General features: G+C 67.9%; 43 protein-coding genes, 3 tRNA genes, 1 other RNA gene and 1 pseudogene (1 of these 48 only partly in view). 23 read left to right on the top strand and 25 right to left on the bottom strand.

Going from position 1 to position 43,290, the window contains the following annotated elements:
* The 3 genes from FBY35_RS35715 to FBY35_RS35725 form a co-directional block, all read left to right on the top strand.
* A protein-coding gene (locus tag FBY35_RS35715) for a sensor histidine kinase (protein ID WP_260848928.1) crosses the window boundary here: on the top strand, positions 1 to 866 show its 3' portion. Its footprint begins 349 nt before the window's first position; the window shows 866 of its 1,215 coding nt (coding positions 350-1,215); the start codon falls outside the window, past its left edge; its stop codon occupies positions 864 to 866.
* An 8-nt stretch (positions 867 to 874) separates the two neighbouring features.
* A complete protein-coding gene (locus FBY35_RS35720) occupies positions 875 to 1,471 on the top strand; it encodes a response regulator transcription factor (protein WP_142218355.1) in 597 nt (198 codons plus the stop codon).
* A gap of 21 nt (positions 1,472 to 1,492) precedes the next feature.
* Positions 1,493 to 1,565: transfer RNA gene (locus FBY35_RS35725), tRNA-Gly, on the top strand.
* 48 nt (positions 1,566 to 1,613) lie between these two features.
* On the opposite strand, the gene FBY35_RS35730 is transcribed toward FBY35_RS35725, so the two are convergent.
* The 6 genes from FBY35_RS35730 to ffs all read right to left on the bottom strand — a co-directional run bounded on the left by FBY35_RS35730 (position 1,614) and on the right by ffs (position 9,915).
* Positions 1,614 to 2,513 carry a phosphoribosylaminoimidazolesuccinocarboxamide synthase gene (locus tag FBY35_RS35730; RefSeq protein WP_142218009.1) on the bottom strand — a complete coding sequence of 300 codons (900 nt, stop codon included), beginning with the start codon at positions 2,511 to 2,513 and terminating at the stop codon, positions 1,614 to 1,616.
* Positions 2,514 to 2,597: 84 nt separating this feature from the next.
* Entirely contained in the window at positions 2,598 to 4,055 is a 1,458-nt protein-coding gene (locus FBY35_RS35735; protein WP_142218010.1) for a N,N-dimethylformamidase beta subunit family domain-containing protein, read from the bottom strand.
* Positions 4,056 to 4,332: 277 nt separating this feature from the next.
* Entirely contained in the window at positions 4,333 to 5,967 is a 1,635-nt protein-coding gene (locus FBY35_RS35740; protein WP_142218011.1) for a hypothetical protein, read from the bottom strand.
* Positions 5,968 to 6,180: 213 nt separating this feature from the next.
* Positions 6,181 to 7,434, bottom strand: coding sequence for a phosphoribosylamine--glycine ligase (gene purD / locus FBY35_RS35745; protein ID WP_142218012.1), 1,254 nt, complete (start codon positions 7,432 to 7,434; stop codon positions 6,181 to 6,183).
* A 59-nt stretch (positions 7,435 to 7,493) separates the two neighbouring features.
* Positions 7,494 to 9,710 (bottom strand): DNA polymerase III subunit gamma and tau, encoded by a 2,217-nt coding sequence (locus FBY35_RS35750; RefSeq protein WP_142218013.1) that lies wholly within the window; start codon positions 9,708 to 9,710, stop codon positions 7,494 to 7,496.
* Positions 9,711 to 9,816: 106 nt separating this feature from the next.
* Positions 9,817 to 9,915, bottom strand: an RNA gene (gene ffs, locus FBY35_RS35755) — signal recognition particle sRNA small type.
* A gap of 72 nt (positions 9,916 to 9,987) precedes the next feature.
* Between ffs and FBY35_RS35760 the strand changes: the two genes are divergently transcribed.
* Positions 9,988 to 10,075, top strand: a tRNA-Ser gene (locus FBY35_RS35760).
* A gap of 79 nt (positions 10,076 to 10,154) precedes the next feature.
* Here the strand turns inward: FBY35_RS35760 and FBY35_RS35765 are convergent.
* The 13 genes from FBY35_RS35765 to FBY35_RS35825 form a co-directional block, all read right to left on the bottom strand.
* Positions 10,155 to 11,396 (bottom strand): site-specific integrase, encoded by a 1,242-nt coding sequence (locus FBY35_RS35765; RefSeq protein WP_142218014.1) that lies wholly within the window; start codon positions 11,394 to 11,396, stop codon positions 10,155 to 10,157.
* A gap of 11 nt (positions 11,397 to 11,407) precedes the next feature.
* Entirely contained in the window at positions 11,408 to 11,626 is a 219-nt protein-coding gene (locus FBY35_RS35770) for an excisionase family DNA-binding protein (RefSeq protein WP_142218015.1), read from the bottom strand.
* On the bottom strand, positions 11,619 to 12,941 hold the full coding sequence (locus FBY35_RS35775; protein ID WP_142218016.1) for a replication initiator: 1,323 nt from the start codon (positions 12,939 to 12,941) through the stop codon (positions 11,619 to 11,621). The genes FBY35_RS35770 and FBY35_RS35775 overlap by 8 nt, the downstream gene beginning before the upstream one ends.
* 153 nt (positions 12,942 to 13,094) lie before the next feature.
* Positions 13,095 to 13,394, bottom strand: coding sequence for a hypothetical protein (locus tag FBY35_RS35780; RefSeq protein ID WP_142218356.1), 300 nt, complete (start codon positions 13,392 to 13,394; stop codon positions 13,095 to 13,097).
* A 16-nt stretch (positions 13,395 to 13,410) separates the two neighbouring features.
* Complete coding sequence (locus tag FBY35_RS35785) at positions 13,411 to 13,605, bottom strand: hypothetical protein (protein WP_142214576.1); 195 nt, start codon at positions 13,603 to 13,605, stop codon at positions 13,411 to 13,413.
* Between the two features lie 10 nt (positions 13,606 to 13,615).
* Positions 13,616 to 13,807 carry a mobile element transfer protein gene (locus FBY35_RS35790; protein WP_142214577.1) on the bottom strand — a complete coding sequence of 64 codons (192 nt, stop codon included), beginning with the start codon at positions 13,805 to 13,807 and terminating at the stop codon, positions 13,616 to 13,618.
* The gene (locus FBY35_RS35795; protein ID WP_142214578.1) at positions 13,777 to 13,989 is read right to left on the bottom strand and encodes a hypothetical protein; all 213 of its coding nucleotides are present in this window, start codon (positions 13,987 to 13,989) and stop codon (positions 13,777 to 13,779) included. Before FBY35_RS35795 ends, FBY35_RS35790 begins: the two co-directional genes overlap by 31 nt.
* A gap of 17 nt (positions 13,990 to 14,006) precedes the next feature.
* On the bottom strand, positions 14,007 to 14,618 hold the full coding sequence (locus FBY35_RS35800; RefSeq protein ID WP_142218017.1) for a DUF2637 domain-containing protein: 612 nt from the start codon (positions 14,616 to 14,618) through the stop codon (positions 14,007 to 14,009).
* 78 nt (positions 14,619 to 14,696) lie between these two features.
* Positions 14,697 to 16,037, bottom strand: coding sequence for an FtsK/SpoIIIE domain-containing protein (locus FBY35_RS35805; RefSeq protein ID WP_142218018.1), 1,341 nt, complete (start codon positions 16,035 to 16,037; stop codon positions 14,697 to 14,699).
* 4 nt (positions 16,038 to 16,041) lie between these two features.
* Positions 16,042 to 16,383: a hypothetical protein gene (locus tag FBY35_RS35810; protein ID WP_399209540.1), complete on the bottom strand. Its 342-nt coding sequence runs from the start codon at positions 16,381 to 16,383 to the stop codon at positions 16,042 to 16,044.
* A 138-nt stretch (positions 16,384 to 16,521) separates the two neighbouring features.
* Complete coding sequence (locus FBY35_RS35815) at positions 16,522 to 17,250, bottom strand: GntR family transcriptional regulator (RefSeq protein WP_142218020.1); 729 nt, start codon at positions 17,248 to 17,250, stop codon at positions 16,522 to 16,524.
* A 107-nt stretch (positions 17,251 to 17,357) separates the two neighbouring features.
* Positions 17,358 to 17,801, bottom strand: coding sequence for an ATP-binding protein (locus FBY35_RS35820; protein WP_260848930.1), 444 nt, complete (start codon positions 17,799 to 17,801; stop codon positions 17,358 to 17,360).
* A 287-nt stretch (positions 17,802 to 18,088) separates the two neighbouring features.
* Entirely contained in the window at positions 18,089 to 18,829 is a 741-nt protein-coding gene (locus FBY35_RS35825; protein WP_142218021.1) for a GntR family transcriptional regulator, read from the bottom strand.
* A gap of 81 nt (positions 18,830 to 18,910) precedes the next feature.
* Between FBY35_RS35825 and FBY35_RS35830 the strand changes: the two genes are divergently transcribed.
* From FBY35_RS35830 to FBY35_RS35845, 4 genes are all read left to right on the top strand, one after another.
* Positions 18,911 to 20,005, top strand: coding sequence for a DUF1152 domain-containing protein (locus FBY35_RS35830; RefSeq protein ID WP_260848931.1), 1,095 nt, complete (start codon positions 18,911 to 18,913; stop codon positions 20,003 to 20,005).
* A 475-nt stretch (positions 20,006 to 20,480) separates the two neighbouring features.
* Positions 20,481 to 22,457: an AAA family ATPase gene (locus tag FBY35_RS35835; protein WP_160159374.1), complete on the top strand. Its 1,977-nt coding sequence runs from the start codon at positions 20,481 to 20,483 to the stop codon at positions 22,455 to 22,457.
* A 635-nt stretch (positions 22,458 to 23,092) separates the two neighbouring features.
* On the top strand, positions 23,093 to 24,148 hold the full coding sequence (locus FBY35_RS35840) for a hypothetical protein (protein WP_142218024.1): 1,056 nt from the start codon (positions 23,093 to 23,095) through the stop codon (positions 24,146 to 24,148).
* 64 nt (positions 24,149 to 24,212) lie between these two features.
* Positions 24,213 to 25,550, top strand: coding sequence for a site-specific DNA-methyltransferase (locus FBY35_RS35845; protein ID WP_142218025.1), 1,338 nt, complete (start codon positions 24,213 to 24,215; stop codon positions 25,548 to 25,550).
* A 112-nt stretch (positions 25,551 to 25,662) separates the two neighbouring features.
* Here FBY35_RS35845 and FBY35_RS35850 read toward each other — a convergent pair whose 3' ends face one another.
* On the bottom strand, positions 25,663 to 26,463 hold the full coding sequence (locus tag FBY35_RS35850) for a hypothetical protein (protein WP_142218026.1): 801 nt from the start codon (positions 26,461 to 26,463) through the stop codon (positions 25,663 to 25,665).
* 159 nt (positions 26,464 to 26,622) lie between these two features.
* On the opposite strand from FBY35_RS35850, the gene FBY35_RS35855 reads away from it, so the two are divergent.
* The 4 genes from FBY35_RS35855 to FBY35_RS35865 all read left to right on the top strand — a co-directional run bounded on the left by FBY35_RS35855 (position 26,623) and on the right by FBY35_RS35865 (position 31,248).
* The gene (locus tag FBY35_RS35855) at positions 26,623 to 28,920 is read left to right on the top strand and encodes an NACHT domain-containing NTPase (RefSeq protein WP_142218027.1); all 2,298 of its coding nucleotides are present in this window, start codon (positions 26,623 to 26,625) and stop codon (positions 28,918 to 28,920) included.
* A gap of 112 nt (positions 28,921 to 29,032) precedes the next feature.
* Complete coding sequence (locus FBY35_RS35860; RefSeq protein ID WP_186357181.1) at positions 29,033 to 29,350, top strand: hypothetical protein; 318 nt, start codon at positions 29,033 to 29,035, stop codon at positions 29,348 to 29,350.
* 683 nt (positions 29,351 to 30,033) lie between these two features.
* Positions 30,034 to 30,204 (top strand): hypothetical protein, encoded by a 171-nt coding sequence (locus tag FBY35_RS36325; protein ID WP_160159375.1) that lies wholly within the window; start codon positions 30,034 to 30,036, stop codon positions 30,202 to 30,204.
* Between the two features lie 57 nt (positions 30,205 to 30,261).
* Positions 30,262 to 31,248 (top strand): aldo/keto reductase, encoded by a 987-nt coding sequence (locus FBY35_RS35865; RefSeq protein ID WP_142218029.1) that lies wholly within the window; start codon positions 30,262 to 30,264, stop codon positions 31,246 to 31,248.
* A gap of 46 nt (positions 31,249 to 31,294) precedes the next feature.
* Here FBY35_RS35865 and FBY35_RS37675 read toward each other — a convergent pair.
* Positions 31,295 to 31,443: pseudogene (locus FBY35_RS37675) on the bottom strand (sigma factor-like helix-turn-helix DNA-binding protein); the annotation flags it as partial.
* Positions 31,444 to 31,919: 476 nt separating this feature from the next.
* Between FBY35_RS37675 and FBY35_RS35880 the strand changes: the two are divergent.
* Together FBY35_RS35880 and FBY35_RS35885 are read left to right on the top strand one after the other, a co-directional pair.
* A complete protein-coding gene (locus FBY35_RS35880) occupies positions 31,920 to 33,512 on the top strand; it encodes an ABC transporter ATP-binding protein (RefSeq protein ID WP_260848988.1) in 1,593 nt (530 codons plus the stop codon).
* Positions 33,513 to 33,574: 62 nt separating this feature from the next.
* Complete coding sequence (locus FBY35_RS35885) at positions 33,575 to 35,257, top strand: ABC transporter ATP-binding protein (protein ID WP_142218358.1); 1,683 nt, start codon at positions 33,575 to 33,577, stop codon at positions 35,255 to 35,257.
* A 21-nt stretch (positions 35,258 to 35,278) separates the two neighbouring features.
* On the opposite strand, the gene FBY35_RS35890 is transcribed toward FBY35_RS35885, so the two are convergent.
* The 3 genes from FBY35_RS35890 to FBY35_RS35900 are packed head-to-tail and all read right to left on the bottom strand — an operon-like array spanning position 35,279 to position 38,248.
* Complete coding sequence (locus tag FBY35_RS35890) at positions 35,279 to 35,782, bottom strand: copper chaperone PCu(A)C (protein WP_142218031.1); 504 nt, start codon at positions 35,780 to 35,782, stop codon at positions 35,279 to 35,281.
* The gene (locus tag FBY35_RS35895) at positions 35,763 to 38,024 is read right to left on the bottom strand and encodes a cation-translocating P-type ATPase (RefSeq protein WP_142218359.1); all 2,262 of its coding nucleotides are present in this window, start codon (positions 38,022 to 38,024) and stop codon (positions 35,763 to 35,765) included. The genes FBY35_RS35890 and FBY35_RS35895 overlap by 20 nt, the downstream gene beginning before the upstream one ends.
* Positions 38,025 to 38,044: 20 nt before the next feature.
* On the bottom strand, positions 38,045 to 38,248 hold the full coding sequence (locus FBY35_RS35900) for a hypothetical protein (RefSeq protein ID WP_142218032.1): 204 nt from the start codon (positions 38,246 to 38,248) through the stop codon (positions 38,045 to 38,047).
* 135 nt (positions 38,249 to 38,383) lie between these two features.
* Here FBY35_RS35900 and FBY35_RS35905 point away from each other — a divergent pair, with 135 nt between their 5' ends.
* The 3 genes from FBY35_RS35905 to FBY35_RS35915 all read left to right on the top strand — a co-directional run bounded on the left by FBY35_RS35905 (position 38,384) and on the right by FBY35_RS35915 (position 40,214).
* Positions 38,384 to 38,971, top strand: coding sequence for an HhH-GPD-type base excision DNA repair protein (locus tag FBY35_RS35905; RefSeq protein ID WP_142218033.1), 588 nt, complete (start codon positions 38,384 to 38,386; stop codon positions 38,969 to 38,971).
* Between the two features lie 183 nt (positions 38,972 to 39,154).
* Positions 39,155 to 39,451: a type II toxin-antitoxin system VapB family antitoxin gene (locus FBY35_RS35910; protein WP_003955420.1), complete on the top strand. Its 297-nt coding sequence runs from the start codon at positions 39,155 to 39,157 to the stop codon at positions 39,449 to 39,451.
* A gap of 136 nt (positions 39,452 to 39,587) precedes the next feature.
* Positions 39,588 to 40,214 carry a LytR C-terminal domain-containing protein gene (locus tag FBY35_RS35915; protein WP_142218034.1) on the top strand — a complete coding sequence of 209 codons (627 nt, stop codon included), beginning with the start codon at positions 39,588 to 39,590 and terminating at the stop codon, positions 40,212 to 40,214.
* Between the two features lie 197 nt (positions 40,215 to 40,411).
* On the opposite strand, the gene upp is transcribed toward FBY35_RS35915, so the two are convergent.
* A complete protein-coding gene (gene upp / locus FBY35_RS35920) occupies positions 40,412 to 41,047 on the bottom strand; it encodes a uracil phosphoribosyltransferase (protein WP_142218035.1) in 636 nt (211 codons plus the stop codon).
* 117 nt (positions 41,048 to 41,164) lie between these two features.
* Here upp and FBY35_RS35925 point away from each other — a divergent pair, with 117 nt between their 5' ends.
* The 6 genes from FBY35_RS35925 to FBY35_RS35945 all read left to right on the top strand — a co-directional run bounded on the left by FBY35_RS35925 (position 41,165) and on the right by FBY35_RS35945 (position 43,257).
* The gene (locus tag FBY35_RS35925; RefSeq protein ID WP_142218036.1) at positions 41,165 to 41,344 is read left to right on the top strand and encodes a hypothetical protein; all 180 of its coding nucleotides are present in this window, start codon (positions 41,165 to 41,167) and stop codon (positions 41,342 to 41,344) included.
* A gap of 140 nt (positions 41,345 to 41,484) precedes the next feature.
* Positions 41,485 to 42,024, top strand: coding sequence for a hypothetical protein (locus tag FBY35_RS35930; RefSeq protein WP_142218037.1), 540 nt, complete (start codon positions 41,485 to 41,487; stop codon positions 42,022 to 42,024).
* A 71-nt stretch (positions 42,025 to 42,095) separates the two neighbouring features.
* Positions 42,096 to 42,524: a tRNA adenosine(34) deaminase TadA gene (tadA, locus tag FBY35_RS35935; protein ID WP_142218038.1), complete on the top strand. Its 429-nt coding sequence runs from the start codon at positions 42,096 to 42,098 to the stop codon at positions 42,522 to 42,524.
* A gap of 59 nt (positions 42,525 to 42,583) precedes the next feature.
* Positions 42,584 to 42,668 (top strand) — tRNA-Ser (locus FBY35_RS35940).
* 120 nt (positions 42,669 to 42,788) lie between these two features.
* Positions 42,789 to 42,953, top strand: coding sequence for a hypothetical protein (locus FBY35_RS36545; protein WP_186357139.1), 165 nt, complete (start codon positions 42,789 to 42,791; stop codon positions 42,951 to 42,953).
* A 10-nt stretch (positions 42,954 to 42,963) separates the two neighbouring features.
* Complete coding sequence (locus tag FBY35_RS35945; protein ID WP_142218039.1) at positions 42,964 to 43,257, top strand: Dabb family protein; 294 nt, start codon at positions 42,964 to 42,966, stop codon at positions 43,255 to 43,257.
* Positions 43,258 to 43,290 lie beyond the last annotated feature (33 nt).

Raw genomic sequence — 43,290 nt, forward strand, 5'->3', positions numbered from 1 at the left:
CGATGCTGGCGGCGTCACTCGTGCCGTTCCTCACCGTGCACTGTCTGCTCGTACGCAATCGGATCACGGCCCTGATCCAGCTGGTGGTGCTCGTCCTGCTGTGCCCCCTGGCCCTGCTGACCGGCCGCCCGGCCGCCGAGGCGGCGTTCACCGTCGTGGCCGTCGGCTTTGTCACCGGGTGGATGGCGTTCACGGCCCGGGCGTCGATGTGGGTACTGGCCGTGATGTGGGAGCTGCGCGAGGCGCGTGACGTACAGGCGCGGCTCGCGGTCGCCGAGGAAAGGCTGCGCTTCGGCCGCGATCTGCACGACGTACTGGGCCGGAACCTCGCCGTCATCGCGCTCAAGAGCGAGCTGGCGGTACAGCTGGCCCGGCGCGAACGGGCGGAGGCGGTGGACCAGATGAGCGAGGTCCAGCGCATCGCACAGGAATCGCAGCGAGAGGTACGGGACGTGGTGCGCGGCTACCGCGAGGCGGACCTGCGGGTGGAACTGGAGGGCGCTCGGGGTGTGTTGTCCGCGGCGGGAATCGCCTGCACCGTCGATGCGGGGGACGGGGAGCTGCCCGGCGATGTCCAGTCGGCGCTGGGATGGGTGGTCCGGGAGGCCGCGACGAACGTGCTGCGGCACGGCGACGCGCGGCGCTGCACGATCTCGGTGCGTGCCGAGGACGACGCGGTGGTGCTGGTGATCGAGAACGACGGGGCGGCCGGGAAAGGGTCCGGCACCGCCGGCTCGGGGCTCGCGGGCCTGCGGGAGAGGCTCTTCGCCGTGGACGGCACGCTGGAGGCGGGCCCGTCCCGGGGCGGACACTTCCGTGTGACGGCCCGCGTTCCCGTTGCCGACGACACGAAGGAGGCGGTGTGACCGTACGGGTGCTGCTTGCCGACGACGAGCATCTGATCCGGGGGGCGCTGGCCGCCCTGCTGGCGCTCGAGGACGATCTCGTGGTGGTCGCCGAGGCGGCCACGGGCGAGGAAGCACTCGCCATGGCACGGGCGCACCGGCCGGACGTCGCGGTCCTCGATCTTCAGATGCCGGGCCCCGACGGTGTGAGTGTGGCCACTTCCCTGCGGAGCGAACTGCCCGAGTGCCGGACGATGATCGTGACCGGTCATGGGCGGCCCGGGCACCTCAGAAGAGCACTGGCAGCGGGCGTGCGGGGCTTCGTGCCGAAGACACTCAGCGCCCGGCGGCTGGCGGAGATCATCCGTACCGTGCACGCCGGAAACCGCTATGTGGACCCCGAGTTGGCGGCCGACGCGATCTCGGCAGGGGACTCGCCGCTGACCACCCGGGAGGCCGAGGTGCTGGAACTGGCGGCCGACGGAGCCCCGATCGCGGAGATCGCGGAGCGGGCCTCGCTGTCGCCGGGGACAGTGCGGAACTACCTCTCGTCGGCCGCCTCCAAGCTGGGGGCCGAGAACCGTCATACCGCGGTGCGTCTCGCTCGCGAGCGCGGTTGGGTATAGTGGTCTTCGCGCACGGCGCATGCGGACGTAGCTCAGTTGGTAGAGCGCAACCTTGCCAAGGTTGAGGTCGCCAGTTCGAACCTGGTCGTCCGCTCAAGGTAGGAAGGCCCCGGTCATCGCGACCGGGGCCTTCTTCGTGCGCTCAGTTCCAGGACGTGCCGGTGAGGAGCTCGTACGCCTCGATGTACTTGGCGCGGGTCGCCTCGACGATCTCCTGGGGGAGGGCGGGCGGCGGCTGCTCGCTCCTGCGGTCCCAGCCGGAAGCGGGCGAGGTCAGCCAGTCGCGGACGTACTGCTTGTCGTACGAGGGCTGGGCGCGGCCCGGCTCCCAGGAGGCCGCCGGCCAGAAGCGGGAGGAGTCGGGGGTCAGCACCTCGTCGGCGATGACGAGCTCGTCGCCGTCGAAGCCGAACTCGAACTTGGTGTCCGCCAGGATGATGCCGCGGTCGCGGGCGATGTCACGGGCCCGGCCGTAGACGGCGAGGGTCGTCTGGCGCAGCAGGGCGGCGGTCTCCGCGCCGACCTGGCGGGCCACTTCCTCGTAGCTCACGTTCTCGTCGTGATCGCCGACGGCCGCCTTGGTGGCGGGCGTGAAGATCGGGGCCGGGAGCTCGGAGCCGTCGCTCAGGCCCTCGGGCAGCGCGAGCCCGCAGACCGTACGGGTCTCCTGATACTCGGCGAGGCCCGAGCCGGTGAGATAGCCGCGGGCCACGCACTCGACCGGGACCATGCGCAGCGACTTGCAGATGAGGGTGCGGCCCGCCCAGTCGGCAGGGGCGCCCTCGGGAAGATCAGTGCCCAGGACGTGGTTCGGTACCAGGTCCGTCAGGCGCTCGAACCACCACAGCGAGAGCTGGGTGAGCACCCGCCCCTTGTCCGGGATCTCGGTGGGCAGCACCCAGTCGTAGGCGGACATGCGGTCGCTGGCGACCATCACGAGGTCGCCCGCCTCGTTCTGGTACAGGTCGCGCACCTTGCCGGTGTGCAGATGTACCAGGCCCGGCACCTGAAGCGGCTCGGGCTTTTCGACGAATCCGGACACGGTTCCTCCCCGTGGTTATGTCCAACGCGTCCGATTGTCCCGTACGCGGGTTGGACCGGCTCGTACGGGGTCGGCCGCGCCGGGTCAGTCGCGCTTGCAGATGCGGTCGAGGAGGTTCGCCGTCGCCCGCTGGACACGGGTGTCGACATGGCCGGGGCGGTCCAGCGCCGGGGACCAGGCGAAGGTGCCGGCGGCGAAGACGAGGGCGCCCGAGGGTGCGCGGTACAGGGACGTCTCCTGGTGGCGGATGGCGCCCTCGCCGTCCCGGTAGGGGGAGTGGGCGAGCAGGATCCGGCCCTGGTGTTCGGGCAGGGCGGTCCGCGGGAAGTACCGGTCGGCCTCGCCCGCGACCAGGCCGGGGAGCTCGTCGCCGTCGTGTGCGCCGGTCGCCTCCCAGAGCCAGTGATCGGCGTTGCGTACGACCAGGGGGTGTGGCTCGGGGACCCGGCCCGCGTACTGGATGCCCAGCAGCAGCTGCTCGGCCCGGTCGATCTCGCGCCACAGGGCCGGTTTTCCGGGGCAGCGGCGTTTGCGGCAGGTCAGCAGGCGGTCGGGGACGCCGGAGGGCGACGGGCCGAGCTCGACCTGCCAGTACATGGTGTTGGCGGACAGGAAGACGAGCGAGGTGCCGCCGTCGCGGGCGCGCTCGACGGTGCGGCGCATCGGGGCCGACCAGTACTCGTCGTGGCCGGCGAAGACCAGTCCCCGGTAGCGGCGGGGGTCGACGCGGCCGGCGTGGAGGTCGCGGGTCTCCGCGTAGGCGAGGTCGTAGCCGTAGCGCTCGGCCCAGCGGATGAAGTCATAGGCGTGGCCGACATGGAGGGGCAGGCCCGCGCCCGCGTAGGGACGGTCGAAGGAGACCGTGATGGCGGCGTCCTCCTCGCCGAGGAGGCGGCCCGTCTCGTCCCAGGCGTGGTAGAGGCTGGCGCCCGTGCGGCCGTCCTCCGGATAGAGGTTGTACGCCTGCCAGGTGATGTCCGGCAGAAGGAGCAGGAGGTCGGCGGGCTGAACGTCGCGGACGGTGAAGGGGATGTGGGAGCGGTAGCCGTCGGCGGTGGTGAGCACGGCGACATACGCGCCGACCGCCCAGTAGGACGGGATCTGCAGCCGCCAGGAGAGCCACCAGTGGTGGCAGGCGACGGTGCGGTCGGCGGCGAGCGGGGGCGGCTGGACGATCCCGGAGAGGCGCGGGCTGGTGGTGATCTTGGCTGCTCCGTCGCCCGCGTAGTGTCCGATGCGGTAGATGTCGACCGAGAACTGCTGGGGCGGGTCCACAGTGATGTGGAAATCGATCGCCTCTCCGGGGCCGGCCGCGCCGGTGGACGCGAAGCCCTTGATCTGCCGGCGCACGTCGTCGGCGGTGCGGGGTCCGCGCGCACTCCTGCCGCGGTCGGGATCGGCGTACCAGGGAACGACCTGGCCGGTGTCGTCGAAGAAGTTCTCGCTGCCGCGGAGCCAGGGCAGCGGGCCCTGGCCGAACGGGTCTGTGACGGCGTGGGCGAGAGCGCCCGATTCCCATCGCCGGATCTGCTCAGCCCCCATGCTGCGCCCTCCTCCGAGGCCCCCGGTTCATCCGTGATACGGCGACCAGGGCGCGTCGTGGAAGTAGCTCCGTCCGCCCGCAGGGCGGGCGAGACTTCCTCAACACGCCCTCGTGTTCAGCGCCGGTCTCCAGCACATCACATAACGCACGCACTCCGTCACCGTTCGTCGCGAATTGACGTGACCGGAAGGGAATGTTCCGGGCGAGACGGAGGTATCGCGCGCGCGGGCGGGCGGGGATCCTCCGGTGTCCGGTGTCCGGCGCCGTACCGCGCCGTCAGACCAGGCGGACCGGCTTCTCCGGTCGGACGCCGAGGGTGGAGAGCCAGCTGCGCAGCGGCGCCGCGTCGCCGTCCTCGGTCAGGCTCAGCACAGGGGTGGCCAGATCCGCGCGGCGTTCACCATTGATCAGCAGCGCCGGACCGTCGAGCCAGTCCAGACCGGGGACCGCACCGGCCGTGTCGACGGCGGCACAGCAGACCATCGCGGTCACATGATCGGCGAGCAGCTCGCGGCCCGTACGGGGCGGCTGCAGCGGGAAGAGCGGGAGCGGGTCGGCTCCCCAGCCGTTCAGCGCGTCGCCGGGGCTCTTGGGGGGCGGGGGGACTGCCGCTTCCTCGCGGGCGACCTCCGCCATGATCCCCGCGGCCAGCGTCTCGCCGGCCTCGGCACCACGGCCCGACAGATGCTCCAGGACCCGGGTCAGCGTCGGCCCGTCCGGGCCGGTCGACGGCGGTACGCCCAGCTCGTCGAGCACCCGGTGGAGCCGGGCCGCTTCCGTACGCCACTTATGGTCGACCACCTCTTCCGGATACTGCTGCCAGTCCACCGGCGACCAGTCGGGGCCCGCCTCGGCGGGGCCGCCGTGGAAGAGTCGGGCGGCCAGCAGGGAGGCTGCCTCGTCTATCGCGCCGGGCTCTTCGAGCAGGTCGCAGGCAGGGCGCTCGCCCAGCCGGGAGGTGAAGCCCTCCGCGAGCCGGTCGCGCCGGGAGAGCTCGGTCAGGGCCGAGACAACGCCCGCGTCGAGGCGCGAGGGCCAGCGGCCCATGCGCCAGGCGGGCAGCGCGACCCGGGTCAGCAGCCGGTCCCACCCCGCGTAGGCGAGGCCGACCTGCTCCTGGGCGACTATCCGCAGACCGTAGTCCACAGCCTGTGCACACTCGGACGCGGCCGCCGCGACGCCCCGCTCCATCTCGGAGGCCGGAGCCTGACAACTGCGCAGCAGCAGCCGGGTACTCCCGCCGACGAAGCCGAGCGCCACCTTGCGTATCGGTCCCTGCCCAGGGGCGGCCGCGACCGCGACCGCGGCGTCCAGGCCCCGTACGAAACGGCGAGCCGCAGCTATGTCGGGGTGCGCGGAGGGTGCCGTGCCCGCGACGACCGGCGCCAGCACCGCCCGCAGCTCGGCCACCCGCATCCACCACAGGAAGGGCGAACCGATCACCAGCACGGGCGCCTCGGTACCGCGGCGCCTGCTTCCGCCGCGTATCGCATGGGCCGGGTGCGTACGGTCCTCGAGCCAGCTGTCGCAGTCGGGGGTGAGCGCCAGAGCGGACGGCGCGGGCACCTCCAGGCGCTCGGCCAGGTCCCGCACCAGCCGGTACAGGTCCGGGGCGGCACGCTCCGAGAGCTCGACGGTGGGGCTGAGCGCGGGACTGGCGCGGACGATCACGGCCGCGACCGCCGCGGCGAGCAGGAGCACGATCACCGCGAAGACCGAGACGGCCCAGCGCGAGGCGTCCCAACTCCCGCCGCTCATATGCCCCGCGGCATCGCCCGCGAAGAGCACGACGGCCACGGCAGCGGGCAGCAACGCCACCGCCAGTGCCCTGCTGCGCACCCGCAGCACGGCGAGGGCCCGCGAGCGCGCGGCGTGCGCGCCCAGCGACTCACCGAAACCGGTACCGGACACGGTCCGACCTCACCCCCTCTGCCCTGCGACGGTGTTGCTCACTCCCCCACTGTGGCACCCACCACTGACATCGCAATGCCGGTGGGCCAAGTGCCGGAACGCCTGCGCCGCACCCTAGTTGGGGCTTTCGGCGGACGTCATCCGGATGGCCGAGCCGTCACTCGATGGAATGGCTTTGGGCAAAGGTGATGACGGTTCTCAGGGCCTAGAGGTTCATTCCCCGGCGGCCTTGCGGGCGATGTCCGTGCGGTGCTGCGAGCCGTCGAGACGGATCCGGGCCACCGCCCGGTACGCGCGCTCACGCGCCTGCGCCAGGTCTTTCCCGGTCGCCGTGACCGAAAGGACCCGGCCTCCGGCGCTCACGATCGCGTCGCTGTCCCGCTTCGTCCCGGCGTGCAGAACGTACGCGTGGGGCGCATCCTGGGCCGCGACCTCGTCCAGGCCCTCGATCGGGTCGCCGGTCCGCGGGGTGTCCGGGTAGTTGTGCGAGGCGACGACCACCGTCACGGCGGCGTCATCACGCCACCGCAGCGGCGGCTCCAGATCGAGGGTGCCCTGGGCGGCGTGGAGCAGCAGGCCCGCGAGCGGGGTCTGCAGGCGCGCCAGGACCACCTGGGTCTCGGGGTCGCCGAAACGGGCGTTGAACTCGATGACGCGTACGCCGCGCGACGTGATCGCCAGACCCGCGTACAGCAGCCCCGAGAAGGGCGTGCCACGGCGGTGCAGTTCGTCGACGGTGGGCTGGAGGACGGTCGCCATCACCTCGTCGACCAGCTTCGGGTCGGCCCACGGGAGCGGGGAGTACGCACCCATGCCACCGGTGTTGGGGCCCTCGTCGCCGTCGAGGGCGCGCTTGAAGTCCTGGGCCGGGGTGAGGGGGACGACGGTCTCTCCGTCGGTGATCGCGAAGAGGGACACCTCGGGGCCGTCGAGGAACTCCTCGATGACCACGCGGCCGCCGCAGGCCAGCGCGTGCTCGCGGGCCTTGTCGAGGTCGCCGGTCACGACGACGCCCTTGCCGGCCGCGAGGCCGTCGTCCTTGACGACGTACGGAGCGCCGAAGGCGTCGAGTGCCTCGTCGATCTCCTCGGGCGTCGTACAGATATAGCTGCGGGCCGTGGGCACACCGGCCGCCGCCATCACGTCCTTGGCGAAGGCCTTGGAGCCCTCCAGCGCGGCCGCCTCGCGGGAGGGGCCGAAGCAGGGAATGCCCACGGCTCGTACGGCGTCGGCGACCCCGGCGACCAGCGGCGCCTCCGGGCCGACGACGACGAGCCCGGCCTCCAGCTCGGTCGCGAGCCGCGCCACGGCCTCACCGTCCAGCGCGTCGACCGGATACAGCTCGGCGACCTCACCGATGCCTGCGTTTCCGGGCGCGCAGTACAGATCGGTGACGTCGGGGTCGAGGGAGAGAGAGCGGCACAGGGCGTGTTCGCGGGCGCCGCCGCCGATGACGAGGACCTTCACGGCAGCCAGCCTAACCGCCGGGGTGGCTGCTCCCGTACGGGCCTCCGAGACCCTCGTCCCTATTCGTTGGTGTATTCCTCCACAACGGTGGCGCCGAGCTCGCGGACGATCACGTCGATGCCGGAGAGCGCGGAGTCGACGAGGTCGGGGTCGTCCTCTTCCGGCACGTCGTCCTCGGGAGCGACCGTGGGCGGGCTGTGCACGGGCGAGGGGCGCGGGGGCTCGGCCGCGGATGCCTGCGGGGCTGCCGGCTGGGGAGCTTCCTGGGCGGGCGGGGGCGCCGGAGTGGCGGGAGCCGGGGCGGGAGCGGAGTTCTGGGGGGCCGGGGCCTGCGGGGGAGCGGAGTTCTGGGGGGCCGGGGCCTGCGGCGCGGGAGCGGACTGGCCGCGGCCGCCGCCGTATCCACTGCCACCACCACCGCCGAAGCCTGTACCGCCACCGCCGGTGCCGCCTCCACCGAAGCCGCCGCCACCGCCGGACGGGGGCTGGGCGCCGCCGCCGGGACCGGCCGTGCCGCCCGAGGGGTCGATGATCGCCTCGACCTTCCACTGCACATGGAACTGCTCGGACAGCGCCTGCTTCAGCACCTCCTCGCTGCCACTGCTCGCGAAGTTGTCCCGTGCGCCGGCGTTGATGAAGCCGAGCTGGAGTGTGGTGCCGTCGAAGCCTGCCACCTGGGCGTTCTGGCTGAGCAGGATCCAGGTGAAGCGGCGGCGGTTCTTCACGGCCTCCAGGATGTCCGGCCACATGTTCCGTACCTGACCGGCGCCCTGGACCATGCCGGGAGCGGCCGCGGCGGGGGCGGGAACCGATGCGGCCGGCGAGGGAGCGGGTGCAGGGCCCGCGGCCGCGGGCCCTGACTGCTGGCCGCCCTGCCCCGGGGCCGACGCGGTGGGCCATCCCCCGGGACGCCGCCCGGCCTCGGGGGCGGCCGCGGCGGGCCAGGCACCGGGGCGCTGCCCGGCGGGAGGAGCGGAGGGAGCCGGGGCGGGCGCTTCGGGCGCAGGGGCCGGAACGTCGGTGGGCGCGGGGGGTGCGGGCGGCACCGGCGCGTGTGCCTGGGCCGCGGGCCCCGGGACGTACCCCATCGCGGGCCCGGGACCGCCGGTCGAGAACGTGACACCCCGCTCCAGCTTGTCCAGCCGGGCCTGCGTCGAGCGCTCGTCGTCGAAGGCGGCGGGCAGCAGTACCCGTGCGCAGATCAGCTCCAGCTGCAGCCGTGGCGAGGTGGCGCCACGCATCTCGGTGAGTCCCGTGTTGACGAGATCCGCGGCCCGGCTCAGCTCGGCCGCGCCGAATACGGACGCCTGCGCCTGCATCCGCTCGACCACGTCGGCGGGGGCGTCGATGAGCCCGGTCGTCCCCGCGTCGGGCACGGCGGCCAGGATCACCAAGTCCCGCAGCCGCTCAAGGAGATCGGCGACGAAGCGCCGCGGGTCGTTGCCGCCTTCGATGACCGTGTTGACGACCTGGAATGCCGCGGCGCCGTCACCCGAGGCGAAGGCGTCCACGATCGAGTCGAGCAACGAACCGTCCGTGTACCCGAGGAGGGCGGTGGCCATGGCATACGTCACACCCTCCTCGGCCGCGCCCGCGAGCAACTGGTCCATGACGGACATGGAGTCACGCACGGACCCCCCGCCCGCCCGGACGACGAGCGGCAGCACCCCGTCGGCGACCGGGATCTTCTCCTTGTCGCACACCTTGCCCAGGTAGTCGCGCAAGGTCCCGGGGGGTACCAGCCGGAAGGGATAGTGGTGCGTACGTGACCGGATGGTGCCGATGACCTTCTCGGGCTCGGTGGTCGCGAAGATGAACTTGAGATGCTCCGGCGGCTCCTCGACCACCTTCAGCAGAGCGTTGAAGCCCTGCGGGGTGACCATGTGCGCCTCGTCGATGATGTAGATCTTGTACCGGCTGCCCGCCGGGCCGAAGAATGCCTTCTCACGAAGATCACGGGCGTCGTCCACGCCACCGTGCGAAGCGGCGTCGATCTCGATGACATCGATCGACCCCGGCCCGTTCCTCGCGAGGTCGCGGCAGGACTGGCACTCCCCGCAGGGCGTGGGCGTGGGTCCCTGCTCGCAGTTCAGGCAGCGGGCGAGGATGCGCGCACTGGTCGTCTTGCCGCATCCACGCGGCCCGCTGAACAGGTACGCGTGATTGACCCGGTTGTTCCGCAGGGCCTGCTGCAGCGGGTCGGTGACATGCTCCTGACCGATGACCTCGGCGAAGGACTCGGGGCGGTAGCGGCGGTACAGCGCAAGGGACGACACGCCTACGAGGTTATCGGGGCCCACTGACAAGCGGCGCCGTCCCTCGGTCCCTCCGTCGGTCCGTCCGCCCTGCCTGTCCGTCGGTCCGTCCCGTCGCCCGTCCGCAAACGCAAGCGCCCCCCACGCACCCGCCAGAGCCGACCTACCCTTGCTGCCTTCCGGCCCTGGGGGAGTTCAGTCAGATAGCGCCACGTGAGGGGCTCCGCACAGGGTACCTGATGGCAGGGGGTGAGAACGAGTTCGCTAGCACTCCTCAACGTCTTGTATTGTTTGCCGCGGAGGATTCGCCTAGTGGCCTAGGGCGCACGCTTGGAAAGCGTGTTGGGGGCAACCCCTCACGAGTTCGAATCTCGTATCCTCCGCCAGTGCCTCACCGGGCACGATGTCGAAGGGCTCCACCGTTCGCGGTGGGGCCCTTCGTCGTTGTCCGTCTCAGTTTCCGTCTCAGTTGCCCTTCGGCGGCTCCCAGAGCATGTCGCCGACCTGCTTCGCGACCTTGCGAAGCATGGGCCCGGTGATGTGCATGTACCGAGCGCGCATACGGGCTGCTCCCCCGGGCTCCCAGCCCATGATGGAGTCGACCACGACGTCCGGGACGCCGAGGAGGAGCAGCACGGTCGCCGCGGTGTGGCGAGCATCATGGAGCCGTCCGTCTCGCACGCCCGCGTCGCGAAGCAGTCGCTTCCACAGGTGGTAGTCGGTATTCGGGCTTAGCGGACCACCGAGCGGGGAGGCGAAGACGTATCCCTTGTCCTCCCAGTCAGCACCGGAGACCAAGCGCTCCCCCGCCTGCACCTCCTGGTGGTGGCGGAGCAGCTTGATCAGTGGATCGGGCAGACCGACTGTGCGCCGTCCGGCCCGGGACTTGGTCGACTTGTGCTCGCGCCGCACCTGCTCACGCTGGGGGCAATAGCCGGCCTTCCTGCCGCACGGTTCGCCGTCGCCGCACCCATGGCGGTACTTGGGCCGAAGACGGTTCTTACGGATGCGCACGTATCCCGCGTCCAGGTCGACGTCTTCCCAGTGCAGCCCGAGCGCTTCTCCCTGGCGGAGTCCGAGCGCCAGGGCAACGACCCACCGGGCACTGTTGCGGAGCTTGGCCGCCTCGACGAGCAGGCTCTGAACCTCCTCGATCGTGTACGGCTCGATGTCTTCTTCTTCGAGCCGCGGAGCCTTGGCGATCTCCGCCGAATTGGTGGGGACGTGCCCACGGCGTACTGCCTCGCCCAGCGCGACCCTGATCGTGCGGTGCACATGGTGCGCCGTCCCGGCCGAGCTGCCGGAGTCCTGCATCTTCTGGTAGAAGCTCTCCAGGTGCTCCGGCTCCAGGCGCTCAAGCCGGTGTGCGCCGAGGCCCGGGACGAGGTGAACGCGGACGTCGACCTCGTACCCGTCGTACGTGTTCTCGGAGACGTAGGGCTTGGCGATGTTCTCGACCCAGTGCTCAAGCCAGCTGTCGACCGTCCAGCCCTTGCCCGGTTTCCGGAGCTTTTTGGCGTCGCGCGCCCGCTCCATCTCGCGGACTGCCTTGGTCACTTCGGCCTTGGTCTTCCGCTCGATGTGACGGCGGTCTGGCTTGCCGTCATCCCGAACGCCGACCGTCACGCGGCCGTGCCACTTCCCGTCCTTGCCGAAGTAGATCGACGAGGCTCCGTTGGGTTGGCGGGTGCGCCTCTGCTCTGCCATGACCGCCCCCTTCAGGCCGCGCGAGACGGACGACGGAGCTTTGCCACGTACGCGGGCAGAGCATCGGGCGGAACACGACGGAGTCGGCCGACGGTCACCGATTCGAGCTCACCCGCGATCACGAGCTTGAAGCACGTCGTACGCCCGATGCGGAGTCGCTGAGCGGCTTCTTCCACGGTCAGCAGCACCAGCGAGGAATCGGCGGCATCCACGGCTCGCCGCTCAGGCATGGGTGGGTTCTCCTTCCGTGCCGAGCGCGGGGGCGAGCGAGGCGGATAGCCACTCCTCGCCGCGGGTGAGGCCGATACCGGCGAACGCCCAGTGGGCGACCACGTACGTCGTCTCCTCGTCCTGGTCCGCCTCGATCGAGCGAAGTTCCTCGGGCAGGGCTGCGAGCGCTTGGGCGCGCCGCCACTCGGCTCGGGCGTTGCGCAGCGCGCCGAGGGTGGTCGAGTAGTGGCGTGTCTTGGTCGAGAAGTGGCCGCGGAAGCCGAGCATGTGGGCCCAGGCCCTCAGTCGCAGCTCAGCTAGGTCCTTGCGCGCGCCGAGCAGCCAGGCCGTGCGGATCATCCGCCGGGCGTGGTCGGTGATGCGCGCATGGGCCAGCTCTGCCAGGAACTTGATCGGGCGGTCCAGGGTGCCGGTAGCAGCCTCGGCGCCTTTGGTGGCGTACTTGGCGATGTACGCCGCGACGGCGCGTTCGGTCAGTTCGGCCGGGCCCTCGAAGTCGGCGGAGCGGATCGGGCGTACGTCGAGCTGTCGACCGAACCTGAAGTCATGCGCCCGGCCGTCGACCACGGGCCCGTTGACGGTCGCACTGCGCGCAGCGGCCTGGATCGCGTCGGTCAGCAGCTCGGTCGTTGCCCAGGCCGGAGGGGAGCTGTAGCTACCGTCCGGGCCGTCGATACGGATCACCGCATGGAAGTGGACCGCGCCGCGCTTCTGGTACTCGGCCACCTTGGCGAACGAGACCCGCGCGGCTTTCGGGAAGTCGCGCTGGGTGAGCCCGGCGCGCTTGGCGATCTCTCGGCGCAGGTAGATGGAGAAGCGCCGCCAGAGCATCCCGGCGTGAGCGTTCCACAGCACTGAGGCTTCGTAGTCGTACGTTGCCGGGTCGAGGGGGACGCCGAGCAGGTCGTCGTCCTGGTCGTGCAGGAGGCCGCAGCGGCAGGGCCGTGCGGTTCCGCGCCGGTCGGTGGGCCGGTTGTGGACGTGCCCGAAGCCCGGCGCGGTGAAGGTGGCGAACACCCTTGGGTGTTGGGCGACCGTCTCAGGGTTGCCCTTGCCGCCGCGCAGTCCGGCGGTGATCAGCTGGTAGGTGTCCCGGCGGTAGACCTCTGCGCAGGCCGCGCAGCGGGTCGCCCGGCGGTTGTTGCAGCGCACGAGGAGATGGCCGGCCGGGAGCTCTGCCGAGTTGAGATGGTGCAGGACCCGGCCGATCTCACCCGTGTGCGGGTTGAGTTCGTGTTCGGTGCGGTGGCCGTCGAGTCGTACGGGGTGTGTGCAGCCGCCCAGGCCACGCAGTTGACGGACGAGGGCGGGCATGTTGCCGAGTGCTGCGAGCCCGCCCAGGTCTTTGAGCGGGGGCGGAGTGTGTCCGGTAGTAATGGAGCTGTCCTTTCGACAGTGGTTGGGAGGGTCAGTGCCTGCCGGGGCGGCGGGATGCTTGGCGGTATCGAGGCCGCCCCGGCAGGCCGGTCAGCGCGTTCGTGCGCTGCTGAGCTGGGAGCGCAGCACCAGGGCTGCGATGGAGACGGACACGGCCGTTATGGCGACCGTGGCCAGGAGTGCGGTCAGCACGACGCCGACCACGAGGACGGCCGCGACCGCTCCGACGCCGAGGCCCACGTACGGCGCGACCGGGCGGGCAGGGGAAGCCACCGGAGCGTGCTGGCAGGCGCATACGGGGGCGGTGTGGTGCCGCTCGGCGGGTAGCGCCGAGGTGATGAGGTGCGCGGTCGGGACAGGCGGAGCGTCGGGCAGTTTCGGGCGGAGCAGCACGGCAGTTCTCCTCTCATTTGTTGGTGCCGTTGACGACGTCGACTCCGGAGCGCGTGCCGGATTCGATCGCCGGGGCGAGGAAGGTCTGAGAGAGCCAGAAGCCGAAGAGGGCGATCACGACGGCGACCCACAGGCGGATGCCGAGGAACTTGATCGCGGCCCAGGCGATGACGCCGAGGACGAAGACGAGCGGCAGACTCACGGTCACGGGAGGCTCCTCAGCGGACGGAACAGCGGTGAGTACGGGCAGCCAGTTCGGCGGCGGCTCGACTGTCGAAGTCGGTGGAGAAGCCGCAGCGGGGAGCCGTGCAGGCGGCGGTGTGCTTCTCGCGGCCACGGCCGTCGTAGTACGTCCCGACCTGGACCGGGCCGACGCGGATCACGCGTCGGAAGCGCGGCTGTGCGGGCATGAGTGGGTCCCTTCCTGGGTGAGTTGGGCGGTGTGGTCGATGAGCCAGCGGCGGATCTCGGCGGCTTCCTGCTCGTCGGCGCTGAGGATCACGGGCTCGGCAAGGAGCACGGCTTCGACGAAGTGGTTCTGGCGGGTGAGTTCGGCCGCGCGCTTGAGCGTGCGGAGCGTGGACGGACGCAACGGCGTTTCCTTGTCGGTCAGGTGAGTTGGGCGGCGATAGCCTCGGCGAGCGGCATCAGGACGCCGAGCCGGGCGCGAAGGGTGGAGGTGTCGATCGGCGATCCCGTACGGGTGCGGTGTTCCGCCGCGACTTTCCGGGCGTGGTCGACGAGAGCGGCCGGGAGCTGGTCAGGCTTGCGGGGTGATTCAGGAGTCGCGGGCAGCGCGGGCGTATCCAGCTCGTCATCGGGCAGCGGTGCCGGTTTGTCGACCGCTTCCATACGCTCGTTGGCCCCGTGGGCGAGCAGCGTGCCGCCGAGGAAGGCGACCGCCGGCCAACCCGCCACGGTGATGCGGAGCCATGCCGGAACGTTGTCGAGGTCGAGCAGTCCCGCGGTGGCCACGTTCGCGCCGAGGCTCGCGGCGATGGCCACCAGGAACCATGACCAACCGGCTGCCCGGGACTCCCCCGACCTCAGTCGCTTCCAGGCGGCGACCATCAGCAGGTCGACGCTGACCGGATAGGCCCACGCCTTCCAACCGTCCTGGCCAGCTGCCACGGCCAGGTCATGAAGGTGCGCGAAAGAGAGCGCGGCGGCGATGACCGCCTGGATCAGGACGGCGTCGACGCGGACGGGCAGCGCTCGCACGGCAGGACCTCCGGTTTGGGGGCATGGCGGGGTAGGGACTCGGCGCGATGCGGTCACGCCAGCCGGGGGATTGAGCGCTCAGCCCGCCGGACTCAGCTCGGCCGAGGCGTAGGGCCGGAAGGACTCCAGCGCCGGTATGTGCGGGGCGAGATGCGCCGAGTCGCGGCAGGTAGCCGCGGCATCGGCGAGGGAAAGGTACGGCGTACGAATGCGGGACCAGCCGCCGGACGAGTCGCCGACGACCGCGACCCCAGGCACTTCGGGAGCGATGGCGGAAGCGACGTACACCGCCTCAGGAGCGATGTCGCCCAGCGCCATCTTGGCCGACGCCTCGTCGTTCACGCGGTGGCAGACGCGGCCAGTGAGCTGGGCCCGGAGCATGGTCGCCCCCTTGCCCAGTTCGGCCCCGAAGCGCTGTCCGCAGACCTCCAAGTAGATGCCCGCGGCCCGTCCGAGCTGGGCGAGGCGGATGAGCTGGGTGACCATCTCGTCGCGCCGTTCCTCGTCCTTGCGGGTGGCGACGAGGAACAGTTCCGCGACCTCGTCGACGAAGAGCACGATCGGGGCCGGTCGTTCGTCGTCAGGCAAGCCCCATATGTCGGAGGTGATCTCCTCGTCCCGGACGCCGGGCGGGACGCTCTGCCGGGCCCGGATCAGGTCGTAGCGGTCCTCCATTTCCTGTACGAGTACGGGCAGCAGCTCGGCGGCCTGCTCCGGGTCCGTGGCCAGAGCCGAAAGCCGGGGCGCGAAGGGAGCGAGCTCCACACCGCGCTTGCAGTCGATGCCGACGAGCGCCACGGGCTGAGCCGCCAGCGCCGTCAGCAGGTTGCGAAGGAACATGGACTTCCCCGAGAGCGTGGCTCCGAGGACGAGTTGGTGAGGTATCGCCCGATAGTCGCGTACGAACGGCGTCGCGTCCTCCCGAAGGGCCACTGGCACGGCGAGAAGGTCCGTGTCTGCGCGACGCGGCATCTTCACGTCCCGCAGGACATCGAAGCCGACGAGCCGCAGTTCGACGACGCCCGGCTTGATGCTCCGGACGTGCACGGCGTGAACGCCCCAGGCGTGCCGAAGCCGTTCGCACGAGGCAGCCACGTCGGCCGGTTCCTGACCGGGGGCGAGACGGAGCCGTACCCGGAGCCCCGTCGCGGTCGGGCGGACCAGACCGCGACGGGGAGGGACCGGGCGTACTTCGCGGCGAGTGGTCGCCCTGACGGCCAGCGCCCGCAGACGGGACGGCGGAACCGTGAGCCCGCACGCATCCATGGTGGAGCCGTACGAGACCAGCAGCCGGGCCGTCGAGAGGGGCAGGCCGACCATGGACCAGTAGACCGCGGGGTGAGCCTTGCGGGCGTAGGCCACCCCTCCAACGGCGGTGAGTGTTCCCCCGAGTTCGGCGAGCGTCACCAGGTCAGCCACGGGATCAGACCTCCTGCCCGGCCTGGAACGCGCCGGGAGCGATGGCAGCCGCACGGAAGGCGATGCCATGTCGTGCTTGACCGTTGAAGACGCTCTCCCACGGGCGGGCGACCAGTCCCGGGAGCGAGACGGGCGCGCCGACGGCGAGTCCGTCTGTGACGCCGCTCTGCGGAACGGTCACCGCGATCAGTGAGGACTCCCCCTGATCGATGTAGACGACGCCGATCGTCATCAGAGCCTCGCCGGTCACTGCGTCCTTGGCGATCTCACCGGTCTGCCGGTCGCGCAGCTTCGGCGCCGGAGCCTCGGTCATCAGGATCGTTGCCGCCGAGGCGTCGATTCGCATCACACGCACTGAAATTTCTCCTTTGTGTAGACACCCGCCAGGACCTGACAGGTTGACTTAGCAAGTTCGAAGTTAGGGATGCCAGGTTGACTTGTCAAGTGATTCAAGTGACTTACTGGATGGATCAGTTGGGAGATCTCAGCCGAGCCGGTACGTGTCTTCGAGTTCCTGCCGGTCAGCCGGCAGCAGGACATCGGTCACCTGGAGGGCCTGCCCGGACGCATCGAAGGCCACGACGAGAACGCTGAGCAGCGCTTCACCGGCGGCCATGCCGAGGAGGCTCCCCTCGCCCTTGGTCGCCAGCCGAGGGGAAACGCGCTCTGTCACGTGATCGAAGCGCACGCGTTTGCGCGACTCCAGGTGCTCGCGGAGCCCGCCCTGAACGGGTGCGGGACCTGCAAGGTCCGTGCCGTCGACCAGACTTGCGGGGAAGTAAGACGAGGCCAGCTCGACCGGTTCGCCCTCGTCCTCGATCAGCAGTCGCCGCACGAGGACCTTGGCCCGCTTGGGTACGCCGAGTAGCGAAGCCACGCGCGGCGGCACGGGTACTTCTTCAACCTCGACCAGGCGGCCCGCGGCTCTGGACTCGTCGCGCTCCAGCGCTTCGCGTCCACGTCGGTCCTTCTGTTCCGCCGCTTCCGGTCGGCCGCGGACGATGGTGCCGTATCCCTGTCGGGACTCAAGCCAGCCATCCCGCTTGAGGAGTTCAAGCGCCCGGACGACTGTCGGGCGGGACATGCCGAAGGCCTGAACGAGCTGGTTCTCACTAGGGACCAGGGTGCCGGGCGGGTACGTTCCGTCCTCGATCCGACCTTGAAGCGTTTGAGCCAGCCGCACGTACTTGGGTGCAGCCACTTCGTACGCCATAGCCCCGCCTAGTCGGAATTCGCCAAGTCAACCTGTCAACCAACCTACTCATTTCAGTAGGTGGTAGCCACCCATGGCACAGAACTCCCGCGGAATCCGGTCACGGCTCAGCGCTTCCACGCACCGTCGACCTGGAACGACACCAAGGTCCCGCCGAAGGGGCTCGGCCCGGCGCTCCACGAGTCCGACAGTTCGTTGACCAGGCAGAGTCCACGCCCGTGCGCCTCGTCTGCGGTCGGCTGCCGCATCCAGACGTGCGCCGGGAATCCGGGATTGTGTACGTCGACCCGCAGGGCCTCCTTCACGCGCCACCACTCGACGCGCACCCGCCACTCGTCCTCCGCCTCCCCGTAAAGGATCGCGTTGGTGACAAGCTCGGAGATCATCAAGACGCAGTCGTCGAGCGAGCACGACAGGTCGTAGGGCTCCAGGAATTTCCGGAACCATCGGCGGGCCCGGGCTACCGATTCGGGTTCCGGGTAGAGGGTCATGCGACCGATCGAGACCGGGCCGGAGCCCGTTTCGTCGCGCCGGCCATCGGCATCAGTCATGCGCTCCGCTGCTCCCTACCGGTGCCGTCGCAGTCGAGACAGCGCCGCTTGGACGTAGTGCGCGGGCGACCGTCAGCCGCGGAGGCCGCCAAGGCCGAACGGGAACCTACGCGCTTCCAGCCCTGACCCCGGCAACCCACGCATGGCGCATGCGCGTTGCGCGCTAACCCTGCGCCGTCTTTGATCACGTCCACGCCCCCTTCCAGTAAGTGGCCTTAGCCACTTACTGGATAGTGGCATTGGCCACTTGAGACGCGCAAGTGGTTCGCAGCCAGAGCCACGGCTTTCTACGTGATCGGGTAGCCCTGTTCGAAGGCCCAACGCCCAGGCGGGTAGGTCGCTTCGGCGAACTCCAGCGGACGATCCTGCATGTCAAACACCACGTGGTGAACGATCAACACAGGTGAGTCAGCAGGCAACTGGAGGTCAGCAGCCTCCTCGCCGGTGGCGGCTCGCGCACACATCCGGTCCTCGGCGTAGCTCCCTTGACGTCCCGTCATGCTCTCGACGTACATCAACGTGCCTTCCCGGATCCGGTCAGGCTCCAGGAGCTTGGGCGCCCGCTCACCGACCGCGGCGGCGAACCACGAGGTAGAAAGCGTGATCGGCCCGGACTCATTGTTGGTCACCCGTCGGCGGTGCACGGCACGACTGCCGGGTGCAAGGTTCAGCGCCTCGGCGACGTAGTCGGGGGCGTCCAGCCAGCCCGCCGATGTGATCACCGCGTACTCGCCGGGCGTGTAGATCAGGCCCGTTTGCTTGGCTCGCCCGTACAACTCACGTGCACGCCGGTTCACTTGCAGGCCACGGACGTACGTCCCTGATCCCTGCCGCTTCTCGACGAGGCCCTGATGGCTCAGCGCTTCCAGCGACCGGGCGGCGGTCGGCCGCGACACGTTCCAATCGGCCGCCAGCTGCCTCTCCGACGGAACCTCATCCCCCGGCCGCAAGTCTCCGCGCAAGATCTGATCGCGGATGTGATGCGCGATCTGCAGGTACTTGGGCTGGGTCTCTTCAATCTGCGGCATCCGAGCCCCTTCCCTAAGTGGCTATGACCTCTAGCCACTATAGGGTGAGTGGCCATGCCGCCTACCCGTACGCTGACGCGGGTGACGCGCTTGATCGTGGCAGCAGGTGGAGGGGGCGACGCAGTCGCCGCCTCAATGCTCGACGCCGCCCTGTACGGCGACGAAGGCCCAGCAGTGGTCTTCACATACGCGTGGGACCGCCTCCTGGTCGACCCCGTCCCAGGCCCACGAGGCCCAGCGAGCTTCACCGGCCTGCACCCCCTGACCAGAAGCGTCCAGGCGGTACCCGGCGATGCCCGTCCGGTAGCTCCGGCAGGCTCGACCCTCCCGCGACTCGCTGCGGAGCTCCCGCAGACCTTCGCCCTGATCGACCCGCACCACGGTGCCGAAGGCATCACACGCCAGCTCGAAGAACTCATCCAGCACCTCGAGCCCGAGTCCATCGACCTCCTGGACGTCGGGGGCGACATCCTCGCCCGCGGCGACGAGCCGACATTGCGCAGCCCACTCGCCGACGCCCTCACGCTCGCGGCCTGTTGCCAAGTCAACGCGCCCGTAAGGCTCCTGGTCGCAGGCCCCGGCCTCGATGGCGAGATCCCCGCCGAGGACCTGCGCGACCGCATGGGCCCAACTCTGCTGACCCTCACGGCCGAACACGTCGAGCCGGTCAGCTCGGTCCTCGAATGGCACCCCTCGGAAGCAACGGCCATGCTCGCCGCCGCCGCCCAAGGAGTCCGCGGTCTCTGCGAAATCCGGGACGCCGGCCTCCCGGTCCCCCTCACCAACGAGGGCCCCACCATCCACGAAGCCGACTTGGACGACGCCCTCAACCGCAACGAGCTGGCCCGCGCCATCCTCGCCACCGAAACCCTCGACGAAGTCGAGCAGCACAGCCGCGAAATCTGCGGCTACTCCGAAATCGACTACGAACGCAACAAGGCCAGTTGGCTCGGCACCCAGCCAGAGCAGAAACTCGACCCCGAGACGACGCTCGGCCGACTCCACCAGTTCGAGGCCCAGGCCCGTGCCCGGGGAGTCACCCACACGACATTCCGCCGCCTCACCGAAGCCCTCGACCTCAACGGCAAACAGCGCCAAGACCTCAGAGCCCTCCTGCTCAGCAGCCGCCCGGAGCAGTACCAAGCCCCGCTCTGGCACATCCCACACATCGCCTGAGTAACAACTTTCTTCACGGGTTCAAGGCGGCTCGCTCCGCTCGCCGCGCGCTCCCCGGCTCACCGCCGGGGACACGCTCCTGTCTCCGCCCCGCTCCGTCCCCGGCTACGCCGGTCGCGCGGCTAGAGCGAGCCGTCTTGGCCGAGGAGAAAACGGCCGACATGGGCTGGGGCGGTCGGCTCCGCGGCTTTAGCCACCTCCCCGATCCGGGTCCCGCGTCGAGCAAGACCAGGGGGCCACTCGGACACATTGCGGGCAGGTGACAAGCCTGCCCGAGTTGCTGGCAAGCGTACGGCCCCCTGATCATGCTCGACCCCAAACCGGGCAGGGCACCGACCAAACCCGCTCCACCGACCAACTGCGGACGCCGCCGGCGCGAACGGCAGTGCGCTTACCACCTTCTGACGGGTCGTAGCGTCGAACAAGCCCCGTCCTGTAACTTTGCGTGGTCTTCGGTCTCAGGAAGGGTGGCAGGGTGAGCATCAGGCGGCGGCTACCCACGATCGAGCACGTCGGGTTACAGAACTTCTCCATCTATCGGGAGCGCCCGACGCTTGAAGTGGATATTCAGCGCGGCGTGTTCTGTCTCGCAGGGGCGAACGGGCTCGGAAAATCATCCTTTCTCGCCGCCATCAATTTTGGCCTCACAGGAATCGTAGCGAATCCGGACCGTAACGCCTTCGCTTCCACTCGCAAGTTTTACACGAACAACCTCGAGTATTCGCGACACTATTTTGACGGCCGAATCGAAGAGCTAGACCGAGATGCCGCCGAAGTGAGTTTACAATTCACCGTCGGATCACGGCAATATGAATTGACGCGAAATCTCTTCGAGCCCGAAGCGCTACGTTTCTTGCGCATCGTGAACGAAGCCGGTGAAATCCTTAGCATCGACACAGATGACGATGAATTACGTCACGAGAACTACAAGCGCCTACTGCTTGAGGATTGCCGCCTAAGCAGTTTCGATCAATTCGTATTCCTTCAACACTTCCTGCTTACGTTCGACGAGCGTCGCCATCTTCTTTTCTGGGATGAGCAGGTAACAACCCCTATGCTCTACCTCGCTTTTGGCGTTCATGCCGAAGATGCCAAGCGGGCAGATGAGCTGACCCATGCCGTAAATAGGGCAGAATCCCAGCGGCGAAACGCACAGTGGCAAGTAACAACGGCTCGTAGACGCATGAAGGAAATGGGCGTCGCCGACATCGATGAGGCAGCATTTGAGAGCCTTGCCGAGAAGCATCAAAACTTGGTTGACCAGGTAGATGCTCATGCAAGTGAGCTCCACAGGCTTCAGCGTGAGGCAGCAGATGCACGACTCGACCTTGCCAACGTGAGTGCCGAGTACCAGGCTCTGAGGCATCAGTACGACAAAGTCTTCTCTCAGCGGCTGAAAAGCCATTCAGCTCCGCGCCTCCATCCATTGGTAGTGGAGGCACTGCAATCCAACAGGTGCGGCGTATGCGGAACTGAAGACTCCCATATCAGCACGAGACTATCCGAAAAACTGGACAGTCACTGCTGCCCCTTCTGCGATTCCACCATTGAGCGAGAGTCGCCGACTGCAGAGTCTTTCGAATCCCTTAAACAAGTTGACACGCATCTTGCTGCAACCCGCGAGAGGCTAAAGGCCGCTCAAGCTCGTCGCGACAGACTCGATAAAGCGGTCGACGATGCACTGAAACTCCACAGCAACTCAACTCAGGCTCTGGAAGACTTTGAGAGCGCCAACGCGAAGGCGCTGCCCACTTCTGACGGCAGTATCTCCAGCTTGCTCGATCAGCGACGCCTGGCTGAAGCCGAGCGCAAGCGAGCTGCGGAGAGAAGGGATGAATGGCGTGACAAGCGAGATGCAGCCCGACGAGAACTAGAGCCGCTACAACGCGCTTTGCGCTCTGCCTACGAAACAGCCGAGACAGAGTTTGTGCCAGCGTTCCGAGAATTGGCCCGTCAATTCCTGGGACTCGACCTCGATGTCTTCCTAGACACAGCAGACAAGACCCGCTTCGTGCTTGGGCTTGAAGTACAGGGAACGCGTCGCCGTGCCACAACCGCCCTTTCGGAAAGCCAGCGATTCTTCATCGACATAGCACTGCGAATGGCCCTAATTCAACAGATGACAGAGCCTGGCGAGTCAGTCACTAGCTACATAGATACCCCCGAGGGCTCACTAGACATCGCCTATGAGGCACGCGCCGGCGCGATGTTTGGCAAGTTCGTCCTTTCCGGCAAAAACATGATCATGACCGCGAACATCAATGCTAATCAGCTACTTCTGCGACTGGCTGAAGTTTGCAGGTCAGAGCATATGGAGCTTGTAAGGATGACCGACTGGTCAGCCTTGAGTGAAGTCCAGGCAAGCGAGGAAGCTCTCTTTGACGAAGCCTACTCGCGGGTTGAAGCGATTCTTTCCAGTGCCGAAGACCAGCAGGGCACGGTGCAACTGTGACATTGAGCCCTGACGCTGTATTTGACACACTCACCGTCAGCAAGGAGTTATCCGTCGTGTCGGGCGGAGCGACCGAGGGCGAGATTAGCCTCTTTGCTTACCTTTCGTGCCTTCTCTCGGTCTACGAGGGAAACCCGCCAAGCGAATGGGGTTACCAGTTCTCAGCAACGCACTCTGCTGCTCCTTATAGCGAATCGCTTTCGTCAGCTGTCGACGAACTCAAAATTTCCTCCCTACTCGTAACGAGTTCTTCCGGCCTGCAACTGTCCGACGCCGGACTCGACGAGTGGCAACAATACGCTTCACTGGGGCGATTTCAGGCCCGCATGCCGTACCTCACGGGGGCTTGCGGAAGTACCCTGATAATTCCTCTCCCAGCAGTGGGTGAATCGATCAACGCTGAGCCTTCATTGCGCCGGGCTTTGGAGCTATCGAGTAAGCGTGAACTCCTTGGCGAAGGTGGTCGCGAGACTCTGATGGAGCATTTCCGGGCAGTATCCCAAGCTGTGCCTGAGGCTGACGACCTCATGATTCCGGCTGTCGTTTGGCTCGAGTATCTCTCAACCACACTCGACGGCGCTGGGCAGCTCCGCCCGTCTGACGAAGCCGACAACTGGGCCGTATAGGGGGAATCGGTGCTGGTAGATGTAAAGGCGATGGCGGACATTGCTCGCGATCTATTTGCGGTGAAGGTCCATCGCGAGCTTGGTTCCGCAGGTGCTCAGGCGCTTCGGGAACTGATTACCCGGGTGAGAGAAACACACGACGCTCTAACCACCGAACGACTGGCCAAAGGGCTGACTGTTATACGAACCCTGGACACTGGTTCTGTGGAAGCCGGCGTAGCTCCGGCCGTATTCACTCAAACACGTGAGTTGACGGCGTGGTACCGACAGGAAGCCGGGCCCCTGTCTATTCACTTCGAACACAACGGCACCATACGCGCCTGGTGCGCTGAGATAGACACTGCCGCTATCAACGGACAGTTTGTCTCTTATCGCTACTCAGGCCATCAGAAAGAACAGATCATCACTCCCGGAGGGGCACACAGCGTACCGACCATAGCGAACTTTCCGAGTTACTTTGCAGTCCCGTATTTTCTGGACCTAAGAGAGTCACTCGTCCGGTACGGCACCATTTCAGTTCGCCACGCGCAGTGTGACATCTTCCGCACTACTTGGAGGGAGCCTGCACGTCTCGTATTTGTCAACAAGCCCGAAGCGACCATGCGGCGCTCGCTTCAACAATACCTCCGAGCATCTCTGCGTGATCACGGCCCCATACAGGTGATGCCTGAGCAGAATGTCAACGAGACTAAGCCCGTAGACATCAAGGTTACTTGGACCGCTTCAAACCGCGTTGCTCTCATAGAGATCAAGTGGCTCGGACTTAGTCACGACGCCACTAAGCAGACCAAGACTCCCTACTTTGCCGCTCGCGCGAAAGGCGGGGCCAAGCAGCTCGCTGACTACCTGGACTCTTACCATGCCAACGACCCTGATACGGAGGCTCGTGGATACCTGGTGGTCTTTGATGGCCGACGGAAAGGCGTCACGCCAGAAAGTACGAGCGTGAGTTACGCCGACGGCTTTCATTACGCAAATGAGGAAATCGACTACCCATCCAACTTACTCGCGAGGCACGACTTTGATACACCCGTGCGGCTCTTCTGCGAGCCCGTATGCCAGTAGTTACCGTACACATCTCAGTCAATCTAAAAGCCGTGCGAGACAATGATAACGTGAGCCACTAAACATGATCAACGCAAACCCCAGCGTGGAAGCCCACTACGAAGCACTCGAATCCCAATGGAACTCGGTCGATGGCTCACTTGAATTCGAGCGCCTAGTTGTCCCTACAGGCAACAGCGATAAGCCATTCCACAGATGGTTTCACTTGAAAGAGGCTTTTTCGGTAGACCTCTTGCCTACGATACTAAAGCAGTTGAGTTTTGAAGGTATGTCAGAACTCAGAGTCTTGGACTGCTTCGCTGGTGGCGGTACAACGCTCGTGAGCGCGCTGGAGATGTCTTCCGAGGTTCGGGTTACAGCAACCGGGATTGAGCAAAACCCATTTCTGCATCATGTCTCGAGTAGCAAAGTAAGGGCCCTGCAGGCGGGCCCGCACCTGGCTCAGCAACTCAGAAACGCCTATGAAGAAGTACAGCGCCTCTACACGAGCGACGCTCCCTTCATGGCCAGCCCCCCTGCGCTCTCAACTTTCTCCAATGAGGCATACTTTCCGCCTTCCCTTTTGACTTCACTGTTGCGTATCAAAGCAGCGATTGAGCATTGTGACGCGCCGGCTCTAGCCTGTGACCTTTTGCTCACTGCTGCAGCATCCTGCGTGGAATCTTCGAGCCGGCTTCGAAGGGATGGGCGAGCTCTTCGCTACGCTTCTGAAAGGCAGCCCAGGGAGCCATGGGTTGAGTTCTCAATTCGCGTTCAGCAGATGATTGAGGACACGGACAGCTCGCAGTCAGCGGCAGGTATGGCATCCGTCACACTCGGAGATGGAAGGCGGCCACTGCTATACATCGACGAATCGAAAAAAAAGGACCTGGTGGTCTTCTCCCCTCCCTACCCGAATAACATCGACTACACCGAGATATATAAAACCGAAGCATGGTATCTAGGATTCTACGAGGATTCGGAACAGTTCCGCTCTCAGCGACTTAGGACTCTCCGAAGCCACCCGAGCGTACGATTCTCCGACGAGTACGACTACGAATCATCTGGTGATGCAGAAGCTGTACGCGAGTTGCTCAAGCCGATATTGGACGCCGTGCCTGACGATCGATACGCCACCGGCAGGAGGCAATTGATCAAGGGATACGCAGACGATATGCTCACGCTTTTCCGCCACTGCCGGAAGATCATCTCTAGCGAAGGTCGCTTGGTCTACGTGGTTGGTAATTCGGCTCATGGAAGCGGAAACGCCCTTTTTGTTATCGCCGCCGATCTCATGATGGCCCGTCTCGCTGAGCTCTCGAACTGGCATGTCGAGGAGATTTCCGTAGCACGGAGTTTGCGGCGTCGCATAACGAACTCACGTTTTCTACGAGAGAGTGTCGTGACGCTATCTCCCGGCTAGCCATGGATGGCGGCCGTGTCGGGATTTGATCGCTGAGACCCGGTGTCGGCACGTGCCTCAGAGCCGAGCCGCTTATGGGCAGGGACCACGCTACGAGGCAGAACCGGTCGCACTATGGCAGAGCGTCGAACATGTAGTGCTTCTCAAACAACCAATCTGGAGCGTGGCTCAGTATTTCCTCTTTGTTGATGGAAGGAGAACCACCAGCCCCGAACACCAAGTCATGCACGTCGGCCCTGCTGGCCTTTCCGCCGAATAGCGCATCCCTGAGATCACGCCGCACTCTCCAAGCGCAACCGAAAGTCGGTGTACTCTCCCCCGATAGCGTGTAGAAATCCACTTCCCCAGAGCTTCCCTGGAATCCAACCCCAGCCTTAAGCGCTGCTTCTACCGACTGATTCACTGCCAGTGGCGCTTTAGCGGTGAAACTCAATGATGCGTCTCCCTTGTTAAAGAGAACAGCGAACCCATCGCGAACTACGAGACGTTTGCCGACCAGCACATAGTCGAGCCTCCAGTCCTTTGCAAGTACCGCATCACGCATCCTCGACAGCAGTGCCTCCACTTTCCGTAGCTTTTGCGTGTAGCCATGCGCTATATAGAGAAGGCACCCCTTTTCCTTGCCTATCGACACGGTGAGGCTGCTGCCGACTGACGCTATCCCTCCCTGCCCGTAGCCGGATATATCAAATTTCCTATGTTTGCCGATTATGCAATCGGTGATTTCATGCTTAGCCCCAGGCCTTGGCCGTTTCCCGAGAAGCCCCTCGGCGTTGAAGTCTGTCGTTTCAAATATTTTGGCCTTGGTGAAATAGCCTATGTCGCCGAGATCCATCGTCTCATACGGCTGCCATGTCCCCCAGTTCCTCGTATTTTCGTGCACCCAGCGTACGTAATCCTCGGGGGTGGGCATGATGACTCCCGTTGTCGCGCGGTCAGCCGATTCACCATCTCCTTCCAGGATGCTCCCGCCCTCTGGTCACCGCATCTCAGCGGCACTCACGTCGAAGGGCAGCTGCAGACCAGCGATCAGACCCCTAACGCACATAGGATGTGACGGAAGACACGCGACATGGAGGTGGCCCTCGTGCCAGCGGACGAGAAGCAGCAAGAAGAGTCCGAGTTCGAGGCCGAAGTCCTGCGCATATCCCGCGCACTCTTCGCCCAGGAGAACGAGTTCCAAGGTTCCACCTACATCGGCACCGCCGAACGTGACGGCGTCTTCGTAGGGCCGGACTCGGTCACCATCGTCGAGTGCACTGTCTCCCGCCACAAGAACAAGGCGGAGAAGGACGGCAAGAAGCTCCAAGAGGCGTGTCTGGCTATGGCCCGCCAGAACCCGTTCAAGTCCATCAAAGGTTTCTTTGTCACGCGCGACGAACCCACCGCCGACCAACGCACGGTCATCAAGGGGTTTGGCCGGCCCCTCATTGCATGCAGCTTCGCCCAGCTTCGAAGCCAACTCGTCGACTCTTTGCGGTACCTGGAACTGCGTGCGTCCTACCCCTTCGGCAGCGCGCGCGAACCGAGCAGCGGCGACTACAGCGACCTCAAGCCTTACGTGGCGGTCGACCCAGTGGAAAGCGGAACCAGCGAATCGTTCTCGATCGATCGTGTCGCCCAGCAGGTGGCGGACGGCAGATCCGTCCTCCTGTATGGCGACTACGGCGCCGGCAAGAGCATGTTCCTCCGCGAGCTGTACCAGCGTTTGGCCAAGGACCACCGCAGGAACCCGTTTCGGCCGTTCCCCATCCTCCTCAACCTGCGCGATCACCAGGGCCAGGTCCTGCCCGTCGAGGCCCTGGAGCGCCACGCTCGCGCCATCGGATTCCCCACGCCCTCCCAGTTGGTCCGTGCATGGCGCTCGGGCGACGTGACGCTCATCCTGGACGGCTTCGACGAGATCGCGACGCCCGGATGGATCGGCAGGATGTCAGCCATGCGCGACATCCGCCGCCGGTCTGTGGAACTTGTGCGCCGGTTCTGCGAGGAGTCTCGCGCCTCGACCTCCATCGTCCTCGCTGGGCGCGCCCATTTCTTCGACAGCGAGCGCGAGATGCGCAACGCGCTAGGCGTCCGCGACAACTCCCTGTTCCTGATGGCGGGCGAACCGACGGAGGAGCAGACGAAGAAGATCCTCAACGCCTACGGATGGCACGAAGCGCTCCCGGACTGGCTGCCCTCGCGTCCCCTACTGCTGAGCTACCTGGGCTCGTCAAGCGCGCTCTACGGATCAACCGAGGGAACGTTCGGCCGCTCGGCGGGTGAAGGCTGGCACATGATGCTGGACCGCATCGCCGAGCGAGAGGCCAGCATGGAGGTGGGGGTTGATGGATTCACCGTCCGGAGGGTACTGGAGCGGCTCGCTACCCAGGCGCGACGCTCCAGCGACGGCCTGGGGCCCATCTCACAAGACGAGCTAACGTCCGTCTTCCAGTCGGTGTGCGGTTACGCCCCAGACGAGGGCTCCTACCAACTCCTGCAACGGCTCCCGGGCCTCGGGGCCATGGACAGCGTCGACGGTTCACGGCGTTTCGTCGACGTCTCTCTTGCCGATGCGGCCCGAGCGGGCGACGTCGTAGCATGCGTGCTCGATCCAAACACGGACAGCCCGCTGTTGGAGCTAACGGACAGCGTCGCCTGCTTGGACGAGGTCGGCGTCGACGTTGCCGCCACGCGGCTTGAAGCGGAAGGCATCGCGAGTTCGGGGGGCTCCTACTCGTCCGCCATTGCTTTCCAACGCCGGGGCGTCTCGGACGCCGTCATCGGGGACATCATCCGGGTTGCCGCGCGCCTCTGGCCCGAGGATGAGCCCCGCACTTCGATCTCCCTGCACGAGATCGAGCTTCGCGGCTTCTCGCTGACCGCGGATGCTAAGAGCTATGACTGGCTGAGCTTCCAGAATTGCCTGATCCAGGAATTGGACCTCACCGACCATAGCGGATACGCGCTCCCGCACTTCCAAAACTGTCTCATCGGGCAGATGACAGGAGTAGCCGGGTGGTCGGCGCTCCAGGCAGATCGCTTCGTCGATTGCGAAGTGGCCCAGTTCGACGCTCAAATGTCGACAGCCAAGGGCATCCTCGCCCTGAAGACAACACCGATGAACAAGGTTCTACTCACGATATTGAAGAAGATTTACGCCCAGCGTGGCACGGGGCGAAAAGAGTCCGCGCTCTTCCGCGGCCTGGACACCAGGCATCGGGAGCTGGTCCCGGAGGCGGTTCAAAGGCTCACCGGGGCTGGGCTCATCACCCCCGCCCGATCCAGCGGCACTCGGATTTACCTCCCGGTTCGGGGCATGGCGAGCCGGGTCCGGCGGATCCTCCAGGCTCCACAGTCGAGCACCGACAGCATCCTCGACGACTGAGGCGCTGCAACGCTCGGGTAGGCGGCCACGCATAGGTAACCCAAGCTCCCCAAGCTGAGGTCCAGGTTGGCTCGCGATCTTCTCCTGTACAAAGACGTTGATCGGTCGGACCGTGGACGTAGACGCCTGGGACGCAGCAACGGGCGTGTCCGTCGTCGTCGATCCCCAGCGCGGTGCCCGGCGCCCGGTCACGGACTACACGGACTTCTCCCACCTGGAGCGCGCTGACCAGGTGGTGGCTGTCATCCCGGGAGCCGGATGGCGTGCACACTGGAAAGACGAGGGACCCGACAGCGGACCTCTGACCGAGCAGGTGCTCGCATGGCTGGTCACGTCCAAGGAACGAGCCACTCCGGTCCCCGTCGACGCTCATGGGCACACGGACGACGCTGAGAGCGCCGATCGCCTCATCCCACCTGGGGACGAGTGAAGCGGCCGAACTCGCCGTCTCAGTTTCCGTCTCATTCAGCCCCGTTCACGGCCGTTCAGAGGGGGCGCGTGTCGGGCCTGTGCCGCGAACTGGCCGCCCATGAACCCAGGTGAACGGCCCTACACGCAGCCCACCGCACCACCAACACAGTTGGAAAGCGTGTTGGGGGCAACCCCTCACGAGTTCGAATCTCGTATCCTCCGCCATTGCTCTCACCGGGCAATACGTTGAAGGGCCCCACCGCAAGGTGGGGCCCTTCAACGTTGTCCGTCTCGGTGGCGTACGCCGAGAACGGACCCGACCGCGATGAGCAGGGGCTCGCGGACCCAGAACGGCAGGAGACGGAGGAGGAAACCGAGCAGCCGGTGATCTCAACAGGACAGGACCACATTCGCCGTGGTGGAAGCCACAGTTCCGGGCACGTGCAGGGCCTGCCGAAGCGGCCACCCCTTGAGCTGGGGTGCTGCAACGACTCTGAGAACCCAAGCACTCGCGGTGGGGCCCTTCGCCGTTGACCGGAGGGATCAGCGGGGAACCACAGCAAACCGGGACCTCTGGCGCAGATCAGCGACTTCGCAGGTCAGCAGGCGTCCGAATCCGGGATCTTCCAACCGGGCCCACCGTCCGCGTGACCGTCCCCCATGGATAGCCTTCTCGCCCGTTCGAAGGCCGTGGGAGGGCCTGTGCACGACATCGTCGACCTGATGCGCGGCCCGCTGTACCTGTATTGCGTTCTGGTGCTCCTTTGGGAATTGGACCGTAAGACCGCTGAACGGAGCCTCAGCAAGCCGTGGATCTGCTCCGCGCTGGCGGCGCTGGCTCTCGCTGAGCTGCCCCGGTGGTCAGCGCCTTGACATGGAGCGCGCTCCAAGATCCAGACTCCTGCTCAGTACGAGGGAGAGGAGACGTCCATGCGATACCGCACCATCGGCCAGAACCCGGACACCCGGCGCGAGGTGAGCGTGCTGAGCCTCGGCGCGATGCTCTTCGGGACCGTCACCGACGAAGCCACGTCGTTCGCGATTCTCGACCGGTACGTCGAGGCCGGTGGGACCTTCATCGACACCTCCAACAACTACGCGTTCTGGGTGGGCGGCACCCAGGGCGGGGAGAGCGAGGCACTGCTCGGCCGCTGGCGCCGCAGCCGGGGGATCGGTGACGAGGTCGTGATCGCGACCAAGCTCGGCGGGCGGCCGCTCGCGCCGTCCAGCGGTTTCAGCAAGAACATCGAGGGCCTGTCGGCCACGGTGATCCGCGAGTCCGCCGAGCGCAGCCGGGAACGGCTCGGTGTCGGGAAGCTGGATCTGCTCTACGCGCATGTCCAGGACGACGCCGTGCCGTTGCAGGAGGTCGTCGAGTCCTTCGCCGGGCTGGTCGCCGACGGCTCCGTCGGTCTACTCGGCGTGAGCAACCACTGGGCGTGGCGCGTCGAGCGGGCCCGTTCGCTGGCGGCGGCGGCCAAACTGCCCGGCTTCGAGGTGCTGCAGTACCACCACAGCTATCTGCGGCGCCGCACCGACCGGCCGACGCTGCGCTCCCCCGACGGCGAGGTCGGCGTGGTCTCCGGAGACCTGCTCAGTTATGTGCGGGCCGAGCCGGGGCTGGCGCTGGTCGCCTACTCGCCTCTGCTGGCGGGGAGTTACGTACGCGAGGACAAGCCCCTGGACGCGGGCTTCGACCACGCGGGCACGCCCGTACGGCTCGCGGCGCTGCGCGATGTGGCCAAGGAGGCCGGAGCCACCGTCAACCAGGTCGTGCTGGCCTGGCTGATCGGGGGCGAGATCCCGGTGATCCCGCTGGTCGGGGCATCGTCGGTGGCGCAGCTCGACGAGAGTCTGGCCGCGGTCGACCTGGAGCTGACGGCGGAGCAGCGGGCCAGGCTCGACGCGGCTGTGTGAAGGAGATCGGCCGCCGGACTCCGGCCGGGTCCGGCGGCTTCCCTTGTCAGACGGCGAGGGGATCCTCCGCCTCGTACAGCTGGCTGACCAGCGAGCTGCGTGCCCGGGCCACCCGGGCCCGGACGGTGCCCACCGGCAGCCGCTGACGAGGGCGGCCTCGGCGTAGGGCAGGCCCAGCAACTGCGTGAGGACAAAGGGCCGGGGTACGTGCCGGGCGGCCTCCGACGAGGGTCTCGCCCTCCGCCGTCCGGTGCAGGCCGAGCAGGGCTCGTAGCAATGTGGGAGCCGTTGGTGCCGGTCAGCGCCACCCGCTCGCCGGACGCGATGTCGAGATCCACGGCGCGTACGGCCTCGATGCGGCCGTGCCGGCAGCCGACGCGGCGCATCCGCACGTCAAGCCCGCCCATTCCACCTCCCGTTCCCTCACTCGGGTACGGGAGAGGAGTCGGACGGCGGGGGCGATGAGTTCCCGGGCCCGAGCGGTGGCTTCGGTCAACTCCGAGACCCGACCGCACAGCTGAGCGGGCCGGGTCACTAAAGTTGCACCCGTGACAGTCACGGATACGGGGCCGGGCATCCCGGACAGCCGGAGTGCCGGACGGTATCTGTGGTGGCTGATCACAAGCCAGCGCCGCCGGGTCGCCGCGGGTGCTCTGCTCGGCAGTCTGTGGATGGTGTGCCTGACGCTGCCGCCGTATCTCCTGTCGCGGGCGATCGACGAAGGCCTCCAGCCGGGCGACTTCGGGGCGCTGACCGGCTGGGTCGCCGCACTGCTCGGCGTCGGAGTGCTCAACGCGTGGCTCGCGATCATGCGCCATCGCACCATGACCCGTATCCGGATGGACGCCGTCTTCCGTACCGTCGACATCGTCATCCGGCAGTCGACCCGCCTCGGCGCCGCGCTGCCGCGGCTGCTCACGGCGGGCGAAGTCGTCACCATCGGCATCAGCGACGTCAGGACGATCAGCCAGACGCTCACCATCACCGGGCCCGGCGTCGGGGCGGTCTTCGCCTATCTTGTCGTGGCCGTTCTCCTGCTCACCGTGTCGCCGCTGCTCACCGCAGTCGTGCTGCTTGGGGTGCCGGTGCTCGCCGTGCTGGTGGGGCCGCTGCTCGGACGGCTCCAGGGCGCGGAGTCGGCCTACCGCGAGCGGCAGGGCAGGCTGGCGGGGCGGATCGGGGATCTCGTCGGCGGGCTGCGCGTACTCAACGGACTGGGCGGCAAAGGGCTGTACGCCGACCACTACCGCCGCGGATCGCAGACGCTGCGGGCGGAGGGCTACCGGGTCGGCGTCGTCACGAGCTGGATCCAGGCGCTCGGTGTGGGGCTGCCGGCCGTGTTCCTGGCTGCCGTGACCTGGCTTGCGGCCCGGATGGCGGCTCAAGGGACCATCACCGTCGGTGAGTTGGTGGCGGTCTACGGCTATGTCGCGGTCCTCGTCGTGCCGGTGGCGGCCTTCATCGAGGGCGGCTACGACCTGGGACGCGGCCTGGTCGCGGCCCGCCAGGTGGTCCGTTTCCTGAATCTGGAACCGGACTGCACGGACGCCGCCGATCCCGTCGAGCCGCCGGCGGCGCCCGCCGTGCTGCACGACCCGGAATCGGGTGTGCGAGTGACGCCCGGACTGCTGACCGCGCTGGTCAGCGCGCGGCCCGCGGACTGCGCGGACGTCGTGGACCGGCTCGCCGGGTTCACCGGGTCGGCGGCGGCCTGGGGCGGGATACGCCTCGACGAGATGGCATCCGCAGGCATACGCGAGCGGATCCTGGTCGCCGACAACGAAGCCGACCTGTTCTCCGGCACGCTGCGCGAGGTCGTTGCCGGGCGCGCGGACCGCGACGAGGACGCCGTCGCGGCTGCGGTGCACGCGGCCGTCGCGCAGGACATCGTCGACACATTGCCCGACGGGCTCGACTCGGCGGTCGACGCCCAGGGCCGCAATCTCTCCGGAGGTCAGCGCCAGCGCATACGGCTCGTACGGGCCCTCCTCGCCGAACCAGAAGTCCTGATGGCCCTCGAGCCCACCTCCGCCGTCGACGCCCATACGGAGGCGGCGCTCGCCTCCCGGCTGCGTACCGCCCGCGCAGGGCGCACCACCGTGGTCACCAGCACCTCGCCGCTGCTCCTCGAACACGCCGACAGCGTGTACTTCCTGGTCGACGGGACCACGGCCGCGACCGGCAGCCACCGTGAACTGCTCGCGGCCGAGCCCGGATACCGCGCGCTGGTCTCCCGCAGCGCGGGCGAGGAGGGGCAGGAGTGAACCGTCAGCTCCCCGTCGCCGAACCGCGCCACGTACGCCGCGCCGCTCTGCGGCTCATCCGGATGGACGGACGCGCCTTCGCGGCCGTGATCGCGCTCAACGCGCTCGCCGCCACGGCGGGGCTCGCCGGTCCCTGGCTGGTCGGACGCGTCATCGACCGCATCAAGGGCGGCACGGACGTCGCCACCGTGGACCGTCTCGCCTTCGCCATCCTCTGCTTCGCCCTCGCCCAGCTGCTGCTCGCCCGCTTCGCCCGGTACGTGGGACACCGCTTCGGCGAGAGAACCTCGGCCCGCATCCGCGAACAGTTCGTCGAGCGGGCGCTCGCCCTGCCCGCGTCCGTCGTGGAACGCGCCGGGACCGGGGATCTCACCGCGCGCGGCACCGCCGATGTCGCGGCCGTGGGCACCACGCTGCGCGATGCCGGGCCCGAGGTCTTCATCGCGGTGGCCCAGGCCCTGTTCATCATCGGCGCGGTCTTCGCCCTCGACCCGCTGCTCGGTGCCTGCGGGCTGCTCGGCCTGATCGGCATCTGGTTCGCCGCCCGCTGGTACCTGCGCCGCGCGCACACCGACTACCTCGCCGAGGGCGCCGCCAACTCCGCGCTCGCCGAGGTGCTTTCCGCCACCGCCTCCGGCGCCCGCACCGTCGAGGCACTCGGGCTCGGGGAACGGCGCATCGCGGCCTGCCGGGACGCCGTCGAGGAGTGCAGGCGGACCCGGACACGGACCCTGTTCCTGCGCAGTGTGCTGTTCCCCGCCGTGGACGTCTCGTACGTCCTGCCCGTCGCCGTCGTCCTGCTGCTCGGCGGCTCGCTGCACGCGCACGGCACGCTCTCCCTCGGAGCGGTGGTCGCATCGGCCCTATATCTACGACAGTTGTCCGAGCCGCTGGACACCGTCCTGTTCTGGCTCGACCAACTCCAGAGCAGCACCGCGGCGTTCGCCCGGGTCGAAGGTCTCGGCCGCGCCTCGGCGGCGCAGGCGGCGGCCGGCGCCGCTCCGGCCGACGACCGGATCGAGGTGGCCGGTGCGCGGTACGCCTACGACGGCGGGCGCGACGTCCTGCACGGCGTCGACCTCACCGTCCGGCCCGGCGAACGGCTCGCCGTCGTCGGCCCGTCCGGCGCGGGAAAGTCCACCCTGGGCAGACTGCTCGCCGGGATCGACGCCCCGCACACCGGCACGGTCACCGTCGGCGGCGTATCCCTGGCCGAGCTGGACCCCGAACAACTGCGCCGCCAAGTCGTCCTCGTCACCCAGGAACATCACGTCTTCCTCGGCACGATCCGGGACAACCTCCTGATCGCGGCCCCCTCGGCCACCCGCACCCAACTGTCCGCCGCCCTCGCCGCGGTCGGCGCAGAGTGGGTGACCGAGCTCCCGGACGGCCTCGACACCGAACTGGGCGCGGGCGCCCACCGCCTCGACGGGGCAAAGGCCCAGCAACTCGCCCTGGCCCGTGTCGTCCTGGCCGACCCGCACACGCTCATCCTTGACGAGGCGACGGCCCTGCTGGACGCGACGACAGCGCGGCATACGGAACGGGCGCTCGCCGCGGTTCTGAAGGGCCGCACGGTCATCGCCATCGCGCACCGACTGCATACGGCCCATGACGCGGACCGGGTGGCGGTCCTGGCGGAGGGGCGACTGGCGGAACTGGGGACACACGAGGAACTGGTGGCGGGAGGGGGTGCGTACGCGGCGCTGTGGAGCTCGTGGCACGGGCGCCCGAGCCCCGGCTAGACGCTGCGCCTGCGGCCCCTCTCAGCCCCCCGCCCGCACCACCACCGCCACCGCCCGCAGCTCGCCCCCGTCCCGGAACCTGAGCACGAAGTCGACGCGTTCACCCAGCCTCAGCGGCGGCGGATCCTCGACCATCACATCGCCCACCGACGGGGACATCCGCACCTCCCCGCCCGCGGGCACCTTCAGCTCGGGCAGCTTTTCCATCCGGCCCGCCCCGTCCGACTCGACATCGCGCGCGAGCATCGTCGGCGAGCCGAGGAGCGGCGCCTCGACCGAGACCAGGGCCGCATCCGCGCCGCCGGAGTTGCGCAGGTCGAAGTAGGCCACGGTGTCGCGGCCCGGGAGCGGCTGGACGACGCGGGCACGGGTGATCGTGATCCGGGCGGGGGGCGTTCCGGCCTCGCCGCTGGAGACGTAGGCCGTGAGCAGGGCGAGCGTCACCGCACACGCGGCGACCGGCACGAGGATCGCCGCGGCGACTGCTGCCCGGCGCCCGGCGGGGTCAGCGGAGGGTGAGGTCATCGGAGCCCCTCCGTACGGCGGGCCGGTCAACGGCCCGGCCGGCAGCGGGCGGCCGTCTGCGCGACCGAGGCCCGTCGGCGCGCAGCCGCAGGCTGTTCCCGACGACGAGCACGGAGCTCGCGGACATCGCAAGCGCCGCGAACATCGGATTGAGCCACCCGGTCGCGGCCAGCGGCACGGTGACCACGTTGTAGCCGAAGGCCCAGACGAGATTGGCCCGGATCGTGGCGAGCGTGCGGCGGGTGAGGAGCACCGCGTCGACGACGGCCGCCATGTCCTCCCGTACGAGAGTGATGTCGGCGGCTCCGATCGCCGCGTCCGTTCCGCTGCCCATCGCGATGCCGAGGTCGGCGCGGGCGAGCGCGGCCGCGTCGTTGACCCCGTCACCGATCACCGCGACCTGCCGTCCTTCGGCGCGCAGTGCGGCGACCAGCTCCGACTTGCCCTCGGGGCTGACGCCCGCGTGTACGGCGGTGATGCCCAGCTCCCGGGCGACGGCCTGCGCCGCGGCGGACCCGTCGCCGGTCACCAGGATCGGTTCGATGCCCAGGCGCTTGAGCTTGGTCACCGCCGCGCCGCTGGAGGGCCGCAGCGTGTCGCCGACGGCGAGCAGGGCGACGGGCCGGGAGTCGATCTCGACCACGACCGCCGTGTGCCCGGCCTCTTCGGCGCGCAGCAGCCCCTCGTGCAGCACGTCCGGCAGCGGACCCGCGGCCCGTGGACTGCGTACGGAAATCTCCCGGCCATCGACATGGCCGTACACGCCTTCGCCCCGTACGGCCCGGAAGCGCGATGTCCCGGGCAGCGGTTCGCCGCCCGCCTGCCTGCGCGCGGCTGCCACCAGGGCCCGTCCGACGGGATGTTCGGAGCCGTACTCCACCGCGCCCGCGAGACGCAGCACCTCAGCGGCTTCCCGGCCCTCGGCCACGACTGTCTCGACGAGCGTCATACGGCCCGTGGTGAGCGTTCCGGTCTTGTCGAAGACGGCGGTGTCGACGCGGCGCAGCCTCTCCAGCGCTCCCGGGTCCTTGATCAGTACGCCGAGCCGCGCACCGTGCCCCGTCGCCGCCAGGAACGCGGTGGGGGTCGCGAGCCCCAGCGCGCACGGGCAGGCGACGACCAGGACGGCGACCGCCGCGGTGACCGCCGCCTCCGGGTCGGCACCGGCTCCGAGCCAGAAGCCGAGCACGCAGGCCGCGACCGTGACGATGGCCGGGACGAACACGCCCGCGACGGCGTCGGCGAGCCGCTGAATCCTCGCCTTGCCCGCCTGGGCGTCGGTCACCAGCCGGGTGATACGGGCGAGTTGGGTGTCCGCTCCGACGGCCGTGGCGCGGACGACGAGCAGCCCGCCGGAATTCACGGCACCGCCGACGACGCGGAAGCCGGGCCCCACCTCCACCGGAGTCGACTCACCGGTGACGAGCGAAAGGTCCAGCGCCGAACTGCCGTCGGTCACCACACCGTCGGTGGCGACCTTCTCGCCCGGCCGGACCATGAACTCCTGCCCGGTCCGCAGGGCGGAGACGGCAATACGCTCACCGCTCCCCTTCAGCTCCACGTCCTTCGCACCCAGCTCGGCGAGCGCCCGCAGCGCCGATCCGGTGCCGCGCTTGGCGCGCGCCTCCAAGTACCGCCCGGCCAGGACGAACAGCGGTACGCCGACCGCGGCCTCCAGGTACAGATGCGCGGTGCCGCCCTCGGAACTGGGCAGCCAGCTGAACGGCATCCGCATGCCCGGATCGCTCGCCCCGCCGAAGTACAGGGCGTACCCCGACCACAGGTAGGACGCGATCACGCCCAGCGAGACGAGGGTGTCCATGGTGGCCGTCGCATGGCGAAGCCCGCTGAGCGCCCGGGCGTGGAAGGGGTGAGAGCTCCAGACGACGACCGGTCCCGCGAGGGTGAAGCAGAGCCACTGCCAGTAGTCGAACTGGAGGGCCGGAATCATCGACAGGACGAGGACCGGCACCGCGAGCAGGGCGGTGATCACCAGCCGTTCCCGCCCGTCGTCGCCCTCCTCACCGTCCCCGTCATGGGCCTCGTCATTGGCGGCGACCGGAGGGGACGGCAACCGGGCGGTGTAGCCCGCCTTTTCCACCGTGGAGATCAGCAGGTCCGTGCCCACCTCCGGCGGATGCGTGATCCGGGCGAGACCGGTGGCCAGATTGACCGTGGCGCTCACTCCGTCGACGCGGTTCAGCTTCTTCTCGACCCGCGCCACGCAGGCCGCGCAGCTCATCCCGCCGATCAGCAGATCCGTCACCGGCCCGCCCCCATGTCATGCATCCCCGGCATCCCGCCGTGCTCCTCGCCGCCGGGACCCTTCGGCTCCTCGACACGGTGCAGCCCGGGCGCCACCGGGCCGACGGCGCGCCCGACTGCGTACGAGAGTGCCGTCAGGACGAGCACCAGAAGCACGAACCCCACCAGGGCCGGTTGCACGGGTATCCGCGAAGTCCTCATGCGTCCATACCGTACGGGGGTATGAGCGCAAGGCGAACCCCCAATCGCTGTGAGGAAGAACAGTCCTCGGGACGGGAACCCCGGGGGCCGGTGGCGCGACTGGCGGTCACCGCTGCGCTGCGTGATCCTCGGGACATGAGCCCCACGATTCATCTCGCCCAGCAACCCGAGGCCGACGAACTGCTCGGCCGCAGTCCGCTCGCCGCCCTGGTGGGCATGCTGCTCGACCAGCAGGTCCCGATGGAGTGGGCGTTCTCCGGCCCGTACACCATCGCGCAGCGGCTCGGCGGCAACGACCTCGACGCCGCCGAGATCGCCGCGTACGACCCCGACGCCTTCGCCGAACTGCTGAAGGAGAAGCCCGCCGTTCACCGCTATCCGGGCAACATGGCCAAGCGGGTGCAGCTGCTGTGCCAGTACCTCGTCGACGAGTACGGCGGCGACGCGAGCGCGATCTGGCGCGATGCGGCGAGCGGCGATGAGCTGCTCGCGCGGCTGAAGTCGCTGCCCGGCTTCGGCGAGCAGAAGGCGAAGATCTTCATGGCGCTGCTGGGCAAGCAGTTCGACGTACAGCCCACGGGCTGGCGCGAGGCGGCCGGAGCGTACGGCGAGAAGGGCTGCTACCGCTCGGCGGCGGACATCACCGGACAGGAGTCACTGGCGAAGGTGCGGGCGCACAAGCAGGAGATGAAGCGCGCGGCGAAGGCGGCCAAAAAGTCCTGACGCGGCCGGATGCGCCCTTTGCCGACCCCTTTCGAGCGAATCAGCGGGGGCCGTGGACACCCCCCGACCCCGTTTGCTCCCTCTCGCGAGGGACTTGGATTTCCAGGTTTGCTTGGTTTTGCCCGGAATTGCACTCCACCGTCGTGGCTGCGCCCGGAGCCTCTTGACCGGTAGGCTTTCCGTGTGATCTTCAAGCGCATCGGTAACGGGCGGCCGTATCCCGACCACGGCCGGGAAAGCACCCGCCAGTGGGCGGACGTGGCGCCGCGCCCGGTCCGCCTCGATCAGCTCGTGACCACCAAGGGCCAGCTGGATCTCGAAACGCTGCTCGCGGAGGACTCCACGTTCTACGGCGACCTCTTCGCCCATGTCGTGAAGTGGCAGGGCGACCTCTATCTGGAGGACGGTCTGCACCGCGCCGTGCGAGCCGCGCTGCAGCAGCGCCAGGTGCTGCACGCCCGCGTTCTCGAGCTGGGCTGAGCCCGCGGGCCGGGTCTGAGGTCACGTCCCCCGGCTGCCTCCGCGACTGAGCCTTTCGGGCTCTTTACGGACCGTACGGAAGCAATCGGTTGATCGTTTAGTAGGCATCCGCACCAGGCCGCACTACGCTGCGCCCATGAGCATGCTCACCCCCCCAGGCATGGGCGGAAAGTACCGCATCACGGGCGACAAGTACCCACGAATGCGACGCCCTCGCAACCGCGGCAGGATCGTTGCGGCGGTCCTCGCCGCCGTGATCGCCCTCGGCCTCGCCGGCTGGGGAACACTGCAGCTCATCGACGTCTTCACCGGCGACGACGGCAAGAAGACGTCGGCGGCCCGGACAAAGGACTGCACGAGCGCACCGAAACCCTCCGCCGCGCCTCCGCTCGCCCTGAAGCCGGGCCAGATCACGGTGAACGTCTACAACGCGACCCCGCGCGGCGGCCTCGCCAAGGCGGCCGCCGACGAGCTGAAGAAACGCGGCTTCGCGATCGGCAAGGTCGGCAATGCCCCGGTGGCGTACGACAAGAAGGTGCCCGGCACGGGGATACTGCTGGGCGGCTCCGAAGCGCAACAGGGCGCGTTTCGGGTGCTGGCCACCCAGCTGAAGGGCAGCCGCCAGCAGACCGACACGCGCCGGACGGCGGACGTCGACCTGATCCTCGGCACCGCCTTCACGACGTTGGACACGAAGAAGGACGCCGACGCGGCGCTGGCCACCCTGGCCAGGCCCGCACCGGCGCCCTCCGGCGCGTGCTGAGCTGAAACCGGGCCCCGGGGCTAGGGCGTGTTTTAGAAGTGGCGCCGTCCGGCCGCAGGGCGGGCCCCGCGGCGTCTGGTGCGTGCAATCGCAAGGCGGAGGATCGCCCTCGTACTGGACGTACTTGGGCGACTCCGACAACACCGCGAGTGGGCGTGCCAGGCGTCGCGGGGCAGGCGAGACTTCTAAAACACTCCCTAGTCGGCCGTGCCGTACATCCGGTCGCCCGCGTCGCCCAGCCCCGGCACGATGTAGCCGTGGTCGTTGAGCCGCTCGTCCACGGACCCGGTGACGACGGTGACCGGTGTGCCCGCCAGTTCGCGTTCCATCACCTCGACGCCCTCGGGCGCCGCCAGCAGGACGACCGCGGTCACATCGTCCGCGCCGCGCTTGATCAGTTCCCGGATCGCCGCGACGAGGGTGCCGCCCGTGGCCAGCATCGGGTCGAGGACGTACACCTGGCGGCCCGAGAGGTCCTCGGGCATCCGGGTCGCGTACGTCGACGCCTCCAGGGTCTCCTCGTTGCGGATCATCCCGAGGAAACCCACCTCGGCGGTCGGCAGGAGCCGCACCATGCCGTCGAGCATGCCCAGGCCCGCCCGCAGGATCGGTACGACCAGCGGACGCGGGTGCGAGAGCTTCACGCCCGTCGTCCCGGTGACCGGGGTCTCGATGTCCACCTGCTCGGTGCGCACGTCCCTGGTGGCCTCGTACGCCAGCAGGGTGACCAGTTCGTCGGCCAGGCGCCGGAAGGTCGGTGAGTCGGTGCGCTTGTCGCGCAGTGTGGTGAGTTTGTGCGCCACCAACGGGTGGTCGACGACATGGATCCGCATGCGCCCAACAGTAGCCCGGGCTGGCATCAACGGTGGTTGCGGAGGGAAGGTGGTGGGAGTCCCCCAGGCCGCGGGGCCCGGGGGGCACGGAGCCAGCCGTGGGGTGGTGTGTGGCCGATGCGGGAGCGCGGACCCGAACAGCAGGAGATAGAGACGGACGCCGAGCGCAGAAGGCGACGCGCCCAGTTCCTCCGTGAACTCAATGAGGCCAAAGCACTGCGCGACCGCGTCCAGCCCCGAAGGGCCCGAGCTGCCCGGATGCGCCAGCAAATGCGCATGCGGACGTTCCGCTGGTAGCGGGTCCTGGCAGAACTGATGGCCGACGCAACGACGGAAGACCTCTCGCATCGCGCAGGTTTCTGCCACGATTCCGAGTGGGCGGGGCACGAAGCGTCGCACCGCCGGTCGTCACACCTCTGATCAGTGGGAGAGTCACGGTGTACTTCGCCGCACTGCTCGCGCGCACTCAAGACGGGTGGGAAGCGAGCGACACAGAGCTCGACGATGTGGAGACCCTGTCGGATCTGACCGACCTGGCCCGTGATGCCTCGGTGGACGAGGACACGGTGCTCGTCTTCATCGAGCAGGAGGACGCCTGGTTCGGAGTTCTGCGGGTGGAGGGCGAGGAGGACCCTCGTATCTTCGTCTCGGACGCGGCCGCGGCCGCACGCTCCTCGTACGGGGAAATCCTCACCAACGAACTGCTCGGCGGGGACGATGACGACCCGGCCGACGACCTGGACACGCTGGATCTCGACGGCACGGAGGACGGAGAGCCGGAAGACGACGACGCCGACGACGAGGTCGGCGAGTCGGGTTCGGCCGCCGAGCTGGTGCCCGCGGGACCCGTCGGCGATCGCGACATCCTCATGGACCTGGGGCTGTCGGAGAAGGAGCTGCTGGCACTGGACACGGACGCACTGCTGGAGATCGCGGACGCACTGGGCGCAGCCGAGGTGCTGGAGACCGTCCGCTAGTGACCGGGGGCGTACCTGATCCCGCATCCGGACCCGCAGGCGATCCGGTACGCGACCCGTGGAAGGCGCCGATGCGTCTCGCCATCGAGGAGGCGGAGCGCGCGGCGCTGTCCGGCGATGTGCCGGTCGGCGCCGTCGTGCTGTCCGCGGACGGCACGCTGCTGGCCGCGGGGCACAACGAACGCGAGGCGACCGGCGATCCGACGGCGCACGCCGAGGTACTGGCGATCCGCCGGGCCGCGGCCCTGCTCGGACAGTGGCGGCTGAGCGGCTGCACGCTCGTGGTGACGCTGGAGCCGTGCACTATGTGCGCGGGCGCGATCGTGCAGGCCCGGGTCGGCAGGGTGGTCTTCGGCGCCCGCGACGAGAAGGCGGGCGCGGCGGGTTCGCTCTTCGACGTCGTACGGGACCGGCGGCTGAACCACCGGCCCGAAGTGATCACCGGCGTGCTGGAGCAGGAGTGCGCGCAGCAGCTCACGGAGTTCTTCCGGGAGCGCTGACCGAGGGGGTCCTGATACGGATTTCAGAGCACGGCCCACCTTGGGCTAAGCTCTCTCCCGGTAGCGTGTCCGAGCGGCCGAAGGAGCTCGCCTCGAAAGCGAGTGTGGCGCAAGTCACCGAGGGTTCAAATCCCTCCGCTACCGCTCTTGTCGAAGGACCCCGGTGAGCGCGCCGGGGTCCTTCGACGTGCTCGGTTAGACTCACGCGACGCACGGCCAGGGGGCTACAGGGGCGCCAGGGAATCAATGGGGAGACAGGGGCTGATGGTGCAAACGAAGAAGATCGCTCTCTATGTTGTCGTCGTCTTCGTGCTGTACACGATCATCACCTCTCCGGCCAGGGCAGCCGATCTGGTGCAGATAGGGTTCGAGGGCATATCGAGCGCCGCCAAGGGCGTCGGAGACTTCATGACCGAGCTCGTGAACTAGGAGAGCCCCCTTGATCCGCCATCTGGTCCTCTTCAAGCTCAACGAAGGCGTCAAGCGCGACGAGCCGCGTGTCGCCGCCGGCGTGAAGGCCTTTCGGGAACTGGACGGGCAGGTGCCCGAGCTGGAGTTCTGGGAGTGCGACTGGAACTTCACCGACCGGCCGATCGCCTATGACTTCGCCATCAACTCCGCGGTGGCCGACCGTGAGGCGCTCCAGCGGTACCTTGAGCATCCGGCCCATCAGGAGGCCGCCGGTCAGTGGCGCGAGTTCGCCACGTGGGTGATCGCGGACTACGAGTTCTGAACCCCAGCCTTTCCAGGCCCCTCGCCACCACGG

Origin of the sequence: Streptomyces sp. SLBN-118 (assembly GCF_006715635.1) — a bacterium.
Lineage (GTDB): Bacteria > Actinomycetota > Actinomycetes > Streptomycetales > Streptomycetaceae > Streptomyces.

Bases quoted from the DNA above. Each gene is read 5' to 3' on its own strand.
- FBY35_RS35735 (WP_142218010.1), bottom strand. From the start codon at position 4,055: ATGGGGGCTGAGCAGATCCGGCGATGGGAATCGGGCGCTCTCGCCCAC.
- FBY35_RS35765 (WP_142218014.1), bottom strand. From the start codon at position 11,396: ATGGCAGAGCAGAGGCGCACCCGCCAACCCAACGGAGCCTCGTCGATC.
- FBY35_RS35770 (WP_142218015.1), bottom strand. From the start codon at position 11,626: ATGCCTGAGCGGCGAGCCGTGGATGCCGCCGATTCCTCGCTGGTGCTG.
- FBY35_RS35775 (WP_142218016.1), bottom strand. From the start codon at position 12,941: ATGCCCGCCCTCGTCCGTCAACTGCGTGGCCTGGGCGGCTGCACACAC.
- FBY35_RS35790 (WP_142214577.1), bottom strand. From the start codon at position 13,807: ATGCCCGCACAGCCGCGCTTCCGACGCGTGATCCGCGTCGGCCCGGTC.
- FBY35_RS35810 (WP_399209540.1), bottom strand. From the start codon at position 16,383: ATGCGAATCGACGCCTCGGCGGCAACGATCCTGATGACCGAGGCTCCG.
- FBY35_RS35815 (WP_142218020.1), bottom strand. From the start codon at position 17,250: ATGGCGTACGAAGTGGCTGCACCCAAGTACGTGCGGCTGGCTCAAACG.
- FBY35_RS35820 (WP_260848930.1), bottom strand. From the start codon at position 17,801: ATGACTGATGCCGATGGCCGGCGCGACGAAACGGGCTCCGGCCCGGTC.
- FBY35_RS35825 (WP_142218021.1), bottom strand. From the start codon at position 18,829: ATGCCGCAGATTGAAGAGACCCAGCCCAAGTACCTGCAGATCGCGCAT.
- FBY35_RS35845 (WP_142218025.1), top strand. From the start codon at position 24,213: ATGATCAACGCAAACCCCAGCGTGGAAGCCCACTACGAAGCACTCGAA.
- FBY35_RS35850 (WP_142218026.1), bottom strand. From the start codon at position 26,463: ATGCCCACCCCCGAGGATTACGTACGCTGGGTGCACGAAAATACGAGG.
- FBY35_RS35855 (WP_142218027.1), top strand. From the start codon at position 26,623: ATGGAGGTGGCCCTCGTGCCAGCGGACGAGAAGCAGCAAGAAGAGTCC.
- FBY35_RS35865 (WP_142218029.1), top strand. From the start codon at position 30,262: ATGCGATACCGCACCATCGGCCAGAACCCGGACACCCGGCGCGAGGTG.
- FBY35_RS35880 (WP_260848988.1), top strand. From the start codon at position 31,920: ATGGTGTGCCTGACGCTGCCGCCGTATCTCCTGTCGCGGGCGATCGAC.
- FBY35_RS35885 (WP_142218358.1), top strand. From the start codon at position 33,575: ATGGACGGACGCGCCTTCGCGGCCGTGATCGCGCTCAACGCGCTCGCC.
- FBY35_RS35890 (WP_142218031.1), bottom strand. From the start codon at position 35,782: ATGACCTCACCCTCCGCTGACCCCGCCGGGCGCCGGGCAGCAGTCGCC.
- FBY35_RS35895 (WP_142218359.1), bottom strand. From the start codon at position 38,024: ATGAGCTGCGCGGCCTGCGTGGCGCGGGTCGAGAAGAAGCTGAACCGC.
- FBY35_RS35900 (WP_142218032.1), bottom strand. From the start codon at position 38,248: ATGAGGACTTCGCGGATACCCGTGCAACCGGCCCTGGTGGGGTTCGTG.
- FBY35_RS35905 (WP_142218033.1), top strand. From the start codon at position 38,384: ATGAGCCCCACGATTCATCTCGCCCAGCAACCCGAGGCCGACGAACTG.
- FBY35_RS35915 (WP_142218034.1), top strand. From the start codon at position 39,588: ATGAGCATGCTCACCCCCCCAGGCATGGGCGGAAAGTACCGCATCACG.
- upp (WP_142218035.1), bottom strand. From the start codon at position 41,047: ATGCGGATCCATGTCGTCGACCACCCGTTGGTGGCGCACAAACTCACC.
- FBY35_RS35925 (WP_142218036.1), top strand. From the start codon at position 41,165: ATGCGGGAGCGCGGACCCGAACAGCAGGAGATAGAGACGGACGCCGAG.
- tadA (WP_142218038.1), top strand. From the start codon at position 42,096: ATGCGTCTCGCCATCGAGGAGGCGGAGCGCGCGGCGCTGTCCGGCGAT.
- FBY35_RS36545 (WP_186357139.1), top strand. From the start codon at position 42,789: ATGGTGCAAACGAAGAAGATCGCTCTCTATGTTGTCGTCGTCTTCGTG.